The 57671-nt window shown below is 61.8% G+C and carries 47 protein-coding genes and 2 pseudogenes (1 of these 49 running past the window's edge); 17 read left to right on the top strand and 32 right to left on the bottom strand.

The genetic code is table 11. The annotated features are described in order from the left end of the window. The 15 genes and pseudogenes from KL786_RS03080 to tssA form a co-directional block, all read right to left on the bottom strand. Positions 1 to 145: pseudogene (locus KL786_RS03080) on the bottom strand (RHS repeat-associated core domain-containing protein); its annotated part reaches 1316 nt to the left of the window's first position; the annotation flags it as partial. A gap of 127 nt (positions 146 to 272) precedes the next feature. After that, positions 273 to 1283 (bottom strand): hypothetical protein, encoded by a 1011-nt coding sequence (locus KL786_RS03075; protein WP_215516697.1) that lies wholly within the window; start codon positions 1281 to 1283, stop codon positions 273 to 275. Between the two features lie 6 nt (positions 1284 to 1289). After that, a complete protein-coding gene (locus KL786_RS03070) occupies positions 1290 to 5687 on the bottom strand; it encodes an RHS repeat-associated core domain-containing protein (RefSeq protein ID WP_215516696.1) in 4398 nt (1465 codons plus the stop codon). Between the two features lie 12 nt (positions 5688 to 5699). After that, complete coding sequence (locus tag KL786_RS03065; protein ID WP_215516695.1) at positions 5700 to 6134, bottom strand: DcrB-related protein; 435 nt, start codon at positions 6132 to 6134, stop codon at positions 5700 to 5702. A 15-nt stretch (positions 6135 to 6149) separates the two neighbouring features. Continuing rightward, positions 6150 to 8090 (bottom strand): type VI secretion system Vgr family protein, encoded by a 1941-nt coding sequence (locus KL786_RS03060; protein ID WP_215516694.1) that lies wholly within the window; start codon positions 8088 to 8090, stop codon positions 6150 to 6152. Between the two features lie 170 nt (positions 8091 to 8260). After that, positions 8261 to 10924 (bottom strand): type VI secretion system ATPase TssH, encoded by a 2664-nt coding sequence (gene tssH / locus KL786_RS03055; protein WP_215516693.1) that lies wholly within the window; start codon positions 10922 to 10924, stop codon positions 8261 to 8263. Continuing rightward, the gene (tssG, locus tag KL786_RS03050) at positions 10917 to 11960 is read right to left on the bottom strand and encodes a type VI secretion system baseplate subunit TssG (RefSeq protein WP_215516692.1); all 1044 of its coding nucleotides are present in this window, start codon (positions 11958 to 11960) and stop codon (positions 10917 to 10919) included. Before tssG ends, tssH begins: the two co-directional genes overlap by 8 nt. Beyond that, positions 11924 to 13780, bottom strand: a complete 1857-nt coding sequence (gene tssF, locus KL786_RS03045; protein WP_215516691.1) for a type VI secretion system baseplate subunit TssF — start codon at positions 13778 to 13780, stop codon at positions 11924 to 11926. The genes tssG and tssF overlap by 37 nt, the downstream gene beginning before the upstream one ends. Beyond that, a complete protein-coding gene (gene tssE, locus KL786_RS03040) occupies positions 13777 to 14292 on the bottom strand; it encodes a type VI secretion system baseplate subunit TssE (RefSeq protein WP_032856764.1) in 516 nt (171 codons plus the stop codon). The genes tssF and tssE overlap by 4 nt, the downstream gene beginning before the upstream one ends. Then, the gene (locus KL786_RS03035; protein WP_215516690.1) at positions 14286 to 14720 is read right to left on the bottom strand and encodes a hypothetical protein; all 435 of its coding nucleotides are present in this window, start codon (positions 14718 to 14720) and stop codon (positions 14286 to 14288) included. Before KL786_RS03035 ends, tssE begins: the two co-directional genes overlap by 7 nt. After that, positions 14720 to 15169, bottom strand: coding sequence for a type VI secretion system amidase effector protein Tae4 (locus tag KL786_RS03030; protein WP_215516689.1), 450 nt, complete (start codon positions 15167 to 15169; stop codon positions 14720 to 14722). The genes KL786_RS03035 and KL786_RS03030 overlap by 1 nt, the downstream gene beginning before the upstream one ends. Before the next feature lie 81 nt (positions 15170 to 15250). Continuing rightward, the gene (locus tag KL786_RS03025; RefSeq protein WP_029289879.1) at positions 15251 to 15739 is read right to left on the bottom strand and encodes an Hcp family type VI secretion system effector; all 489 of its coding nucleotides are present in this window, start codon (positions 15737 to 15739) and stop codon (positions 15251 to 15253) included. Positions 15740 to 15891: 152 nt separating this feature from the next. Beyond that, positions 15892 to 17388 (bottom strand): type VI secretion system contractile sheath large subunit, encoded by a 1497-nt coding sequence (gene tssC / locus KL786_RS03020; RefSeq protein ID WP_032856774.1) that lies wholly within the window; start codon positions 17386 to 17388, stop codon positions 15892 to 15894. Between the two features lie 2 nt (positions 17389 to 17390). Further along, positions 17391 to 17897 carry a type VI secretion system contractile sheath small subunit gene (gene tssB, locus KL786_RS03015; RefSeq protein WP_010207547.1) on the bottom strand — a complete coding sequence of 169 codons (507 nt, stop codon included), beginning with the start codon at positions 17895 to 17897 and terminating at the stop codon, positions 17391 to 17393. Positions 17898 to 17951: 54 nt separating this feature from the next. Continuing rightward, a complete protein-coding gene (tssA, locus tag KL786_RS03010) occupies positions 17952 to 18971 on the bottom strand; it encodes a type VI secretion system protein TssA (protein WP_215516688.1) in 1020 nt (339 codons plus the stop codon). 401 nt (positions 18972 to 19372) lie between these two features. On the opposite strand from tssA, the gene tagH reads away from it, so the two are divergent. From tagH to KL786_RS02945, 13 genes are all read left to right on the top strand, one after another. Continuing rightward, the gene (gene tagH / locus KL786_RS03005) at positions 19373 to 20704 is read left to right on the top strand and encodes a type VI secretion system-associated FHA domain protein TagH (RefSeq protein ID WP_215516687.1); all 1332 of its coding nucleotides are present in this window, start codon (positions 19373 to 19375) and stop codon (positions 20702 to 20704) included. Between the two features lie 43 nt (positions 20705 to 20747). Continuing rightward, positions 20748 to 21254, top strand: coding sequence for a type VI secretion system lipoprotein TssJ (gene tssJ, locus KL786_RS03000; protein WP_215516686.1), 507 nt, complete (start codon positions 20748 to 20750; stop codon positions 21252 to 21254). A gap of 18 nt (positions 21255 to 21272) precedes the next feature. Then, on the top strand, positions 21273 to 22607 hold the full coding sequence (tssK, locus tag KL786_RS02995; protein ID WP_215516685.1) for a type VI secretion system baseplate subunit TssK: 1335 nt from the start codon (positions 21273 to 21275) through the stop codon (positions 22605 to 22607). 6 nt (positions 22608 to 22613) lie between these two features. After that, positions 22614 to 23903 carry a DotU family type VI secretion system protein gene (locus tag KL786_RS02990; RefSeq protein WP_154841294.1) on the top strand — a complete coding sequence of 430 codons (1290 nt, stop codon included), beginning with the start codon at positions 22614 to 22616 and terminating at the stop codon, positions 23901 to 23903. Further along, complete coding sequence (gene tssM / locus KL786_RS02985) at positions 23900 to 27400, top strand: type VI secretion system membrane subunit TssM (protein ID WP_215516684.1); 3501 nt, start codon at positions 23900 to 23902, stop codon at positions 27398 to 27400. Before KL786_RS02990 ends, tssM begins: the two co-directional genes overlap by 4 nt. Then, positions 27397 to 28050, top strand: a complete 654-nt coding sequence (gene tagF / locus KL786_RS02980) for a type VI secretion system-associated protein TagF (protein ID WP_215516683.1) — start codon at positions 27397 to 27399, stop codon at positions 28048 to 28050. The genes tssM and tagF overlap by 4 nt, the downstream gene beginning before the upstream one ends. Further along, the gene (locus KL786_RS02975) at positions 28051 to 28770 is read left to right on the top strand and encodes a PP2C family protein-serine/threonine phosphatase (RefSeq protein WP_215516682.1); all 720 of its coding nucleotides are present in this window, start codon (positions 28051 to 28053) and stop codon (positions 28768 to 28770) included. Beyond that, positions 28767 to 31742 carry a serine/threonine-protein kinase gene (locus KL786_RS02970; protein ID WP_215516681.1) on the top strand — a complete coding sequence of 992 codons (2976 nt, stop codon included), beginning with the start codon at positions 28767 to 28769 and terminating at the stop codon, positions 31740 to 31742. Before KL786_RS02975 ends, KL786_RS02970 begins: the two co-directional genes overlap by 4 nt. Further along, positions 31742 to 32446, top strand: a complete 705-nt coding sequence (locus KL786_RS02965) for an ABC transporter ATP-binding protein (RefSeq protein ID WP_215516771.1) — start codon at positions 31742 to 31744, stop codon at positions 32444 to 32446. Before KL786_RS02970 ends, KL786_RS02965 begins: the two co-directional genes overlap by 1 nt. Further along, positions 32446 to 33630, top strand: a complete 1185-nt coding sequence (locus KL786_RS02960) for an ABC transporter permease family protein (RefSeq protein WP_215516680.1) — start codon at positions 32446 to 32448, stop codon at positions 33628 to 33630. Before KL786_RS02965 ends, KL786_RS02960 begins: the two co-directional genes overlap by 1 nt. Beyond that, entirely contained in the window at positions 33623 to 35335 is a 1713-nt protein-coding gene (locus KL786_RS02955) for a formylglycine-generating enzyme family protein (protein ID WP_215516679.1), read from the top strand. Before KL786_RS02960 ends, KL786_RS02955 begins: the two co-directional genes overlap by 8 nt. 83 nt (positions 35336 to 35418) lie before the next feature. Then, the gene (tagQ, locus tag KL786_RS02950) at positions 35419 to 36348 is read left to right on the top strand and encodes a type VI secretion system-associated lipoprotein TagQ (protein WP_215516678.1); all 930 of its coding nucleotides are present in this window, start codon (positions 35419 to 35421) and stop codon (positions 36346 to 36348) included. A 124-nt stretch (positions 36349 to 36472) separates the two neighbouring features. Next, positions 36473 to 36850, top strand: a complete 378-nt coding sequence (locus KL786_RS02945; protein ID WP_215516677.1) for an SCP2 sterol-binding domain-containing protein — start codon at positions 36473 to 36475, stop codon at positions 36848 to 36850. Between the two features lie 122 nt (positions 36851 to 36972). Here KL786_RS02945 and KL786_RS02940 read toward each other — a convergent pair whose 3' ends face one another. The 6 genes from KL786_RS02940 to exbB all read right to left on the bottom strand — a co-directional run bounded on the left by KL786_RS02940 (position 36973) and on the right by exbB (position 43941). Beyond that, entirely contained in the window at positions 36973 to 38373 is a 1401-nt protein-coding gene (locus KL786_RS02940) for an aminoacyl-tRNA deacylase and HDOD domain-containing protein (protein ID WP_215516676.1), read from the bottom strand. A gap of 212 nt (positions 38374 to 38585) precedes the next feature. Continuing rightward, positions 38586 to 40661: an ATP-dependent DNA helicase RecG gene (gene recG, locus KL786_RS02935; protein WP_215516675.1), complete on the bottom strand. Its 2076-nt coding sequence runs from the start codon at positions 40659 to 40661 to the stop codon at positions 38586 to 38588. A gap of 8 nt (positions 40662 to 40669) precedes the next feature. Beyond that, positions 40670 to 41590 (bottom strand): hydrogen peroxide-inducible genes activator, encoded by a 921-nt coding sequence (locus KL786_RS02930; RefSeq protein WP_032856799.1) that lies wholly within the window; start codon positions 41588 to 41590, stop codon positions 40670 to 40672. Between the two features lie 159 nt (positions 41591 to 41749). Then, positions 41750 to 42496: a TonB family protein gene (locus KL786_RS02925; protein ID WP_215516674.1), complete on the bottom strand. Its 747-nt coding sequence runs from the start codon at positions 42494 to 42496 to the stop codon at positions 41750 to 41752. Further along, complete coding sequence (gene exbD, locus KL786_RS02920) at positions 42493 to 42918, bottom strand: TonB system transport protein ExbD (RefSeq protein ID WP_029289838.1); 426 nt, start codon at positions 42916 to 42918, stop codon at positions 42493 to 42495. The genes KL786_RS02925 and exbD overlap by 4 nt, the downstream gene beginning before the upstream one ends. Positions 42919 to 42924: 6 nt before the next feature. Then, the gene (exbB, locus tag KL786_RS02915) at positions 42925 to 43941 is read right to left on the bottom strand and encodes a tonB-system energizer ExbB (protein ID WP_215516673.1); all 1017 of its coding nucleotides are present in this window, start codon (positions 43939 to 43941) and stop codon (positions 42925 to 42927) included. Between the two features lie 190 nt (positions 43942 to 44131). On the opposite strand from exbB, the gene KL786_RS02910 reads away from it, so the two are divergent. Then, complete coding sequence (locus tag KL786_RS02910; protein WP_215516672.1) at positions 44132 to 44983, top strand: SDR family oxidoreductase; 852 nt, start codon at positions 44132 to 44134, stop codon at positions 44981 to 44983. Between the two features lie 44 nt (positions 44984 to 45027). Here KL786_RS02910 and KL786_RS02905 read toward each other — a convergent pair whose 3' ends face one another. The 6 genes from KL786_RS02905 to KL786_RS02880 all read right to left on the bottom strand — a co-directional run bounded on the left by KL786_RS02905 (position 45028) and on the right by KL786_RS02880 (position 50337). Continuing rightward, positions 45028 to 45771 carry a hypothetical protein gene (locus KL786_RS02905; RefSeq protein WP_032856809.1) on the bottom strand — a complete coding sequence of 248 codons (744 nt, stop codon included), beginning with the start codon at positions 45769 to 45771 and terminating at the stop codon, positions 45028 to 45030. 55 nt (positions 45772 to 45826) lie between these two features. Beyond that, complete coding sequence (ridA, locus tag KL786_RS02900; protein WP_025130815.1) at positions 45827 to 46207, bottom strand: deaminase RidA; 381 nt, start codon at positions 46205 to 46207, stop codon at positions 45827 to 45829. Positions 46208 to 46245: 38 nt separating this feature from the next. Then, positions 46246 to 48351 (bottom strand): bifunctional GTP diphosphokinase/guanosine-3',5'-bis pyrophosphate 3'-pyrophosphohydrolase, encoded by a 2106-nt coding sequence (spoT, locus tag KL786_RS02895; protein WP_215516671.1) that lies wholly within the window; start codon positions 48349 to 48351, stop codon positions 46246 to 46248. Between the two features lie 60 nt (positions 48352 to 48411). Then, the gene (rpoZ, locus tag KL786_RS02890) at positions 48412 to 48675 is read right to left on the bottom strand and encodes a DNA-directed RNA polymerase subunit omega (RefSeq protein ID WP_032856811.1); all 264 of its coding nucleotides are present in this window, start codon (positions 48673 to 48675) and stop codon (positions 48412 to 48414) included. A 167-nt stretch (positions 48676 to 48842) separates the two neighbouring features. After that, a complete protein-coding gene (gene gmk / locus KL786_RS02885) occupies positions 48843 to 49463 on the bottom strand; it encodes a guanylate kinase (RefSeq protein WP_169991068.1) in 621 nt (206 codons plus the stop codon). A gap of 10 nt (positions 49464 to 49473) precedes the next feature. Then, positions 49474 to 50337: a YicC/YloC family endoribonuclease gene (locus KL786_RS02880; RefSeq protein WP_215516670.1), complete on the bottom strand. Its 864-nt coding sequence runs from the start codon at positions 50335 to 50337 to the stop codon at positions 49474 to 49476. Between the two features lie 232 nt (positions 50338 to 50569). Between KL786_RS02880 and rph the strand changes: the two genes are divergently transcribed. After that, positions 50570 to 51292: a ribonuclease PH gene (gene rph / locus KL786_RS02875; protein ID WP_029289820.1), complete on the top strand. Its 723-nt coding sequence runs from the start codon at positions 50570 to 50572 to the stop codon at positions 51290 to 51292. A gap of 23 nt (positions 51293 to 51315) precedes the next feature. Then, a complete protein-coding gene (locus KL786_RS02870; protein WP_215516669.1) occupies positions 51316 to 51684 on the top strand; it encodes a DUF4870 domain-containing protein in 369 nt (122 codons plus the stop codon). A 58-nt stretch (positions 51685 to 51742) separates the two neighbouring features. On the opposite strand, the gene crc is transcribed toward KL786_RS02870, so the two are convergent. Continuing rightward, a complete protein-coding gene (crc, locus tag KL786_RS02865; protein WP_029289816.1) occupies positions 51743 to 52522 on the bottom strand; it encodes a catabolite repression control protein Crc in 780 nt (259 codons plus the stop codon). 82 nt (positions 52523 to 52604) lie between these two features. Between crc and pyrE the strand changes: the two genes are divergently transcribed. Continuing rightward, entirely contained in the window at positions 52605 to 53249 is a 645-nt protein-coding gene (pyrE, locus tag KL786_RS02860) for an orotate phosphoribosyltransferase (protein WP_070994053.1), read from the top strand. A 166-nt stretch (positions 53250 to 53415) separates the two neighbouring features. Here pyrE and argB read toward each other — a convergent pair whose 3' ends face one another. The 4 genes and pseudogenes from argB to coaBC form a co-directional block, all read right to left on the bottom strand. Continuing rightward, positions 53416 to 54321, bottom strand: coding sequence for an acetylglutamate kinase (gene argB, locus KL786_RS02855; RefSeq protein ID WP_029289812.1), 906 nt, complete (start codon positions 54319 to 54321; stop codon positions 53416 to 53418). A gap of 21 nt (positions 54322 to 54342) precedes the next feature. Beyond that, positions 54343 to 55749 (bottom strand): annotated as a pseudogene (locus KL786_RS02850) (phosphomannomutase/phosphoglucomutase); the annotation flags it as partial. A 148-nt stretch (positions 55750 to 55897) separates the two neighbouring features. Then, a complete protein-coding gene (gene dut / locus KL786_RS02845) occupies positions 55898 to 56353 on the bottom strand; it encodes a dUTP diphosphatase (RefSeq protein WP_029289808.1) in 456 nt (151 codons plus the stop codon). 5 nt (positions 56354 to 56358) lie between these two features. Then, positions 56359 to 57567, bottom strand: a complete 1209-nt coding sequence (gene coaBC, locus KL786_RS02840; RefSeq protein WP_029289805.1) for a bifunctional phosphopantothenoylcysteine decarboxylase/phosphopantothenate--cysteine ligase CoaBC — start codon at positions 57565 to 57567, stop codon at positions 56359 to 56361. Positions 57568 to 57671 lie beyond the last annotated feature (104 nt).

Below are 57671 nucleotides of genomic sequence, written 5' to 3'. Positions count from 1 at the left end.
CGTAGTGGTGCTGCAACTCGCCGGTCGGACTGCGCTCGGCGAGCAATTGGCCAACCGCGTCATAGGCAAAGCTCAAGGCTTGGGCATTGCCCAGCAGGTCGGTGAAGGACACGTCCGTAAGCTGGTCCAATGGATCGCTTCCATAGTCGCCGGGTCCTTGGTAGTCATCTTCGTATAGGCTGACCGAGTTTTGCCAACTCTGTCGCTGTTGGGAGTTTTTTGAGTATTGTGGAGTAGCTTTAAATTGGTTATTCCAAATGACGGCATCGCGACTACAGTGAATATAAGATGTTGTAGAAGCCGGTTGGGCCGTCCTTTATCAAGGAAAGATCTTGATCTGTCAGGATGTTACTGAAAAATTCTTTGTTGACTGCCATTCGGCGAGAGATGATTGCTTGCAATAACTTTTTGAACACCTCTCTATCAGCGGTATGCTTTTTGAGCTTTAAAATTTCGCGAGGATTATTTTTAATGATATAAAAGGCGTAGTTCATCAATATGATGTTGGAAACAAATAAATTGTGTGTTGATTGAAGTGGGTTGACTGTATCGACGATAGCATCAAATAACGGCTGCCTATGGTGAGCGTAAGCATGCAGGAACACATCAGGATACATGAACTTGCTGTGGCAATCATTAATGTGAAAACGGTAATTCGTGCCGTCAGGTTTTGTTAGTAGTGTGACGACGCTTTTTTGATAATCTTTTAAGACACTGAAGAGTGTATTTTCTTTCCGGTCATCGGCCTTGATTGCCTGATAAGTAAGGTCAATAAGGTCTAAGAAATTCATCTGTCCAAAAGCGTCTGTACTCATTATCAGCTGATTGTTTTTAATGCTGAAGCGTTGATAAGTTTCGTTATCAATGCTGAGCTCGAAAAGCAGAAATTTGAGTATGTCGTTTCTGTGCTGTGCATTCGCATCGATATGATTATTTTTTAAAGTGATCAATTGAATCAGATAGAAAAATATAAAGTAATCTTTGTTAGTTCGTTGGCGATTGTCGATTTCAAATAGATAACCGAAGCGTGACAGTACTAACAGGAGTGCATAACAGTCCGGTTCTGTGAAACCGAGTTTCGACATGGCCTTTTCGAAGGCGCTGGCGGAAAACAGGTCATGCCAGCGGCTCACATAGAGCGTAGCCCCACTGCGCTTTCTGGCGGCGACAGAGAGCAGAGAAGGTTCGTCTTCTCGGTAAAAAACAGTACCGAACTCTGTCGGACATGGCCGGATGTTCAGGAAGTTTTCAAGCTTGTATGAAAGGAGATTGAACAGGTCCATTTTCCGCTATCCGCATGTCTTCCACTTTCCGTTCGGGCCTTTTTTCTCGACTCGAAAGGACGTAATGGTTTTATTGAATTTGTCGAGCATCCGGTTCCCGATACCTTTTGCCTTAGGTTCATTCGTTTTTGACAGCACGCCATCTTTCAGCCCTGTCTCTTTATAGTCAACGTGAGAAATATCCTTATGCTCGTTGAGCATGCTAACCCCTTCATTGTTGACTGTGGCCACTACCCGATACTGTTCCTTTCCAGGGTTGAAGCCGGGGTTGCTGTCATGATTGACCCAGACGGCTTTCTCACCCCTGATATTCGGAACCAGGCCTCCTTTGCCGCCGTTGGCAGCCTTAGAGGCGACCGTTTCGCCTTTGCCCATGTAACGAATGATTTCGTCCTCTTTCAGCCCCAGCGGATCGATCCAGGTGAATGGATTCGGTGCGTAGCGGTAAAGATTGAGGCTTCCCGTCAGTCCCAATGGGTCGGGGCTGGTGAAGCGTCCTATGTCTGGGTCATAGAAACGAAACGTGTTGTAGTGCAAGCCTGTTTCCCGGTCCAGGTACTGCCCCTGGAAACGCAGGTTCTGTTCCTCAATAAAGTAGGGCTCGCGAGTCTCATCGATTGTGTTACCCCATACTTGAAATTCTGCATGCCATAGCGGGTGACCGTCACTTTCCGTCAAGGCGTGGGGCAGCCCATTGGGATCATTATGGTAGTAACGAATTCGTTGAGTTTCACCAATACCATCGACCCTGGCCAGGGGCTCATGACCATTATTGAGGTAGAGATACAGGCTGGTCTGACTATTTTTATGCTCTTTCAATAATTGCAGGCCGTCCCAGTCGAAGCGGGTGTGGCCTATGAGCTGCCCTTTGTCGTCATGTTCGGTTTTCTCAATCCGTCGTCCCAGCGGGTCATAGCGCATTCTGACTACGCTTTCTCCCTCCGCCTTTTGCGTTCGGACTTCGATCAGGCGGTGATCAGTGTCATAGCTAAAATACTGCAAACCATGTCGTCTGCTGGATTTTTCAATCACTCTCCCGAACCCGTCGTAGCAGTACCGCTTATCCTGATAAGTCATCAGTTGGTTATGCGCTACCTGCCCTGTAGAACCGGATGAGCTGTCGAGAAGATTGGCTGCGGCATCGAAGCAAAATGATTCGTTCTGACCTTGGCGGCCTCCCTGGGTTGCACGGATCCGTCCTGTCATATCGTAGTGCAGCAGTTGGCGTTGTTGTCCTTGTGGGTTCCGTTCGAGACGTCCCACAAGATGGTCGCTGGGATCGAACTCAAAATGTATTTGTTCAGGCGTTGGCATCAAGGTCGGTAGGCTGGCATGCCGATGTTGGCGAGTGCGTAAGCGGCCGCTGCGGTCATATTCGCTTCGCGTACTGATGTGGCCTTGTGTCCGGATGACCTCTCGATACAGGCGATCATGCTCGAAGTCGCTTATTACATGGCCGTCGAGATTTATCTGATGTAAATGGCCACTGCCATAGTGCAAGCGGTTAATCCGGCGGCCATCAGGCAATTCCGTCTGGATCAGATTGCCGAGCTCATCATAGTGATGTCTCAGGTTCCCGGCGGCGCTCTTTTCTTCGGTGAGATAGCCTCGAGTGTCATAAGCGAAGCCCAATCGCTGTTGGTTGCCGTCGTTATCGATAGCTATAGCTTCGATTAATTGGTTCAACGGGCTGTAGCGGAAGCAGGACTGTCCATCTGGTGTGATTCGGGTTGTCAGTCGTCCTATCGCATCCCGTTGCAGATGCTGGACAATAGTTTTTTCAGTGGCCTGCTGACCACTTTGCATCGCCGCGATGGTCTCGACTCGGTTTACGTTATCGAGGGTATCGTACGTATAACGTTTCGCACTGCCATCAAGGTTGCTCTGTTCCGTCAACCGATCCCCATCATCCCAGGCAAACCGATAACGTTCCCCGTTCTCGTTGACCAGCGCGTGCAGCCGACCAAAGCTGTCATAGCCGAACTGCACCTGCCGACCATGGGCATCGGTGCGCTGACGGACCTGGCCGCGACGGTTGTGTTGATAGCACGTGGTGTGGCCGGCCGGATCGGTGTAAGCCGTCAGTTGGCCGCTGATATCACGCTGGTACTGCTCGCTACGTCCGTCGGGTAATTGGCTGCTGAGCAAGCGACCCAGGGCGTCATAGTGGAACTGGGTCCGTTCGCCGAGGGCGTCGGTGATGACCTGCAAAAAACCCTGCTCGTTATAGCTGAACCGCGTCGGGTAACCCGAGCAATCGATGTGTTCGACCAGTTGCCCGAACGGGTTCCAGCGCAGTTTTTTGCTTTTGCCCGTGGCATCGATGATCTCCACGACCTGGCCGTGGGCGTCATAGCGATAGCGGGTGACGTGGCCCAGCGGGTCGATGGCGACGGTGCAGTTGCCGCGTTGATCATAGCGGTAGCGCCAACTGTTGCCGGCGGCGTCGGTTTGCACCAACGGCAGGGCCCAGTGCTCCAGCCATAACGTCGAGTCGCTGCGCCCCAGGGGGTCGGTTTCGCCGATGAGGTTGCCGGCCTCGTCGTAGCTGTATTCATATCGGCCACCCTGTGGGTCGGTGGCGTTGAGCAATTGGCGCTCGTCGTTCCATTCGAACAGCCAGGTCTGGCCGAGGTTGTCGCTGTAGTGAGTGATCTGGTGCTGGCTGTTCCAGTGGCGGATGCTGACACGCTGCAAGCTGTCGGTAATACGTGTGGTGCCGGCCGGCAGGTCATAGTCGAACTGGTAAGCGTCGCCTTCGTTGGTCCAATGCTTGATCACGCGCCATTCCAGGCCATCAATCAAGGCCCATTCATAGAAACAGTGCAAGCCGCTGGGCAACTGGTGTTCCACCATGCGTTGCCCGCTGTCGTAGGCAAAGCGCCGCTGCACCTGGCCGCTGGCATCGCGCACCTCGGCCAGGCTGCCGATGGCGTCGTAAGCGTAGCTTGCGAGCACTTCACGGTATTGATCGGGGTACACGCGCTCGATGCAGGTCACATGGTGTGAATCGCGGATCAGTTCGATCTGCACCAGATCAAACGTGTCGCGCAGCCGCACCAGGCGTCCTGCGTCGTCATAATCAAGGTAGATGCGGTTGTTGTTGCGATCACCCAGTTGGCTCAAGCGCAGCAACGATGGGGTTGCGGGGGTGGGTTCAAACAAGCGGTACGTGCCGTTGTCGCTTTCGATCAACAACTGGCCGTTGCGGTTGCGCCGCACCGCGAGCCCCTCACCTGCACTGAATACTGCGCCGCCCAAGGGGATGGTGCCCATATCGATGGGGCGGCCCTGTTCGTCGGTGTAGACCAGGGTGTCGCCGCCTTCGGGATGGGGTTGGATTTCGACGCAGACCTCATACGGCACACTCCAGCCAGCGCCGAACAGACTGCCACGGCGTTCGTCGCGACTGTTGTAGAAGCGCTGCCAATCGATCGGAAACAGGCCGGGCAGGACGAAATCCAGTTCCTGGTCATCACCCAGTACCTTGGCGCCGGTAGCTGCATGCACCGGGTTCGAGGAACCCATGGCCGCGTTGGCCGCTGCGCCCATGGCGCTGCTGACGGCCATCGACGCGGCGCCGCCCGCCAGCATGCAGGGCAGTTTGCTGAAAAACTTGCCCTTGCCACCTTTGAGCATCAACAACGCTGTGACAGCCAACCCGACGCCGGGAGTCTTGCCGCTACGAATCTCGCGCACCACCACCGAGCCGCCGCCAATGGTGACATTGGAGGAGATCAGCCCGGAGGACACCACCTTCGCATCGCAGGTGCTGCGGTCACCGCTGCGTACGGCAGGCTGGCCGTTGATGGTTACCTTGTCCGAGCCTTCGGCCATGAATTGCGGTGGCATCGGAGGGTGCTTCATGCAAAGCACCAGGTCTTCCGGCTTGGTCTCCGTGCCTGGCGCAGGCGAAGCCACGGTGGGGCGCCACATCTGTGAGAAGAACTCGCCGGCCATGTCCAGGTAGCTGGCTTCTTCTTCCGGCGCCGGCATTTCCAACTCGGTGCCGGCCGGTGCGACATGCGAAACAACCGCCCCGGCCGCGCGGGCGGCGGGGATGTTATTGGTGAGCGTGTCGAGGGAGCCGGTGAGGATGTTGGCCTGCACCGTCGGCGGGAACAGCGCGTTGCCGATGCCCTCGCATAAATTGCTCAGGCCCTTGTCGGCCCCGCTCTTGCTCATCGCAAGGCCCACGACCACACCGACGACCGCACCCAGTAGAAAGCACCCCAACCCGCCCGTGACCACGGTAATCCCGGTGGCGGCAACGACCGCCGCCGTGGCCAGCGCGGTAATCGCGATGTTAGCCGCCACCTCCAGCACCCCGCCGAGGATGTCGGCCATCATCGAGGTGTGTTCCATCGCATCGCCCAGGCGGGCGGCCCATAACGCATCAGACATGCAAGTCGCTCATCAGGAAACAGCGTCAAACGACAACGAGTTTTTAATCGTCGCCCAGTGCGCCGCTTCGGCGTCGCCGAGCTTGTCGGCCTTCACATAACTCAACGCGAGCATCTTGCGTGTGCCCGGCAACACCAGGGCGAGTTGATACTGAAACACCTTGTCGTTGCCCTTGCTGAACTGGCTGCGCAGCTCGATCCCTTCGATCTCCTGGGCGGCCCCCAGGCGCACCGGCACGCTGGGTAGGCAGCGCAGGTCCTGTACTTGTTTTTCCAGGCGCTTGAGTTGGTCGTCGAAGTTGCTGTGTAAGGTTTCGCCTTCAGCCAGCAAGCTGCGGCTGACGATCAGTGACGTCCCCAGCGCCGGGAACTTGAGGATATTGATGGTCGCGTCCTGCAACTCACTGGCGGGCAGTTGAAACTGGAATTCGTTGATGCGGTACGTCATAGCAGGCAGGTCTCGTCAGGAGCTTTTGGGCGCGGGGAACGCGGCTTTGATATTGGCGTCGATGCTGGCTTTTATGCCCTGGCCATCCGGTGTGGCGCCAGGCCCGCCGCCATTGTTGAGGTGCAGCACGCCGCCAGTGTTGAGCTCGGCATCGCCACTGGCGTAGAAGCTGATCTGCACGCCGGTAAGGTTGATTTGCCCGCTGGCGTTGAGCTCCAGGATGCTTTCACCGCAGACCAGGCGCAGGTTTTCGCCGACCTCGATGACATAGCTCTGGCTGATGCTGTCGGTCTTCTTCTGGCCAACGGAAAGGATGTCTTCCTGTTTGACGATGCGCAGGCGGTTGTTGCCAATGGTCACCGTCTCGTCATGCCCAATGCTCTTGTTGCGGTCATGCCCCACCGAGTGGCTTTCATCCACTTCCACCACAATGTCCTGATTGCGCTCGGCATGGATGTACAACTGCTCCAGGCCCTTCTTGTCCTCCATGCGGATTTCATTGAAGTTCGCCGGGCTGCCGCCCTTGCTGGAACGGCTTTTCATGCCGCTCTGGGTGGCGTTTTCCGGCAGGTCGTAGGGCACCGTCTGTTCGGCGTTGTACACCCGGCCGGTAATGATCGGGCGGTCCGGGTCGCCTTCGAGGAAGCTGACAATCACTTCCTGGCCGATGCGCGGGATCTGCATCGAACCCCAGTTTTTCCCGGCCCAGGATTGCGACACGCGAATCCAGCAGGAGCTGTTTTCGTTGGATTGGTCGTGGCGGTCCCAATAGAAATGCACTTTCACCCGGCCATACTGGTCGGTCCAGATTTCCTCGCCCTTGGGCCCGACCACCAGCGCGGTCTGTGGGCCTTTGACGATAGGGCGATGGGTGTTGGCCAGCGGGCGGAAGCTCTGTTGCGCGTCGATGCAGGTCAGGCTGCTGTCGAACTGCGCCGACGCGCCGCCGCCGCCGGACTCCAGGCGTTCCTGAGTGATGTGGTAATGCGCAATGAGGATCAGGTATTCGCGGTTCTGGTCGCGCCGACTGAAGCCGGTAAGGCTGAACAGATGGCCGGCACCCAGGCCGCGTGCATTGCCGCTGAACTCAACTTGTTCGTGCAGGGTTTGCAGGGCTTCGATGCGGGTGCGTGCGTAGTGTTCGCCGTCTTCGCTTTTGACGTAGGTGCCGGGGTAATCGTACAGCGGGTAGTCGCCGGCAGTGTGCGGGCGTGGCATGGCCGAGCGTACGTCGATGCTCGCGCTGGGGCGCTGGAAATCGTAGTCGTTGAGCTCAAGGGAGCCGGATTGAACTTGCTGCGCCAAGTGCCAGTTGTGCATATGGTCGCGCTCGCGCTGCTGTTCGTCCTTGGGGTAGTAAGGCACTGAGGTGTAGCCGGGCACCGTGGAGTGAGCGCCATAGGCATCGGCCAGCACCAGCACATGGCGGTCCTGTTCGTGGCGGAAGAAGTAGTAGATGCCTTCCTGTTCCATCAGGCGGCTGACGAAATCGAAGCTGGTCTCGCGGTATTGCACGCAGTATTCCCACTCGCGATACGGCCGGCTCAGGGCGTCTTCGAAGTCGGAAAACCCCAGGTCGCGGAACACCTGCTTGATGATCTGCGGGATGCTCAGGTTCTGGAAAATCCGGCAGTCGGAGGTGCGGCTCAACAGCCACAGCCACGGGCGCAGCGTCACCTGGTAGCTGGCGAATTGGCCCTGGTCGATGTTCTGGCTGCAGCGCGCGACAATGCCATGGAAATGCCGCTCGCCGCCGTCCGCCAGTTGCAGGCCGACGCTCATCGGCTTGCCAAGCAACTGGTTGAGGTCGATGTTGGCGTCCAGCGAGTTCAGTTGCAGGTCGTAGTAGAACAGCCGCCCCAGCTCTTCGCCGCCGCCCATTTCATTGAGCAGCAGCACATCCGGCCCCAGGGGACTGGTGATCTTGGCCAGGCGTGAGGCTTGGTTGAATAGCATTGGTGATCCCGTAAATGTCGTCTTTACTGACGAAACCGAATCAACGGTGGGAGCTGCTCTATGTGGGAGCCGGGCTTGCCCGCGATGCAGGCACCTCGGTATGTCTGTCATACCGAGGTGATGCTATCGCAGGCAAGCCAGCTCCCACACTGAGCGCATTCCAGCAGTCGTTATTCGGCGTCGCTGAAGTCGTAGTGCAATTCGTTGTCCCGGCTGCTGATCCGCACCCCCGCCAGCGCCTTGCCTTCAAGCATGCGCGTGAGGAACTCGCGGCTCATGTCCGGCAGCAGGCTGTTGGTGAGGATGGTGTCGATCATCCGCCCGCCGCTTTCGGTTTCGGTGCAGCGTGAGACGATCAGGTCGATCACCGCGTCGTCGTAGTCGAACGTGACTTTGTGGGTGTTTTCCACGCGCTTCTTGATGCGGTCCAGTTGCAGGCGGGTGATCGCCTTGAGCATCACGTCGCTGAGCGGGTAATACGGAATCGTCACCAGGCGCCCGAGCAGGGCCGGCGGGAAAATCTCCAGCAGCGGCTGGCGCAGGGCCTTGGCGATTTCCTCTGGGTCGGGCACGTTTGCCGGGTTTTTGCAGACGTGGGAAATCAACTCGGTGCCGGCGTTGGTGGTCAGCAGGATCAAGGTGTTCTTGAAGTCGATCACCCGGCCTTCGCCATCCTCCATCACGCCCTTGTCGAAGACCTGGAAGAAGATCTCATGCACGTCCGGGTGGGCTTTCTCCACCTCGTCCAGCAGCACCACGCTGTAGGGTTTGCGCCGCACGGCTTCGGTCAGCACGCCGCCTTCGCCATAGCCGATATAGCCCGGTGGCGCGCCCTTGAGCGTCGACACGGTATGGGCTTCCTGGAACTCACTCATGTTGATGGTGATCACGTTCTGCTCGCCGCCGTACATGGCTTCGGCCAGGGCCAGGGCGGTTTCGGTCTTGCCCACGCCCGAGGTGCCGGCCAGCATGAAGACACCAATCGGCTTGCTCGGGTTGTCGAGGCCGGCGCGGGAGGTCTGGATGCGCTTGGCGATCATCTGCAAGGCGTGGTCCTGGCCGATGATGCGTTTTTTCAGGTGCTGGTCGAGGTTGAGCACCGTCTCCAGTTCATTGCGCGCCATGCGGCCCACCGGGATGCCGGTCCAGTCGGCGACCACCGAGGCTACGGCCTGGTAATCCACGGTCGGCAGGATCAGCGGGGTTTCACCTTGCAGGGCGCTGAGGCGCTGTTGCAGGTCCACCAGTTGTGCGCGCAATTGGTCGTTGCCGCTGTCGGCTACGCCGGCTTTCTCGCGCAGGGTCGCGCGGGCGGCGAGCAGTTCGTCGACCAGGGCTTTCTCTTCGGCCCAGCGGCTTTCCAGGGTTGCCAGGCGCTCGCGCTCGGCAGTCAGCAAGGCTTCGCTGTTGCTCTGGCGTGTGCCAATGGCGATGCCGATGGCATGCTCGCGGGCGATGATTTGCAGTTCGGTTTCCAGCGCTTCGATGCGGCGACGGCTGTCGTCCACCTCGGCTGGCACCGCGTGCAGGCTGATGGCGACGCGGGCGCAAGCGGTGTCCAGCAGGCTTACGGATTTATCCGGCAACTGGCGTGCCGGAATATAGCGGTGGGACAGCTTCACCGAGGCTTCCAGGGCTTCATCGAGGATCTGCACCTGGTGGTGCTTTTCCATGGTCGAGGCCACGCCGCGCATCATCAGCAGCGCCTTGTCTTCCGACGGCTCGGCTACTTGCACCACCTGGAAGCGCCGGGTCAGCGCCGGGTCTTTCTCGATGTGTTTCTTGTACTCGGCCCAGGTCGTGGCAGCCACGGTGCGCAAGGTGCCACGGGCCAGGGCCGGCTTGAGCAGGTTGGCCGCATCACCGGTGCCGGCGGCGCCACCGGCACCGACCAGGGTGTGGGCTTCGTCGATAAACAAGATGATTGGTTTTGGCGAGGCCTGGACGTCTTCGATGACCTGGCGCAGGCGCTGTTCGAATTCGCCTTTCATGCTGGCGCCGGCTTGCAGCAGGCCCACATCGAGGCTGCGCAACTCCACGTCCTTCAACGCAGGCGGCACGTCGCCGGCGACGATACGCAGGGCAAAACCTTCGACCACGGCGGTCTTGCCCACCCCGGCTTCACCGGTGAGGATCGGGTTGTTCTGGCGCCGACGCATCAGGATGTCCACCAGTTGGCGGATCTCTTCGTCACGCCCCACGATCGGGTCGAGCTTGCCGCTGCGCGCCTGTTCGGTCAGGTCCACGGTAAAACGCTTGAGGGCTTCCTGTTTGCCCATGGCACTCGGCGCCATGGCACCGCTGGCCTCGCCCGGCACACTGCCGGCGTTGAAACCATCACTGGCACTCAGGGCGTTTTCCGGTGAGTCGCCGACGTATTCATCAAAACGCTCGCTCAGGGCCTCGGCCTTGATCTTGTCGAATTCCGCTGACAAGCCCAGCAGCGCATGACGCAGGCTTGGCGTCTTCAGGATTCCCAGCACCAGGTAGCCGGTGCGCACCTGGCTTTCGCCAAACATCAAGCTGCCGTACACCCAGCCGCGCTCCACGGCTTCTTCCACATGGGATGACAGGTCGGTGATCGACGTCGAGCCACGGGGCAGGCGGTCGAGGGCTTCGGTAAGGTCACGGGCCAGGCGCGCCGGCTCGACGTTGAACTGGCGGATGATGCGATGCAGGTCCGAATCCTGCAGTTGCAGCAACTGGTGGAACCAGTGGGCCAGCTCCACATAGGGGTTACCGCGCAATTTGCAGAACACCGTGGCGGCTTCGATGGCTTTGTAGGCCACGCTGTTGAGTTTGCCGAACAGCGCGGCGCGACTGATTTCAACCATGCTCTGGATTCCTTGAGGTGGTGGCCTGATCGGCGTAATGCCGGGCCAGGATTAGGTCGTTGGCGTCCTGCCCGGGTTGGCCGAGCCAGGTGTTGAAACCCAACCGGAACTGCCCGTTGAGCTGCAACGGTGGCACTTGCGGTTGTTGGAGAATCAGGTTCAGGTCCCAGTCCAGTTCATGGCCCAGGTATTCGGCGACCCAGGCCACCAGCTCATTGAACGGCTGGCTGCCGGGCAGCATGCCCATGTAGTCGTCGAGCTTCAGCGGCCCCAGGCGGATGCGGAATTTGTGCTGGCGATCCCACACATGGCTGCCCAGGCAGAAGTCCACACCCAGTTGATTGGCACTGACGCTGACCCGGCTGCGCTCGGGCAGCTCCAGCCATTGGCCGACGTACTCTTCAATCTCCACCGGCAGGCCGAAATACTCGCCGAGAATCGCCTTCAAGCCGTCCGGGTAGCGGGTTTGCGCCGAGAGGTGGCCGCTGTAGTGCAGTTTTGCCGTGTCGGGGATCAGGCCCTGGTCGAGCAGGCTGGGCATGCCGCGACCACTGAGCGCCGCGAGGCGGGCGGACCAGTAATCATCGTCGGGCCGATCATGGCTGACGGTCGGCCGCGCCTCGGCCCAGGCCCGGTAGAACAGAGTCAGCAGGCGATGGTGGAACACATCCAGGAAGCGCTTGCTGGTGCTGTCGGCGTTGTTGCGCTGGCGTTCGCGCACGTACTCGGTGATGTGCAGCGGCAGCGGGCCGTTGGGGCCGCCGAGGCCGAAAAAGAACTGCTCCAGGCGCGCAGGCGTGCCGTCGCTGCCGGGATCCACCGACGCCAGGGTGGCCGGCGCGAAGGTGCAGTCAGCCCGCTGCCCGAGGCGCAGCGGATCATCGGCCAGGCGCAGGGAATGCCCCAGGCGCGGCAGTTGGGGCGATTCGCACTCGATACGGCGCAGGGCCTGGAAGAAGTCATATTCCCAGGGCTCCTGATGCATCGCATCCAGGGTACTCACAGGGTCGGACGCCGTCCGGGCTTGGCTTTCCATCGCATGATCTCGCCGCGTTCGGTGGTACGAATCACCGTCTCGGTAAAACTGTTGATCGACACGTAACGCGCCAGGAAGCGTTCCAGCACTGCGCCGAGCAGGAACACGCCGGTGCCGCGGAACGCGTTTTCATCAAATTCCAGGGTGATTTCCAGGCCCCGGCCAAACACGATCGGACCGGGCATCGGCAGGCGCCGGGTCACCGCTTTGCTGCTGACCTCGCGCAGGCCTTCGATCTGCAATTGCAGGGCGGCGTCGTTGCTGTCGCCATACAGGCGCAGCAGCTCACGCAACGCGGCGGCGCCCTGGCCCTCGCTCAGGGACAGGTAGTTGAGCGACAACTGGCTGATCAGGCGCCAGGCCTTGGCATCGTGGGCGTGGCTGGCGCGCGGCCGGCTGGGACCGGCCACGCAGCGCACCGCCATTACCGGGGCACTATCGGCCAGGGTGAAGTCGGTCTTGCCGTTGCCCACGCTCATGAACAACGGCAGGTCGCGGTTGGTGCACAGCGCGGTCACGCCCAATTGACGCAGGTCGTGGCGGTAGGGCGCCTGCTGGCTGTCTACCAGGCTGACAAAGGTCTCGCTGCCCACGTAAGTGGAGCGCGGACCATTGCGCCGCTGGTCGCTGGACAGCACTCGCGGCTCGCGGCGCACGCTGTAGTAAGTCTGGTCGCGGCCGTAGCGCGACGGATCACGCACGGCGTAGAACGGCAAAAAGGGTTGCTCCGGCCCGGTGCCGTGGCCGGTGATGGCGCTCAGGGAGTGAATCTCAAAATCCATGGGCCGGGTGCGGTCGGCAATCACATGGTGTTCGTTGACCCGTTCGGACAAGTGAATGCGGTCCACCCGCTTGGGGAACAGGTTGATCGCCGGGGTGCAGAAGGGCACGAACTGCGCGGCGCCAACACTGCCTTCCAGGCTCGGATCGTGGCGGTCGAACAGCACGATCAGCTCCAGCTCCTGGCCATCGCAGCGTTGTACGGCGCGGCTCAGCTCGGTGAACTCGACGAACAGGTAGCGATGGGGCAGGGCGAAGTATTCCTGCAGCAAGCGGTAACCCTGGAAGGCTCGCGGTACCACCGGCATCGCCGCATCGGCGTCGTCGAACCCGCGCGAGCGCAGCGCGTCCTGCGGTAGGCGTTCCACCCAGTCACTGCCGGGCTGGCGCGCAAACACCGCGCAGACATTGCCCAACAATTGCTCATAGAGGCGGAACGGCTGCTCATCGGCGCCGCTCAGGTACAGCGGCAGATTGTCCAGGGCCAGGCTGTTGAAGGGCAGCTCGGCGCCGGTGCGCAGGGTCAGGCGCAGCCCGGCCTTGGCCTTGGGCTCACTGGCGGCCAGGCGCCCGAGCACGGCGGACGGGTTGCCGAAGTAATCGGCCTGGCTGACCTGTAACGGCCACAGCATCACCGGGTGGGCGGTGCGGTACTCGCAGCAGGTCTGGGTTTCGCGGCCAAGGGCTGCGCGCAGCACGGTGTCGCGGGGCAGTGGAAAGCCGCTGGCCAGCGAGCCTTCATCAGGATCGGCCTGCAACTGCACCACGGTCATCGACGGGGTCGGCGCCAGGTAGTGCGGGTAGGCGATTTCCAGCAGGTTATGGGTGAAGGTCGGGTACTCGGCATCGAGCTTGAGTTGCACCCGGGCGGTGAGATAAGCAAAGCCTTCGAGCAGGCGCTCGACGTACGGGTCGGCGCAGTCCATGCCGGACAGGGTCAGCCGACTGGCGATCTTCGGGTATTCCTTGGCGAACTCCGCGGCGCTCTCGCGCACGTGGTGCAGTTCCTGGTTGTACAGCTCCAGCAGGCGCGGGTTCATGGGCGCCTCCGCTGGTCGGCGTTGACCACGCGCACATGGCCAGACTCCAGGTCCAGGTCGGTCTGCAGCAGCAGGCGCAAGGGCACGGGCTGCGCCCATAGGTCGCCTTCGATCTCGAAACTCAAGGCATTGTGGTTCATCTCGCCATGGGCCACACGCGCCTTGACCCGCAGGGTGTGGCGCAGGATGCGCGGCTCAAAGGTGGCGATCGCCTGGTAGATCAAGGCCTCCAGGGCATTGATATCGACGCTCGAGGCACTGTTGCCCGCCAGCGCCGGCAGGCCGTAATTGACTACCGACGTCCCGGCCGGGGTGTGCAGCGTGGCATCGGCATTGAGCAGCGACGTGGTATTGAGCAGCCACGCCAGGTCCCGCAGCACCGAGGCTTTGAGCTGGGTCAGGGACAGCACGCGCTTGTCCGCGCTTTCCTTGGGATTGCTCGGCTCATCGTCGGTCAACCGGTCCAAAAGGGACGGTTGCAGACGGTCGCGGGTGGCGATTTCGGTTACCACGTAAAGGGCGCTACATACATTTTTTGGTCGCCACCCGAGCCGCAGGCCGCAAAGGTGCTAACTGCCCCCGCCTCAAAAATCCCTTGATACTGGCGAACAGCTTGCATCTTGCTGAGGCAGTCATGGCTGGGCGCGGGCATATGCTCGCTACGCCAGACTGCAAAAATCGGGGTGTTGTTGAACGTCTCTACGCGTAGCTTCTGCTGTGCATCCAGGCTGAAGCTGCAAGGCCACTCCATGTCTAACTGCATGCGAGTCTGGTCGGGCTTGACCAGCGTGCAGCGACCTCGATCATCTACCAGGCTCAGGGGCTGGTCGACAAACATCGCTTGTGTGGCAGCGGTTGGTGTTGGTACGTCTTCCGCCGCGCACGCACTCAGGCTTACAAGGCTCGCGGCCAGGGCCGCAAAAACAAAAGGCCTACGCATTACAAAAGCTCCCAGAACCAGATTTCCTTGGCACTTGAGGACAGGTCACCGCTCTTGGTCAGGCCACGGTTCCACAGGTCGATATGGTCGCCAGTGGGCTGGCCAGCCCGATCAGTATTGGTCTGGTAGCAGTCCTTGAAGAAAATGATGCCGGTCTTGCCCCGCAATATGGCGCGGTCGGCCACGCTAGTGGTATAGGTCTTTGGTGGGCTGAGCTGGCGTTTTTTCGACAGCCAGTGCGCCAGCGATTCAGCGCCTCGGGCGTGTCCATGCGCACAGAGTGGGCCGAGGTTATAGGTCGACGAGTTGACCGGTAGCGTGCGTTCGCCGCACAGCGCGATGCTCACGCGAATGGCGCACTGGTTTGCCCAGCCATCGTTGCACGCGGGGTCGGAATAGGTGTAGCGCGGATAGCTGTTCCACAAATTAATAAACGAAGGTTTGGCCATGACTCAGATACCGAAAAGAGGAAGGTCGAAATTCGAGCAAGCACCAAAAACCCCCGGCGCGCTGCGCCAGGGGTCTTCGTATCAACGCTTGGTGTTGGAACGGATATTCCAGCCGAACTTGATCGGGCCGCCGTCCTTGGTGCCGTCGGCTTTCTGCGGCTGGTAGTCGACCATCACCTGGGCAAAGTTCAGGGTGACGTTTTCGGTCAGGCGATCATCGCTGCCCGAGCCGCCGGTGCTCAGGGACGTGATCAGCACTTCTTCAAGGTTGATGATCATGTACTCGACCTGGCTCTCGCCGCCGGCCTTGCGCACGGTCAGCTTGACCTTGTCGATGTGCTTGCCGCTGGCGCAATGCATCATCAGGTTGGGCGAAGCCTTGTCGACGTACTTGGTCAGCGACAGGTCCTGGATGTTCACCTTGCCCGCGCCGCCGCCGCTGCCAACGTGCATGTTGCCGGACTGGGCCATGCCCCAGCTCCAGTTCAGCACGTCGATTTCGTCCTTGTGGGCCTTGTCCATGGACTCGCCCTTGATGTCGCCGATCTTGATGAAAATATCAACAGCCATGTTTTCTCCCTGTGTGGCTCGGGCCACTCGATTTGGTTTTTGTGGGAGCGGGCTTGCTCGCGAATGCGGTGGGTCAGGCAATTCATATGCTGACTGATACACCGCATTCGCGAGCAAGCCCGCTCCCACATTGGAGCGAGGTCAACCGTTAGTTAGGCGCTTTTTGCCGAAGGCAGTTTCGATACCAGGCGCAGCGACACAGTCAGCCCTTCGAGCTGGTAGTGCGGACGCAGGTAGAACTTGGAGTTGTAGTACCCCGGGTTGCCTTCGACGTCTTCCACGATCACCTCGGCGGCAGCCAATGGGTGCTGGGCCTTGGTGGTTTCGGTGGAGTGCGCAGGATCCCCGTCGACGTAGTTGAGGATCCAGTCCTGCAACCAGCGCTGCATCTCGTCCTTCTCTTTGAAGGAACCGATCTTGTCGCGCACGATGCACTTCAAGTAGTGGGCGAAACGGCAGGTGGCGAACAGGTACGGCAGGCGCGCGGCCAGGTTGGCGTTGGCGGTGGCGTCCGGGTCGTCGTATTCGGCCGGTTTCTGCAACGACTGGGCGCCGATGAACGCGGCGAAGTCGGTGTTTTTCTTGTGCAGCAGCGGCATGAAACCGTTCTTCGCCAGCTCCGCTTCACGGCGGTCGCTGATGGCGATTTCGGTCGGGCACTTCATGTCCACGCCACCGTCATCGGTCGGGAACGTATGGGCTGGCAGGTTTTCCACCTCGCCGCCGGACTCCACGCCACGAATGCGCGAGCACCAGCCGAAGTGTTTGAACGAACGGTTGATGTTCACCGCCATCGCGTACGCGGCGTTGGCCCAGGTGTACTTGGAGCTGTCGGCGCCGTCGGTGTTTTCTTCGAAGGCGAAGGCTTCCACCGGGTCGGTCTTGGCGCCATACGGCAGGCGCGCCAGGAAACGCGGCATGGTCAGGCCGATGTAGCGCGAGTCTTCTGACTCACGCAGCGAACGCCAGCCGGCGTATTCCGGGGTGGTGAAGATCTTGGTCAGGTCGCGCGGGTTCGACAGTTCCTGCCATGAGCCCATGCCCATCACGGTCGGTGAAGCGGCGGCAATGAATGGTGAGTGCATGGCGGCGCAGACTTTCGACAGCTCGCCCAGCAGCTCCACATCCGGAGGCGACTGGTCGAAGTAGTAATCGCCCACCAGGCAACCGTAAGGTTCGCCGCCGAACTGGCCGTACTCTTCCTCGTACATCTTCTTGAAGATCGGGCTTTGGTCCCACGCGGTGCCCTTGAATTTTTTCAAGGTCTTGTGCAGGTCATTTTTCGAGATATTGAGCACGCGAATCTTCAGCTGCTCATCGCTCTCGGTGTTGTTGACCAGGTAGTGCAGGCCGCGCCAGGCGCTTTCCAGCTGCTGGAAATCCGGATGGTGGATGACCTGGTTGACCTGGGCGGTGAGCTTGGCGTCGATGGCGGCGATGATCGATTCGATCGACTTGATCGCGTCGTTGGACACCAGGTCCGTCTGCGCCAGGGCCTGCTCGGCCAGGGTTCGCACGGCGGTCTCGACGGCTTCGCGAGCACGCTCGGTCTTGGGCTTGAATTCTTGCAGCAGCAGGTTTGCAAACTCGCTGGCTTCTTGGGTGGCACCCAGGTTCTGAGCGCCTTCGCGGGCGGTATTGTCGGTCATGATTACTGGTCCCCAGCAGGTTTCGGCGCGCTCGCAAGGGCCTGCAGCAATGCCGGGTCCTTGATTGCCTTCATGATGATTTCTTCAGCGCCGGTCTTGCCGTCCATGTAGGTCAGCAGGTTCGCCAGCTGGGTGCGGGCTTCGAGCAACTGGTTCAGCGAGTCGACCTTGCGCGCCACGGCCGCCGGGCTGAAGTCGTCCATGCTTTCGAAGGTGATATCCAGGCTCAGGTTGCCTTCGCCTGTCAGCTCGTTGGGTACGTGGAAGGCCACGCGCGGCTGCATGGCCTTGAGGCGCGAGTCGAAGTTGTCGACGTCCACTTCAAGGAACTTGCGATCAGCCACCGGCGCCAGAGGCTCGGCAGGCTTGCCGGCGAGGTCGGCCATCACACCCATCACGAAGGGCAACTGGACCTTTTTCTCGGCGCCGTAAAGCTCGACGTCGTACTCGATCTGCACCCGAGGCGCGCGGTTGCGCGCGATGAATTTCTGAGAACTTTGCTTCGCCACGTTGCTGCTCCTGGTCGCTTGAGCGACGGTGTTGTTACTGCAAAGCCTGGCGACTTACTCGCCGTCCGGGCCGCGCAGGTTTTCAAATTGGGACATGCCGTCGGGAATCAGATTGCGCACGATGGCTGCAAAATCGGCGTGCACCAGGTTTTTTGCCCGGCTCAACAGCACCGGCAGCGGGCTCGAAGGCTCGTGCCGGGTGTAGTACGCAAGGATTCGGTCGAGGTCGCGCAGCACTTCTTCGCGGCTGGCGATCTCGCCCGTGTTACGGGGTACGGCAGGGGCGCCAGCGTGTTCGACCGAGGCGTGGCTGTCGTCACTGACAACCTCGGGTTCACGGCTGTCGCCGCTCTGCGCAGCGAACTGGCTGAAAATCTGCAGGGCCTGCTTGAGCGGATGCTTCAGCGCGCCGAGGTCCACGCCCTGGGCGGAACCGACTTGCTCGCTGACGTATTGTTCAATGGTTTCACAGGCCGCACGGGCCTCGACGAGGGCGGCGTGGGTGGCTTGCAGCTGTTCTGGATCGCTGTCGAGGAAGGCTGCGGCCAGTTGTTCAGTACCGAGATTTTCCCCGGGAAAGCTTTGCAGGCCGCTGGCATTCAGGGCGCCACGCAGGCTCACGGGGCCGAAGGCGCGCGAGCGTGCGAGGACGCTTTCGCGCAGCAGGCGGATGTTCGTGTCGCAGGTCAATCCGGTGAGGGCGTTGATGCGTACGGTGGGGTCGTTGTCATCATCGGCATCCAGGCGCGGATGCAGGTTGGCCCAGTATTGCTGGAGCAGTTCGCTGATCAGGGTCAGGGCACTGGCCAGCCCAGCAACGCCTTGCAGGGCGAGGGAACTTTGCAGCAGGAAATGGCTGATGCGCAGGTCTTTGCTGCGTTGCAGCAGGTCCAGGCTTTGTTGCTGGATACTGCGCCACTCGGGTGGTTCGGCGGGCAAAATAGCGTCGCCCATGCTGCGCTCGGGTTGACCCTGGGCAGCACGTTCCAAGTGCAGGAAATCCGCGTCATATTCCAAGTCTTCGCCACACGGCGAAGTCGCAGAAACAGCGGTGAGCAGCAACGGCACATCCACTAAATTCGATCTCCATATCGGCCCTTTAGTCTCGGGCAGCTCATGCGTTAGTTGCGCAGCTAGTTGCGCTTTTTATCGGCATGTTTTCTTGTTTCAGTCGCGCATTGATTTCAATGTGCCACTACTTATCTTCAAGAAGTTGTGCATTTTTGGTGTAGTAGTTAGGCGTTGTCAAGGTAAGCTATTCGTTCTGTGTGACAGATGTGCGGTGTTTAACAACCTGTGCGACCCATGAGTCAAAGTCGGCACCGTCTGAGGATTATTGTCACATTGTCCGGTTAAAATCAGCGAACATGCTGGTAAAAGCAGGCTTATAAGGTTGTTTAAAGGATTTGCCGAGAAGCACTTGGGAAGGATTTTCCCTTGGGTCGGTCGCGCACGAGGTTCAGCAAGGAGGCAAGATGTCGCTGTGTTTGACTATCACTAGTTATCACAAGATCACCCCAGGTCAATGTCCGGAAAAGTCCATGGATAATGGAGTGATGGCAATTGGCCGCTCTAACGAAAATGACTGGATCTTGCCTGATCCAGAGCGTTTGGTCTCCGCGCAACATTGCGTCATTCAATACAAGGATGGCCGTTACTATCTAACCGATAACAGCACTAATGGTGTGGAATTGGTTAACGCTGGTATTCGCCTGCGCCGGGGAAACAGTGAGCCACTACAGGATGGCGAGTTGATCCGTATTGGTGATTACGAGATCCAGGCCCGTATCGACTCCGGCGTGAAAGTCACAGACAGCTCACCGTTTGCCGGCGGGGACTCCAACAGTTTCGAAGCCCTGATGGGGCGCCAGGGCGCCGTCGTGAATGCGCCACTGCCCACTCCGGTAATCGCGCCACAGTTCCAGGGCGCGTCGGCGATGGACACCCTGCCGGACCTGTTCGATTTTCTCACCCCAACCGCTGTTCCACCGCCGACCCAGCCCGATCATGTGCCGGCCGAGCAGCACGACTTTCGCCCGCCGACACCCGTGGCCGAGCCGCCCGCACCGGTGATGTCAGGCTCGGTGATTCCAGAAGACTGGGACCTGCTTGGTGAAGCACCGGCGCCGGTGATCAGCCCGCCGACGCCTGTTGTCGTGCCTGAGCCACCCAGTGCACTGCCTGTGGTTGAGCCGCCGCTCGCCGTGGCAGATGCCGCCCAACCCGATTTGCTGCAAGCCTTCCTGCGCGGTGCCGGCCTGGATCAACTGCGCCTGGACAAGGCCCAGGCCGAGGTGCAGATGGAAAGCATCGGCCGCAGCTACCGGCTGATGGTTGAAGGCTTGATCGACGTATTGCGTGCACGCAGCAGCCTCAAGGGCGAGTTCCGCATGCAGCAGACGACGATCCAGCCGGTGGAAAACAATCCGTTGAAATTCGCCCCCAATGCCGACGAAGCGTTACTGCTGCTGCTTCGCCACGGCAACCAGGCGTTTATGGCGCCGGACCTGGCTGTGCGCGACAGTTTCGACGACCTGCGTGCTCACCAACTGGCGGTGATGGCCGGCGTCGAGGCGGCTATCAAACACCTGCTGGCGCGTTTTGAACCGGCGCAGTTGGAAGAACGCATGGGCAAGCCCGGCGGGTTGTCGAGCCTGTTCAACGGTTCGCGCCAGGCCCAGTACTGGCAACAGTTCACTGAGCTCTACAACAGCATTTCCCGCGAGGCCCAGGAGGATTTCCAGGACCTGTTCGGCCGTGAGTTCAGCCGGGCCTATGAAGCACACAGCGCACGACAGCGGCGCTGAAACTGGAACAACGGACAGCCACATACGTCATTGAGGACGCAGGATGATTTCCAGGTTTTTACTCGCTACCGCCAGCCTGTTGCTGCTGACGGCTTGTGCCAAGGATGCCGCGCCACCCCAGGCGCCAGAGACACCCATCGACGCTACCCGCGTCGAGTTGCACTTCCATGCCATCAGCGGCCTCAACCCTGGCACCACGGGCCAGCCAGCACCGGTGCGGGTGCGGATTTTCGAGCTGAAAAACGCCGCGACCTTCAGCCGTGCCGATTACTTCGCCCTGGCGGATCGCGCCCAGCCGACCCTCGGCCTGGACCTGCTGGACCAGGATGAAGTGGTGATCCAGCCCGGCCAGCAAGTGAGCATCCAGCGCGATCTCGACCCGGCCACCCGGCAGATCGGCCTGCTGGTGGGCTATCGCGAATTGGACCGCGCGCAATGGCGCACGGTCCTCAGCGTGCCGCCACGCCAGGTCAGCGAATACCAGATCAGCCTTGATGTGCGCGCCGTACGTGCGCACCTCAGTGTTACCCCATCCAGCCCTGCCCAATAAGAAGCAATCGGAGCCCCCATGTCCTGGAACAATCGCGTGGTCTGGTCGGAAGGCATGTTCATCGGAACGCAGCACTTCCAGCAGCATGACCGTTACCTGGAAAACCTGATCGATGCCCGCAGTCGCCCGCTGTCGGCCGGCGCCTGGGGGTTTTCCGAGTTGCTGATCGACCAGGGCCTGCTGGCCCAGGGCAAGCTGGCCATTGTCTCGGCGCGGGGCCTGTTGCCCGATGGCACGCCGTTCAACATTCCCCAGGACGACCTGGCGCCAAGCCCGCTGAATATCGATGACAACCTGCGTGATGGCCTGGTTTACCTGGCCTTGCCCCTCAAGCGCGCCGGTGCCCGCGACACCGTAGACGAAGGCGAGGCCCTGGGTGCCGCGCGTTACCTGAGCCAGGTGCGTGAGGTGCGCGATGACAACGCACCTTTCGAAAACCGCGCCCCGGTGGCCGTTGGCTCGCGCGCCTTGCGCTTGCTGACCGCCGCCGATGGCATCAGTGACTACGCCGCCATCGGCCTGGTCCGCATCAAGGAAAAACGCGCCGACCGCGCCCTGGTGTTGGATGACAGTTACATCCCGCCGGTACTGGACGTGGCGGCGAGCAAGCCGCTGACGGCGTTTCGCAGCGAATTGCTGGGCCTGTTGCACCAGCGCGGCGAAGCCCTGGCCGGACGCGTGGTGGCTTCGGGTGCCGGTGGTGCTTCGGAGATTGCCGACTTCATGCTGCTGCAACTGGTCAACCGCGCCCAGCCGCTGATCCAGCACCTGAGCCAGTTGAGCCCGCTGCACCCGGAGCGTTTCTTCAGTGAACTGGTAAGCCTGGCCGGCGAGTTCTCGACGTTCTCCACCTCAGGGCGGCGCCCTGAGGAATACCCGCGCTATCAGCATGACGACCTGGCGCTGAGCTTCACCCCGGTGATGCAGGCCTTGCGCGAAGCGCTGTCGATGTTGATCGACAGCAAGGCCACGCCGATCCCGATTGTCGAGAAAGCCTACGGCGTGCACGTGGCGATGCTGGCGGATAAAACCCTGATCGACAGCGCCAGCTTCATCCTTGTGGTACGTGCCGATGTGCCGGGCGAAACCCTGCGCGCGCGCTTCGGCCAGCAGAGCAAGGTTGGTTCGGTGGAACACATCCGTGACCTGGTCAACCTGCAACTGCCAGGCATCGGCCTGCTACCGCTGCCGGTGGCGCCACGGCAGATCCCGTACCACGCAGGCTCCACCTACTACGAACTGGATCGCGGCAGCGAGCACTGGCAGCAACTGATCCACTCCGGCGGTTTTGCCTTCCACATCGCCGGGCAATTCCCGGGCTTGAACCTGGCCTTCTGGGCGATCCGAGGATAATCCGCGATGCATCCCAATGATGACGACCGCACCCAGTTCATGCCGCGCCCGGGTGGCCGTGCGCCGGAGCCTGCGCGTGCAGAGCCGGGGCCTCTGTCGATGCCGGCGGCGCCGATCCTCACCGGCAAGAGCCAGGGCCTCAACCCTCTGGAAAGTGCCGCCGGCCCACTGCTGGCGCTGCTGACACGCCTGCGCAACACCATCGCCCATCCCGCACCGTCGAGCCTGCGCGCGCAATTGCTGGCCTACCTGCGCCAGTTCGAAGAGCGCGCCGAGGCGGCCGGAGTAGCCCGCAACGAGGTGCTGCTGGCCCGTTACGCGCTGTGTACCGCCCTTGATGAAGCGGTGCTGAGCACGCCTTGGGGCAGTGCCAGTGACTGGGGCAAGCAGAGCCTGTTGATCACCGTGCACAACGAAGCCTGGGGCGGCGAAAAGGTCTTCCAGCTGTTGGATCACTGCCTGCAAAGCCCGCGCGAGCGCCTGTATCTGCTGGAGCTGTTGTACTTGTGCATGTGCCTGGGTTTCGAGGGTCGCTACCGTGTGATGAACGACGGTCGCAGCCAGTTGGAAGCATTGCGCGAACGCACGGCGGCGGCGATTCGCAGTGCCCGTGGCGAGCATGAGCGCGAGTTGTCGCCCCATTGGCGCGGCGTGACCGTGGCCCGTGATCGCCTGGCGCAATTCATGCCGCCGTGGATTGCAGTCGCCATCGGCCTGGCGTTGTTGCTGGCCCTGTTGTTTGGCTTGCGCCTGAAGCTGGCGTCGGATGCCGAGCCGGTGTTCAAGAACATCCATGCCCTGGGGGAAATCCCGGTGCAGGCCATCGACCGTCCGGTGGCGCAGCCAAAGATCATCGAACGCCCGCGCCTGGCCGGCTTTCTGGTCGAAGACATCAAGGCGGGCCGGGTGGCGGTGGAAGATGCCGTCGACCGTTCCGTGGTGACGATCCGTGGCGATGAGCTGTTCGCCTCGGCCAGCTCCAGCATTGTCGATGACTACCAACCGTTGATGCTGCGCATCGCCGACGCCATCCGCAAGGTCAAGGGCCAGGTGCGGGTGACCGGGCACAGCGATAACCGCCCGATTGCCACCCTGCGTTTCCCGTCCAACTGGGCCTTGTCCGAAGCACGGGCCAAGTCGGTGCTGGAGATCCTCGCGGCCAAGACCGGCCAGGGAGAGCGCTTCAGCGCCGAAGGTCGCAGCGACACCGAACCGGTGGCGACCAACGCCACAGCCGAAGGCCGTGCCCGCAATCGCCGGGTTGAAATCACCGTATTGGCGGAGGGCGTCGAGTGAAGGCGTTTTTCAGTTTTATGATTCGCTGGGTGATCCCCGTACTAGGCCTGATTGCCCTGGGCCTGATCATCTGGTTTGTCGGGCCGTTGCTCGACGTGCTGGTGCCTGAAGGCCGACGCTGGGCGTTGATCATCCTGGTATTCGCGGTATGGATCGCCTACCGCGTGTTTCGCATCATCCAGGCCCGCCGCCAGGCCGCCGAAGTGATGCGCAGCCTGGCCGCCGAAACCCCGGCCGATCCCAATAGCGTCGCCACCGCTGAAGAACTCGCGACCCTGCGCCAGCGCATGGACGAAGCCCTGGCGCTGCTGAAAAAGGCCAAGCTGGGCGGCGACGAGCGGCGCAATCTCTATGAGCTGCCGTGGTACGTGATCATCGGCCCACCGGGCTCAGGCAAGACCACGGCGCTGGTCAATTCCGGGCTGCATTTCCCACTGGCCGCCCAGTTGGGCGCCGGCGCGGTGCGTGGCGTAGGCGGTACGCGCAATTGCGATTGGTGGTTCACCGATCAAGCCGTGCTGCTGGACACGGCAGGCCGCTACACCACCCAGGACAGCAACTCGACAGTGGATAAAGCCGCCTGGCTGGGCTTTCTCGACCTGCTGAAAAAGCAGCGCGCACGTCGCCCGATTGACGGCGCCTTTATCGCCATCAGCCTTTCGGACCTGCTGCTGGGCAGCGACGCCGAGCGCGCCGCCCATGCTGCGGCGATCCGCCTGCGGATCCAGGAGCTGTACACCCAACTGGGCGTGCGCTTCCCGATCTATCTGATGCTGACCAAGCTCGACCTGGTGCCGGGCTTCATGGAGTTTTTCGACAACCTGAGCAAGGAAGACCGCGCCCAGGTGTGGGGCATGACCTTTGCCCTGGACGACGGCAAGCACGGCGACAGCCCGTTGGCCTATTTGCAAAGCGAATTCGCCGGCCTGGAGCAGCGCCTCAATGAGCGCTTGGTGGAGCGCCTGCAACAGGAGCGCGACCCGGCGCGGCGTGACCTGATCTACGGTTTCCCGCAGCAGTTCGGTGCGTTGAAGGACTGCCTGCAAAGTTTCCTTGAGGGTGTGTTCAAACCCAATGCCTTTGAAGAGCGGGTACTGCTGCGCGGGGTGTATTTCACCAGTGGCACCCAGGAAGGCAGCCCGATCGACCGACTGATCGGCGCCATGGCCCAGAGCATGAACCTGGACCGCCAGCACCTGGCGCGCCAGAGCGGCACCGGGCGCAGTTACTTCATCGAAAAACTGTTCAGCGCCGTGGCCTTTGCCGAGCGCGGACTGGTTGGGGTCAACCCGAAGGTCGAACGCCGCCGCAAATGGCTGGCCCGTGGCGTCCTGGCCGCAACCGTGGCGGTGGTGCTGGTGGTCAGTACGCTGTGGTGGGTGAGTTATCGCGCCAACCAGGCGTATATCGCCCAGGTCGACCAGAAAGTCGCGCCGTTGGGCCAGGCCGTGCAAACCCTGAGCCCGGCGCAGCGCGAGGTGCTGGCCGTGCTGCCGCTGCTCAATGCGGTGAAGAACCTGGCGGGCGATTCGCCAAGCTGGTCCGAGGGCCTGGGCCTGTATCAGGGCGACATGCTCGAAGCCGAATCTGCCAGTGTTTACCGCAAGCTGCTGATCGCGGTGTTTGCGCCGCGCCTGGTCACGCGTATCGAAGAGCAACTGCACGGCGGTGGCAATTCCGACTTCCTCTATGAAGGCTTGAAGGCCTACCTGATGCTGGCTGACAGCGAGCATTACGACCCGGACTTCATCAAGGCCTGGATCGCCCTGGACTGGGACCGCAACCTGCCGCGCGACCTGCCCGCCGACCAGCGCCAGGCGCTGACCGGGCACTTGCAGGCGCTGTTCGACCGCCATCCACCGAATGCGCGCCTCGACCCACGGCTGATCGATGACTTGCGTCGGCAGCTGCAACAACTGCCGGTGGCCCAGCGCGTGTACGACCGGGTCAAGCGCCAGAAGCTGCCTGAAGGCGTGACGGATTTTCGCATCAACGAAGCGGCTGGCCGCGATGCCGCGCTGGTATTCAGCCGTAAAAGTGGCAAGCCGCTGGGTGAGCCGTTGAGTGGACTGTTTACCGCCAAGGGCTATCGCCAGGGCTTTTTGCTGACCAGCCTGAACCAGGCCGGCACCCTGGCTGAAGAGCAGTGGGTATTGGGTCATGCACCCGCAGATCAACAGAATGTCGCCAGCCTTGCCGCTGATGTACGGCGCCTGTATTTCCAGGATTATCAGCGCCAGTGGGACGCCTTGCTGGCCGATATCGACTTTGTGCCCATCACCAGCGTGGCCCAGGCGGCCGACGTGTTGCGAGTGATCTCCGGCCCGAGCTCGCCGCTGAAGAAGCTGCTGGTGGCGGTGGCCAGGGAAACCGACCTGCAGGCTGAAGAGCGTCAACTGGCTGCCAAGGGCGTGCCGGTGGAGGGGGGTGTCGACAAACTCAAGGAGCGTCTCGGCAGCCTGCTCGGCGAGGCCCAACCAACGGCCAGCGCGCCGGCCCTGACGGAAGACCCGGTGACCGCGCACTTTGCCGAACTCAACAGCATCGTGGCCAAGAACGAAGGCGAGCCGGCCGCCATCGACGGCCTGCTGGCGGACATGAATGCGCTGTATGTGCAGGTCAGCGCCATGGTCGGTGCCAGTGGCGATGCCTTGCTCGGCGAAGCCAAGAACCAGGCCGCTGCCGCCGCCACGCGGGTCAGCCTGAATGCCGAACGCCAGCCGCCGCTGGTACAGGGCATGGTCAAGTCGGTGGTCAACTCCACCACCAACAGCATGATGGGCGGGGTGCGCAATCAACTGAACGCGGCCTGGGTCAGCGAAGTGGTCAATGTCTATCGCCAGTCCCTGGCCGGGCGTTACCCGATGTCGCCTGGCAGTGCCCGCGATGCCACCCTGGACGACTTCGGCCAGTTCTTCGGGGTGGGAGGGGTGATGGACAACTACTTCCGCAAATACCTGCAACCTTATGTCGACACCTCGGCGCAAACCTGGCGCTGGCAGCCAGGGGCGGCGCAGAAGCTTGGGATCGCGCCGGGCGTGCTGCAAACCTTCCAGCGTGCGGCGACCATTCGCGATGCGTTTTTCCGCACTGGCGGCACCCAGCCCATCGTGCGCTTCGAACTCAAGCCGGTGGCGATGGACGCGACCATCACCCAGTTCCTGCTCGACCTCGACGGCCAGCAACTGAGCTACGACCACGGCCCGAGCCGGGCGGTGGCGATGCAGTGGCCGAATCCCGGCAGCAGTGGCGGGGTGCGGATCTCGATCATGCCGCCAGCCGCCAGCGGACGTTCGGGCGTGACCCTGGATGGCCCGTGGGCGTGGTTTCGCCTGCTGGAGCAATCGGACCTGTCTGCCGGCAATTCGCCGGATCGCTTCAACCTGCGCCTGCGGGTCGATGGCGCAAGCATCGCCTATGAGTTGCGTGCCAACAGCGCCTTCAACCCGTTCAAGAGCCGCGTGCTGAGCGGGTTCAGCCTGCCGGAGCGGTTATGACCACGTTGGGGTTCTACGGCAAGTTGGCCAGCCGCGGGGACTTTGTCAGCCGCGCCTTGCCCCAGAGTTTTATCGGCCCCTGGGACAGTTGGCTGGCCGCCGGTTTGCTCGCCAGTCAACACAGCCTGGGCGGCGACTGGCTCAACGTGTACCTGGTCAGCCCGCTGTGGCGATTTGTGCTGGCGCCGGGGGTGTGTGGGCCGGATGCGGCGGCGGGTGTGGTGATGCCCAGCATTGATCGGGTTGGCCGGTACTTCCCGCTGGCGGTGGTGACGTTGTTGGATCACGACACCAATCCGGCGTCCCTGGTGGGTGGCCCGGACACCTGGTTTGAGCAGGCCGAGGAGTTGTTGCTGCACACCTTGGATGCTGGCGCCACGTTCGAAGGGTTCAACGATGGCCTTGACCGCCTGGGTTTGCCGCTGAGTGAGCCGCGTGCGCTGGACAGTCGCTTCGCCGGTCTGCAACGGGTGGCCGCCACCGTACCCCATGGCCGCATGGCCGCTCTTGCCGAACAGGCCTGCGAAGGCGCGAGCCTCTGGTGGGGCCGTGGCTCGCAACGTATTTCCCCTGGTTTGCTGCGGTGCCAGGGCTTGCCGGCTGCCGGTGATTTTGCGCAATTTCTGCTCGGACAAGAAGGTGTGATGTAGATGGGGTCGACGTACAAATCCGCGAGCAAAAGCCATGTGGGCATGGTGCGCCAGGTCAATGAAGACGCGTGCCTGGACCTGCCGGAAAACCGCCTGTGGGTGGTGGCCGATGGCATGGGCGGGCATGCGGCGGGCGACTATGTCAGCAGCTTGATTGTCGACAGCCTGCGCAGCCTTCCCGTGGGGCGGTCCCTGGACGAATACACGGCCGCACTGCGCACCGAGCTGACCCGGGTCAACGCGGCCGTACGTGAAGAAACCGCCAACCGTGGCGTGACCATGATGGGCAGCACCGTGGTGGTGCTGGCTGCGCGCGGCCTGCGCGGCGTGTGCCTGTGGGCCGGTGACAGCCGCTTGTATCGCCTGCGCGATGGCGAGTTGGAACGCATCTCCCGCGACCACAGCTACGTGCAGGATTTGCAGGACAGCGGCCTGCTCAGTGAGGCCGATGCGCGGGTGCATCCACGGGCCAATATCGTGACCCGCGCCATTGGCGTGGAGGCGCAATTGGAGCTGTCGGTGGTCGACCTGTTGATCGCCCCTGGTGACAGTTACCTGCTGTGCAGCGATGGCCTGAACAAGACCGTCGAAGACCACGAGATCCGCGAAGTACTGAGCCATGCCGAGCCTGACGAAATTGTCCGCAGCCTGGTGCACCTGGGGCTTAACCGCGGTGCGCCCGACAACATCACCACCCTCGTCGTGAAGGTGTCGCCATGACCCTGATTATCCCCGGTTACGACATCGACGGCGAAATCGGTGAAGGCGCCATGGCCAGCGTCTACCTGGCCACCCAGCGCTCCCTGGAGCGCAAGGTGGCGTTGAAGGTCATGGCCGCTGCGCTGGCCGCCGACCCGAGCTTCTGTGAACGTTTCCTGCGTGAGGGCAAGACCCTGGCGCGGCTGTCGCACCCGCACACGGTGACCATCCATGACATCGGCAATGTTGGCGAACTGTATTACATGGCCATGGAATACCTGCCCAACGGCACGCTCAAGGAGCGCATCGCCGCCGGCCTGACGCCGGAGCAGGGGCTGGTGTATATCCGCCAGATCGCCTCGGCGCTGGGTTACGCCCATGCCCAGGGCCTGGTGCACCGCGACGTCAAGCCGGCGAACATCCTGTTTCGCGCCGATGGCACGGCGGTGCTGTCGGATTTTGGGATTGCCAAGTCCCTGGATGACCGGACCCAGTTCACCCAGGCCGGGTTTGCCGTAGGTACACCCAGTTACATGAGCCCGGAACAGGCGCGGGGCCAGGAAATCGATGGTCGCGCCGATCTCTACGCCCTGGGTGTGGTGCTCTATGAAATCCTTGTCGGCAAGCTGCCTTACAACGGCACCGATGCGCTCTCCACGGCCCTGGCGCACCTGACCGAGCCCTTGCCGGAATTGCCGCTGCACCATGGCCGTTATCAACAGGTGCTGAAAAAGCTCCTGGCCAAAGATCCGGCAGAGCGCTACCCCGATGCGACGGCGTTGTTGCTGGCGCTGGATCAACTGCCAGCAGAAGCACCCCAAGAAGTGCTGGAGGCAACGCTGATTCGACCGGTCAGCCGCGATCTGGCCGGCATGACTCCAGTCTCCATCGACATTCCCAGCGACCCGCCGCAGCCGCAAGTGCTACGCCAGCCAGTGGTGACGCCCACCCAGCATCGCGCCGTTGCCGAACAACGGCGTGGCCCGGTCCTGGCATTGGCTGGCCTGGCGGTGGCTGTTGCGCTGGCCATGGGTGGCGCCAGTTACTGGTGGTTGAGTGCCGACGCACCGGCATCGCCACCTGCTGCGCCAGTGCCCGCTACGCCTGCAGCCGTCACACCGTTGGCCGCCGATATCGACGGCGGCCAACGCCCTTTGCTGATGGCTGGCAAGAAAACCCTGTTCCAACGGGTCCTGAGCAAGCCCGGCGCCAAGCTCTCCAGCGAGGCGGGCGGCGCACCGGGCAAGACCTTGCCGGCGTTTTCCGTGCTTTACGTGTACCAGCGCAAAGACATCGATGCCAGCCCGTGGCTGCGTGTTGGCACCGCCACCGACGGGCGCAGCGACGGCTGGTTGCCGGCCGCGCAAGTCAGCGACTGGAAGCAGAGCCTGGTACTCAAGTTCACCGAGCGTTCGGGGCGTGCGCCGGTGATGTTCCTGCGCCAGGCTGGCGAGGTAGAAAAACTCCTGGCGGATCCCGCTTCGGCAAAAAAACTGCTGCTCAAGGCGCAGAAAAACCCCGAGGACAATCAGCAGGTCCTGGCCCTGGAGCCTGCCGCCAGCGCCGTGCCGCAGAACCAGTTCTACCTGTTGCCGATCTTCGATGCCAAAGAGAGCTTCGACGAGAATGGCCAGCCGGTGCAGTTGCTCAATGTGGCGTCCATCGATCCCGGTAGTGCCGCCGCCAAACCGGCCACCCCGGTGCTCAGTGCGAATGCCGATGCCTTCCGCACCGCCGTGGTGCTGGTGGTGGACACCACCGTGTCGATGCAGCCCTATATCGACCAAGTGCGCGACGTGGTCCACGAGTTGCAGACGCGCATTGCCGAGCGTGGCGAGTTGGACAGCGTCAGCTTTGGCATGGTTGGCTTTCGCAGCAGCGTGAAGAAAACCCCGGGCCTGGAATATGTGGCCAAGACCCTGATCACCCTCGATCAGGGACGCGACCCCCAGCGTTTTCTCGACATGGCGCGGCAGGTCAAGGCCTCGACCGTTTCCAGCCACTCCTTCAACGAAGACGCGTTCGCCGGAGTGATGCAGGCGGTCGAAGGCATGGACTGGTCGGGCTACGGCGGGCGCCTGATCCTGCTGGTGACTGATGCCGGCGCCTTGCGCAAGAACGACCCGTTCGCCGCGACCCAGATGAACGAAGCCGAAGTGCGCCAGGCTGCGCTGGGCAAGCAGATCAAGATCTATGCCCTGCACCTGCGCACCGATGCCGGCAAGAAAACCCATGGCGGCGCCGAATCCCAGTACCGCACCCTGACCGCCGACGCCAACCCGCGGATCGGTGATCTGTACACAGCCGTGCCGGGCGGCGATGTGCGCAAGCTGGGCGAGCGTGTCGATGAGATCGGTACGGTATTCGCCAATCTGGTGCATCAAGTGCGCAGCAACACCCCGCAGCCGGTACCGTTGCTCAGCAGTGCGCCGAGCCTGGCGGACAAATCCGCCGCCGTCGGCTATGCCATGCACATGGATTTTCTCGGCCACAAAGGCGCCAGCCAGGCGCCGCAACTGGTCAGTGCCTGGACCGCCGACCGTGACCTGACCAACCCCGCACTGCCGGCGTTCCAGGTCTGTGTGATGCTCACCAAATTGCAGCTCAACGACTTGCAGCAGTCGCTCAAATTGATCGTCGATGCGGCCCGCAAGACCCAGACCTCACCCAAGGATTTCTTCCAGGAAATCGCCAGTGCCTCGGCCTACATGAGCCGCGACCCGCAGGCTTTGCGCAAGGGCGGCAACCTCGCCGCCGGCGGCATCCTCGGCGAATACCTGGAAGGCCTGCCGTACCGCAGCAAGTCCTTGAACATGACCCAGGACCTGTGGCTGTCGTTGAGCGTGGCCGAACAGGAAGACTTTATCGACGAGCTGGATTCGAAAATCCGCCTCTTTGAGACCTTCCATAACGATGTGGCCAACTGGGTCCGTTTCGGTGATGCCGAACCGGGCGATGCGTTGTACCGCGTGCCATTGTCGACGCTGCCGTGATGCTGAACCTGAGCGCGGTGCACAAGAGCCGGGGCGTCGGTAACCAGCGCTATAGCCTGGTGATTCCAGCGTTGCACCTGTGTGCCGGGGAGCAATTGGCGATTGTCGGGCCGAGCGGCTGCGGCAAAAGCACCTTGCTGGATCTGCTGGCATTGGTATTGGCACCGGATCAGGTGGGCCGGTTTGAATTCAACCAACTGGATATTGGTGGTTTATGGCGCGCCAATCAGCAATCCATGTTGGCCGGGTTACGCAGCCGGCACCTCGGTTATGTGTTGCAGACCGGCGGCCTGCTGGGCTTTCTCGATGTGCGCGGCAATATTGCCCTGTCCCGGCAACTGTTGGGGCTCAAGGACGATGGCAGCGTGGCGCGCCTGGCGGCGCAGTTGCAAATCAGTGACCAGTTGGCCAAGAAACCCGCTGCGTTATCGGTGGGCCAACGCCAACGCGTCAGTTGCGCCCGTGCCTTGGCCCATGCCCCGCAATTGGTGCTGGCGGATGAGCCGACCGCGTCCCTTGACCCGCTTAACGCCGAGCGTGTCATGCAGGCGCTGCTGGCCCAGGCCCGCGAGCACCGCGCCGCCTGCGTGATCGCCACCCATGACGAGCCCCTGGCCCGCGCCAGCGGCTTGCAGGTGCGGCGCATCAGTTGCCAGCGCGACACTGATGGTGGCGTCACCGCGACTCTCGGGGAGGCGTGCTGATGCGTATCCCTCTGGTGGCCTCCCTTGCTTGGCAGGATTACCGCAACGATGGGTGGCTGTCGGCCTGTTCGGTGCTGGCGCTGGTGGCAGTGATCGCGCCGTTGCTGGTGTTGTTCGGCCTCAAATTCGGGCTAGTCAGCAGCCTGACCGAGCGCCTGGAGAATGACCCGGCGACCCGGGAAGTCATCCCGTTGGGCGGTGGTCGATTCAGCCGCAGCTTTGTCGAGCAGCTTGGCCTACGCCGCGATGTAGCGTTCGCCATCCCGCGCACGCGGCAGATCGCAGCCACGGCGCAGGTGGGGGCGTTGACCCTGGAAATGCTGCCAACCGCGCCAGGTGATCCGTTGCTGGGCGGTCTGCCCATACCGGTGGGCCTGGACCAGATCGTGCTGAGCCACACCGCCGCCGAGAAGCTGGCGGCGCGGCCGGGGGATTGGTTGCAAAGCCAATTTGCGCGGCAAGTGGCCGGGCGCGTCGAGGCCCAGCACACGCGGCTGCAGGTGCTGGCGGTGCTGCCCCTGGAGGCGTTCGCACGGGACGGATTATTTGCCGGGTTGCGCCTGCTGGAAGCGGCGGAAGATTACCGCGATGGCCGGGCTGTACCGGCGCTGGGTTGGGACGGTGACGCGGTAGGAGTGAGCGAGCAGCGGGTGTATCCGGCGTTTCGTTTGTATGCGCGCAGCCTCACCGATGTAGAGCCGCTGCGGGTGTATTTCGCCGCGCAGGACCTGTTGGTCTCGACCCAGGCGCTGAACATCGCCCAGGTGCAGTCGTTGAGCCGCAACTTGTCGATTGTGTTTTGGATCATCGCCGGGCTGGCCTTGGCGGGTGCGTTTGCGGCGATCTTCGCCGGGGCGTTGGCCGCCGTGGCGCGCAAGCGTCGGGAATTGTCGGTGTTGCGCCTGCTGGGGTTTTCCACCGGCGCGCTGTTGCTGTTTGTGGTGATGCAGGCGCTCTACAGCGCGGGTTTTGCCGCCGTGCTCAGTGCCGGCCTGTATGGCCTGGCTGAGGCGGGCTTGAATCAATTATTCGTGCAGGTGCCGGGCGAATACGCCAGCCACCTGCTGGCGCAGCATTACCTGCTGGCCCTGCTCGCGGTGCTCGGCGTCAGCGCCGTGGCGGCTGCGTGTGGGGGGTGGCGTGTGGTGCGTATCCAGGCTTCTGAGGGCATCCGAGATGTATAAGTTATTGGCCGCCGCCGTGGCGCTGAGCCTGGCCTCTGTGGCCTGGGCCGATGAGGCAAGCGATAAGCTGGACAACCCCAAGCCGTTGGCCGATGACGTCAGCCTGCCGTTGCCGTGCGAGGGCAATATGGTGTTCCGCTACGCCTATGTCCTGGCCCAGGGCACCCTGGACGACCGTGAGGTCAGCCTCGGCTACCCGTTCAGCGAAGGTGAGGCGGGCTACAAGCAGTCGTTTATCTCCGGCTATCGCCGAGACTTTATCAACGGTCAATTCACCCTCAAGGATTTGCCCAAGGGGTGGAACAAGGTCATCGCGCCGCTGATGCCCAAGACCGACGCCAAGACCCCGCTCAAGCCGATGCTCTACTTTATCGGCAAGTACGAAGTCACCGCGCGCCAGTACGCCCAGGTCATGTCCCAGGCCCAGTCGCTGGCCAGCGGCGAGCCGGCCCCGGCGTGCGAGGTGCCTGAAGGCATGGCCGGGCGCTTGCCCAAGGTCAAGCTGTCGCGCTTTGAAGCCGAGCGCTTCTCGGCGGTGTACAGCGCCTGGTTGATGAAACACCACCGCGACTTGCTGCCGGTCAGTGGTCGTGGTTCTTCGGCAGAGGAGGGCGGCCTGGGCTTTGTGCGGCTACCGACTGAAGTGGAGTGGGAATTCGCCGCGCGCGGCGGCCAGGCGGTGAGCCGCCAGGACCTCGAAGGCCGGTTGTTCCCCCGACGCATCGAGGGCAGCGACAGCGACGGCCCGCTGGCCGATTGGGCGGTGTTCAACCAGGTCGCCGGCGGCACTGGCCAGGCGGCACGACTGATGCCCATCGGCACCAAGTTGCCCAACCCCATCGGCATGTTCGACGTGATCGGCAACGCCGCCGAGATGGTCCAGGAATCGTTCCAACTGGTGCACGCCGGCCGCCGCCAGGGCACCTATGGCGGCTTTATCGTCAAGGGCGGCAACTACCTGGAGGGCGAGGGCACGCTGTTCAGCGGCATGCGCCGCGAATACCCGTTGTTCGGCGCCGATGGCACTGAGCAAAGCAACGAGACCACCGGTTTTCGCGTGGCGATTGGTGCGCTGTCGGCACCACGTTCACGCTACAACGAACTGTTCGCCCAGTGGCAGAAAGAGGGCCGGTTGGCCGCGCTGACCGATGCCATCGATGACGCCCAGGACCCGACCAAGCGCCTGGACAGCATCATCGCCGCCAGCGTCGACCCACGGTTGCAGGCCGAGTTGGGGCTGGTCAACGAAGAGCTCAAGCGCAACGTGTCGCTGATTGCCCAACAGCGCGAGGAGGCGGCCGGCAACCTGATCCAGTCTGCTGCCCTGGTGGCCGAGACCATCAATAACTACAACATCCGCCTGATCAATCTGCAGAAGAGTCGCCAGCAGTCCCTGGACGCCAAGGACGAGGCCAGCGCGCAGCTGTTCGCCACGGCGATCGCCAATGGCCGCAGCGCGCTGGACGGCGCGGTGGCGATCTATATCGACAACCTGGCCACCGGCACGCGCTACACCGATGCGGTGATCCAGGCGCAGTTTCAACGGATCCAGCAAGAATTGGAGCGCAAGCCGGTACTGGGCAAGAGCCTGGTGACGCGCGCGACGTTATTCGTTCGCCATGTCGGCAACTATCGCAAGCAACAGCGAGCCGACCCGGCAACGATTTTGAAGCAATTGCTCGCAGCGAGCGGTCAGCGGTCTTGACCGTTGGTTGTATGGCGAGCCTGGAAGGGACTCAGGCGGCATGGGCCGTGCTGGGCAAGTCAAACTTAAAAGAGAACACACCTATGCTTTTTTCCCGTAAGGCGGTTTCCAAGCGTCACTTGCTGCTGATCGCGGCTGGCTTCAGCACTGTGCTGACAGGTTGCGCCACGTCGCCGGCCTCCAAGGTCGCGTCGAGCACCAAGGTCGAGTACTACCCTAGTTGCTACGAGCCGGTGCAGCACCTGCGTGCCACCGATTCGGACATGACCAAGTCGGTTGTCACGGGTGCTGCCCTTGGCGCCGCTGGTGGTGCGCTGCTGGGGGCCCTGACCGGCGACTCCGACAAGCGTGGCCGCAACGCGGCCATTGGCGCTGCGGGCGGTGCCCTGGCGGGCGGCGCAGCGGGTTACTACACCGAGCGTCAGAAGCAGATCAGCGACGACAACCAGCGCATCGCGTCCTACGCCACTGACTTCAACAAAAGCGCCTCCGATATCGACCGCAGCACCGCGTACGCCAAGGCGTCCCAGCAGTGCTACCAGAGCGCGTTCACTAAGCTTGTGGCTGACCGCAAGGCCAAGACCGTCAACGACACCGAAGGCCGTAAGCGCCTGGCGGAAATCGTCGCTGGCCTCAAGGAGTCCAACGACTTGGTCGTCGCGGTCAACGGCAAGGCCAGCGAAGACCTGAACAACTACACCCAGGCCTACGAGAAAGACCTGCAACAGGTGGGCGTGCAGCGCAATGACGTGGTGACCGTGGCCACGGCAGAGACCACCCCGGCGGTAGTGCCGGCGAAGAAAGGCAAAACGACCGCAAAAGTCGTGACCAAGCGTCCGCCACTGCCCAAGGTGCCGACAGAAGCGGTGACCACCGAGAAAACCATCCAGACCGTCAAGGTCAAGCAGGCCGAGAGCAAGCAAGTGGCCAGCGCCGGTAAAGCGCAGATCGAAGGCACCTGCCGCGATCCAAACCTGGCTGACTGGGCACCGGTACCTTGCCCTAATGTCTGAGTAACATGTTGCTATAAGCGTTAAACGCCAGCCGATCTTCTGCCAATGCGCAAGATCGGTGGCGTTCTGTTTGCAAATCGTTAAACTGCCGTGGCCACTTAATAATTACACCGAGGCCGTGTGCATGAAATTTCGTCTTCTCCTGTGGGTGCTGGGCCTGATGATGGGCAAAGCCAGCCGCAACAACCCCGCGTTCCAACAGCAGTTGGGTGACAAGGACCTGGCGTTCCAGCTGCAGACCCTCGACGGCAAGGTTGCCCGTCACTTCATCGTCAAAGACCAGCGCATCACCAGCCGCTCGGGTGTCCACCCGGAGCCTGCGTTTGCGATTGCCTTCAAAGACGCCGCCTACGGCTTCGCCACGATGCAGGCGAAGAACAAGCAACTGGCATTCATGACAGGGATTCAGGACAAGTCGATCCAGATCAAGGGCAACCCGGCGCTGGTGATGTGGTTCCAGGGGTTGACCAAGTACTTGAAGCCGAAGAAAAAGAAGGCCTGAGAGACCGAGTTGGATTCATCGCAGGCAAGCCAGCTCCCACATTTTGATCGCATTCCAACGTTGGAACTCGGTCAACGGTGGGAGCTGGCTTGCCTGCGATAGCGGTTTGACAGACGCCCGCTTCACCCCTGGCTGAACTGCGACGCCAACTCCCGCAGCAACACCTCGGCATCCAGCACCTTGCTCACCACATCCTCAGCTTTGCTGCGGTCCAGGCCCAGGCGCTCCAGCAGCTCGTCCGGGATCTCGGCCTCAGGCCCGGAGCCGATGCCGCGCCCGCGCAACAGGCGCACGGCCAGGCACACCAGGTTCGGGTATTCGGCGTATTGGCCGTCGTAGGTCGGGTCATGCTGGAAGCGCAGGGCAGTGGACAGCTCTTGCGGCATGTCCCAGTAACGCATCAACCAGGCCCCGATCTGCTCGCGGCTGATCCCCAGCAAGTGTTGCTCGATATAGCTGTGGCACAGGTGCGGGTTGACCTCCAGGTGCCGGCAGATCAGCGAGAAGTGCGGCGGGAAGACGTGGGCCAGCAACAGATAGCCAAAGTTGTGCAGCAGGCCCGCCAAGTAGGTCAGGCCGGCTTCCGGGCGCTGGGCGCGCGGCATGGCACGGGTCAGGCCTTCGATTACCGCCGCGGTGTAGATCGACTGGTGCCAGTAGGGCGTAGCCTGTTGCGGATGGTCTTTGGGCAGGCTCAAGGTCTTGCCTAGCGCAAGGCCGAGGGCCAGGTTGATCACCAGGTCGAAGCCCAGCACGCGCACAATGGCGTCCTCTACCGAGCGGATCTTGCCCGGCGAGGCGTAGTACGGCGATGCCGCCCAGCTCACTACTTGCGCGGCCAGGGCCGGGTCGGTTTCGACCACGCCGGTGATGTCGTCGATGGTCGCGTTGGGATCGACCCGCAGCTTGATGATCTTCTGCGCGGTATCGGCCAGTGGCGGGATCTCGATGGTAGCTTCCAGGCGTTGCTGGATGCGGCGGGCGGTAAACGCCTGCATTGCCTGGGTGATCTCGTCACGATCGTCGGCAGGACGGTCGAAGTTGGGCCGGATGCTGCTCAGGGGCTCGCCGAAGTTGGCGGCACTGGCCTTGCTCAGCATGCGCTTGAAGTCATCGCTGGCGATTTCCAGCAGCACCGTGGCTTCGCCCGAATGCACCAGCAGGGTTGGCTCGCGCAGCAGACTTTCTTCGTACAGGCACGGTGAACTGGTCAGCGGTGGCAGGCCAGGCAACAGGCTCAGGCTGTGTTTGCCGAGCATGCGCTCCAGGCGTTCCGGCGAGACAGCGGTCAGGTTGCGGCCGGTCAGTTCGGTGAGGCGGTTGAGGTCTAGCAACTGGCTCTGGGGGAACAGCACCATGAGGGCGCCCACGGCGTCATCGAGCAGTACCGCTTGAACCTTTCGGGCCGGATTCAGCCCTGGGTGTTCGGTGACTTGCGTGTAGCTGATGGCGAGTTTTGCGAGCAGGTCCCGAATGACCGAGGGTGCGGTCGGCGGGGCTGTGGCGTGGGCAACTTCTGACATGGCCGGATCCAATCTCCTACATTTGCTTGGAGTATAACCAGCTTGGTCCGGCGCAGTGGTGTCTAACTGTGGTTTGTGATGGTGTTGGCGCTCCCCATTACTGTAGGAGCGAGCTTGCTCGCGAAGAACCTTAACGATAACGCGGGGCACCGGCATATACGTGGCGCCTGTGAGTTCTTCGCGAGCAAGCTCGCTCCTACAGGGGCGCTGGGTCAGACCTGGCCGTATTGCTGGCCATGACGCAGCCAGCGATCGAGCAACGGGCTGACGTGGTGCGGCCAGCGTTCCAGCAGGGCCTGGGCGGCGTCGCGCACAGCGGGCAGCAGGTCGGCGTCGCGCATCAGGTCGGCCACTTTGAATTGCAGCAACCCGGTCTGGCGGGTGCCAAGCATCTCGCCGGGGCCGCGCAGTTCCAGATCCTTTTCGGCAATCACGAAGCCATCGTTGGTTTCGCGCATGATCCCCAGTCGCTGGCGGCCAATCTGCGACAGCGGTGGATGGTAGAGCAGCACGCAGTGGCTGGCGGCACTGCCCCGGCCGACACGGCCGCGCAGTTGGTGCAGTTGCGCCAGGCCCAGGCGTTCGGGGTTTTCAATGATCATCAGGCTGGCGTTGGGTACATCCACGCCGACTTCAATCACGGTGGTGGCCACCAGCAGTTGCAGGTTGCCGGCCTTGAACTCGGCCATCACCGCGGCTTTTTCCGCAGGCTTCATGCGCCCGTGGATCAATCCGACCTTGAGCTCGCCCAAGGCGCTGGTGAGGTCTTCATAGGTGGTTTCGGCCGCCTGGCAGGTCAGCTCTTCCGACTCTTCGATCAGCGTACACACCCAATAGGCCTGGCGCCCTTCGGCGCAGGCCCCGCGTACCCGTTCGATCACTTCGACCCGACGGGTGTCGGTGACCAGCACGGTGTTGACCGGGGTGCGGCCGGGCGGCAGTTCATCGAGAATCGAGGTGTCGAGATCGGCGTAGGCACTCATGGCCAAGGTGCGTGGGATCGGGGTGGCGGTCATGATCAACTGGTGCGGATTCATCCGTCCGCCCACGCCTTTTTCGCGCAGGGCCAGGCGTTGCTGCACACCGAAACGGTGCTGTTCGTCGATGATCACCAGGGCCAGGTTCTTGAATTTCACTTCGTCCTGGAACAGCGCGTGAGTGCCCACCACCATCGGTGCGCCGGCGGCGATCTGTTCGAGGGCGGCCGTGCGGTTCTTGCCCTTGAGCTTGCCCGCTAGCCACGCCACTTCCAGGCCCAGGGGTTCGAGCCAGCGCTTGAAGGTGATGAAGTGCTGTTCGGCAAGGATCTCGGTCGGCGCCATCAGGGCCACTTGATAACCGGCCTCCAGGGCCTGCAGCGCAGCCAGGGCGGCGACCACGGTCTTGCCGGCACCGACGTCGCCCTGGATCAGGCGCAACATGGGTTCTTTCTGGCTCAGGTCGTAGGCGATTTCATTGCCTACGCGCTGTTGTGCACCGGTCGGCGCAAAGCCCAGGTTGGCCAGGTATTGCGCGGGCAGGCGCGTGGCCTTGGGCATCGCCGGCGCGCGCAGGGAACGCATGCTTTCGCGCAGGCGTTGCTGGGACAGTTGGTGGGTCAGCAGTTCTTCGAAGGCCAGGCGATGTTGGGCCCAGTGATGACCGAGGGCCAGCTCATCGACATCGGCATCGGCCGGTGGATGGTGCAGGTAGCGGATCGCGTCATCCAGGGGCGCCAATTGGTAGTCCCGGGCCAGCTCCTGCGGTAGCCAGTCGGGCAGGCTTTGCGGGCCGAGCAGGGCCAGGGTCTGCATGCATAATTGGCGCAGGCGCTGTTGCGTCAGGCCTTCGGTGAGCGGGTAGATCGGGGTGAGGGTGGTGTCTACGGGTGGTGGCTCGTCGCCGGTGATGGCACGATATTCCGGGTGATAGATTTCCAGGCCCGAGGCCCCCGGCCGGGCTTCACCGTAGCAACGCACGCGGGTGCCACGCTTGAGGCCTTCCTTTTGTGCGTTGCTGAAATGGTAGAAGCGCAGGCTCAGGCCACCGGTACCGTCCTGCAGGCGCACCACCAGGCTGCGGCGCTTGCCCATCACCACATCGGCACCGCTGACGGTGCCTTCGACCACGGCATCCTGCCCGGGGCGCAGATGGCCGATGGGCACCACACGGGTGCGGTCCTGGTAACGCAGGGGCAGGTGAAACAGCACGTCCTGGAGGTTTTCCAGGCCAACCTTGGCCAGTTTCTCGGCCATGGCTTCACCGACACCCTTGAGTGCCGTCACCGACACCTGCGACAGTTCAGTCATACAAGTGCTTAGCTCGCAGCAGGCGGCTTGGCCACCGAGCACAGGCGGATCGAGTCGGCGAGGATATCAATCGCTTTGGGGCGCGGGAAACTGGCACGCCACGCAATCGCCACGGTACGGAATGGCACGGGCGGGGTGAGCGGACGCACTTCAATCACGCCGGCAGCGTAGTGATGGCTGTCCACGGCCGACAGCGGCAGGATCGAGATGCCCAGGCCGGACGCTACCATGTGGCGAATGGTCTCCAGGGAGCTGGACTCCACGGTGGTGTGTTTGGCGCCGTCGTTGCCCTTGCTCAGGGTTGGGCAGGCCTCCAGCACCTGGTCACGGAAGCAGTGGCCTTCGCCAAGCAGCAGCAGGCTCTTGTCGTTGAGCAGGCTGGCGTCGATCGTGTCTTTCTGGGTCCATGGATGGGACGCAGGCATCAGCACAGAGAACGGCTCGTCGTAGAGCGGTAGCGTCAGCACGTCGGCTTCGTTGAATGGTAGGGCGATGATGATCGCGTCCAACTCACCGTTGCGCAGCTTGTCGCGCAACACGTGGGTGAAGTTTTCTTCGATATACAGCGGCATCTGCGGCGCGACGCGGTGCAGTTGCGGGATCAGGTGCGGGAACAGGTACGGGCCGACGGTGTAGATCGCGCCGACTTTCAGCGGGGCGGTCAGTTGGTTCTTGCCGGCCTGGGCCAGCTCACGAATGCTCTGGGCCTGCTCCAGCACCTTCTGGGCCTGGGCAACAATGCCTTCGCCTACCGGGGTGAGGCGCACGGCGCTTTTGCTGCGCTCGAAAATCAGCACACCGAGTTCGTCTTCAAGCTTCTTCACACCCACCGACAGCGTCGGCTGGCTGACATGGCAACGTTCTGCGGCATGGCCGAAGTGTTGCTCTTGGGCGAGGGTCACGATGTAGCGTAATTCTGTAAGAGTCATAGCGGGCGTCCATGAGGTTGCGGGCCAAGCATACCGGCTGCAATCGATAGGCGCACGTTATCAGAACTGGAGTGGGGATTGAGCGGTTTGTGCGGGGGATTTTGCTGAAGCCTGGGACTGTCTGTATGAGCAGGCAAGCCTGCTCATACAGACAGGGGATCAGCGGCGACGTTTCTCGATGTTGTAGACAAACGGCGCAACGATTTCGATGCTGCCGTTTTTCAACATATCGGCCGGTGGCTTGGGCAGCGGCTGGGCACGACGGATCATCTCCAGGGTAGCGCGGTCCAGGTCGGCGTTGCCGGAGCGGCCCACCAGTTCATAGGACAGCACCTTGCCTTCGGCATCCACCACGAACCGCAAGCGGTTCAAGCCTTCCTTGCCACGGGCCTGGGCGCCTGGCGGGTACTTCTTGTATTTCGCCAAGTGACCGAGCAGCGTACTTTCCCACGTCGCCTTGGCCGCGACCTGCGCCGGAGAAGGGCCGGGTTGCGGCTGCGCCGACTTTTCCGAAGGCGCATTATTCGCCGGGCTTTCGCTTGGCGGATCCTCGGAAGGTTTCTCCTTGGGCGGCTCGACCTTTTTCTCCGGCTTGGGCGGCTGTGGCTTGGGCTTTGGCTTGACCGGCTTGGGCACGGAAATGGTGGGTTTCGGTGCCTCGGCCAGTTTCGGCAATGGCAACTCTTCCACCGGTGCCGGCGGTTGCGGTGGCGTCACCACCTTCGGCGGAGCCGGAGGGGGTGGCGCCGGCATCGGCGCCAGGTCGATGACCATGGCCGCCGGTGGCAACTGCACCATGTGTGGCGCCGACCACTGGAGCGCGAGGATGATCGCGACGGCGTGGACGCCCAGCACGACGGCGAGGCTGGTGCCATAACGCGTCAGTTTGTGGCGCGTCGTGATCATTTCTTGGCTGCCGTCTCAAGTCCGACCAGACCGACCTTGAGGTAGCCGGCCGCCCGCAGGGCATCCATCACGCTCATCAGGTCGCCGTAGTCCACGCCTTTGTCGGCCTGGAAGAAGATCGTCGTGTCCTTCTTGCCCTGGGTCCGGGCGTCGAGCACCGCACCGAGGGTTTCGGATTTGACTTCTTCTTCGCCCAGGAACAGGCGTTGGTCAGCCTTGACGCTGAGGAACACCGGTTTCTCCGGTCGCGGCGCGGGTTTCGCGCTGGAGGCGGGGAGGTCGACCTTGATGTCCACCGTAGCCAGGGGTGCTGCGACCATGAAGATGATCAGCAGCACCAGCATCACGTCGATAAACGGCGTGACGTTGATTTCGTGGTTCTCGACGAGCTCGTCGTCACCTTGATTCAAATGCAGGCCCATGGCCGATTACCCCACTTTCACCATGTGCGGTTGCGAGCTGCGCTCGGTAGGCAGGTGATCGAGGTCACGGCTGACCAGCAACAGAACTTCTGCCGAAGCATCCGACACCTGGGCCTTGTAGCCGGCGATCGAACGGGCGAACACGTTGTAGATCACCACCGCTGGAATCGCGGCGACCAGGCCCAGGGCAGTTGCCAGCAGGGCTTCGGCAATCCCGGGAGCGACGACGGCGAGGTTGGTGGTCTGGGTCTTGGCGATGCCGATGAAGCTGTTCATGATGCCCCACACGGTACCGAACAGGCCGACAAACGGTGCGGTGGAACCGATGGTTGCCAGCACGCCGGTGCCATTGCTCATGTTGCGACCGCAGGCCGCTACCAGGCGCTCAAGGCGGAAACTCACACGCTCCTTGATGCCTTCCTTCTCACGGGTGTTGGCCGACAGGCGCATTTCTTCCAGGGCGTCGTGCACCAGCAGGTGCGCGAGGGTGCCCTTGATGGCCGCGCTTTCGCTGGCTTCCTTGAGGGTGGTGGCTTTTTTCAGGTTGGCGATTTCGGTGCGCAGGCGACGTTTGGCGCCCAGCAGCTCGAAGCCCTTGGCGATCCAGATGGTCCAGGTGATGATCGAGGCAATGGCCAGGCCGATCATCACGATCTTCACGATGATGTCAGCGTTTTGGTACATGCCCCAAGGCGACAGGTCGTGGGCCATGCCCAGGGTGTTGTCTTCTTCCAGGACAAGACCGGTTTCATCTGTGGGGGCTACGCCTTCGGCAGCGGCCGGGTCGGTGGCGGCAGGTGCGGCAGCCGGGGCGCCGGGTACTGCGGCATTTTGCTCAGGTGCGGGTGCTGCGGCGGCCGGGGCCGGCGCAGTAGCGGCCGGCGGGGTAGCCGGGGCCGTGACATCGGCGAAAGCGGCGGTCGGTGCCAGCAAGGCGCTGAACAGCACCGCAGCAATCGCGCGCCAGGCGCGGGACGGGCTGTGAGGCTTGGTTGGCGAAGCGGGGAGGTTATTGCGTGTCATGCTGGCCGGACCTGAGAGTTGAAAATAAGTAATTGTCCTGCCAGGCCGGAGGGCGGCCGAGGACAAACGGGCGGTTATTATTGCAAGTAATTCTTGTTAACAGAAGTAATACAGTAACTTTATTTGTGCTTTTTCTGGCCGCTGGTCACCTGCGAGGGCTAATCTAGACCTTTGAGAACGGAGTTCTGTGATGTCTGCGCCTTCTGTGGTGATTGCCGGTTGTGGTGATGTAGGGAGCCGGCTGGCAAGTCAATTGCTGGCCGCGGGATGGGAGGTGCATGGCCTGCGACGCAATGTCTCGCGCCTGCCGGAAGGGGTGATTGGCATTGCCGGTGACCTGTTCAATAAAGAGTGTCCCGACACGTGGCCGATCGGCGGCGTGGATTACCTGGTGTACTGCGCCGCTGCAACCGATCACGACGAGGCGGGCTACCGCAAGGCTTATGTCCAGGGCTTGCAGCATGTGCTGGAGTGGCTGGGCGACTATGGCCAGGAGCCCAAGCATCTTGTTTTCGTCTCCAGCAGCAGTGTCTACGGCCAGCAGGATGGCGAGTGGGTCGATGAGAGCTCGGCCACCCAGGCTGTCGGCTATTCCGGGCAGGTGATGCTGGAGGCCGAGCAAGTGGCATTCAACAGCGGTATCCCGGCCACGACGCTGCGCCTGACTGGCATTTACGGTCCGGGTCGTGAGTGGCTGTTGAGCCAGGTGCGTCAAGGCTATCGCGTGGCGATCGAGCCACCTTTGTATGGCAACCGCATACATGTCGATGATGCAGCCGGGTTGCTCGCCTTTCTGCTGCAACATGTAGAGCAGGGCGGTTCGCTGGACAAGGTTTATATCGGTGTCGACGATGCGCCTGCGCCGCTGTCTGAAGTCGTGGGCTGGCTGCGTGAGTATCTTGGGGTCACCGAGTGGGCCGAAGACGCCAGCGTGCGGCGCGCGGGCAGCAAGCAGTGCAGCAATGCGCGGGCCAAGGCGTTGGGCTGGACGCCAACGTATCCAAGCTACCGCGAAGGCTATGCGGCCATCCTCAAAGGCTGAAGCGCGGTTGAAAATGTGGGAGCGGGCTTGCTCCCACATTTAGGTTACTGTTTTTCCAGCAACCACTGACGCGGCCCAGGGGTGAACGACGGCACCTCGTCGGCCTGGGACGTATTGATCGCCTGGAAAATCTCCAGTTGCTTGTCATTGCGGCTGAAGATCCACGGGTTGCCCTGGCCGCCTTGTTGCAACCAGATGCTGTCGTAGCCACCGCTCATGGACGCGCAATCGCCTGCCAGGCACAGCGAATACTGGTCAGCGCCCGGCAGGCCGGTCACTTGGCCGTTGGCTTGGAACTGCACGGTCGCGCCGCTGCCGCTGCCGCTGGTGATTTTCCAGCTACCGCCCATATAAGCCGAGTACAGCGCGCGCTCGAAGTTGGCACCCAGGGGTGCGCCTTCGGGGGCGGGGTCCTTGGGGCGATCAAAGAGCTGTTCGGGCTCGTTGTCGTTGGCCACTTGCAGCAACTGCTTGCCGTCACGCTTGAGTTCGGTGGTGGAGCTGCCGTAGAAGTCGACGTTCCAGGTGCCTGACTTTTCACCTTCCAGCTTGCCTTCAGGCCGTTCGAAGCCATTGAAGTAGCGCGCCTGGTAGGCCCGGGTGTTGACCTCCCATTCGAGGTTCGGGCCATAGGCTTGCAGGGCTTCACGCAAAGGGCCGCCCTTGGACGCCGCATCGATGGCGACCTGGTTGATCCAGGTACCGCTCACATCCCGGTCGGCTGGATTGCTGGCGCAGCCGCCAAGGAGCAGGGCGAGCAGCGTGGAGGCAACGAGCGCTTTGCGCATGACGAAATCCTTTTAAAACGAAGTCGGCGCAACCTATTGGGTTGCGCCGCATGTATTACTCGATGACCAGAATCGCGTCCATCTCAACCTGCGAACCCTTGGGCAGGGCGGCAACGCCAATGGCGGCGCGGGCTGGGTAGGGTTGTTCGAAGTACTTGCCCATGATCTCGTTGACCTTGGCGAAGTGGCTCAGGTCGGTGAGGAAGATGTTGAGCTTGACGATGTCCTTGAACGAACCGCCCGCTGCTTCGGCTACCGACTTGAGGTTTTCGAAGACTTGTACGGTCTGGGCTTCGAAGCCTTCAACCAGCTCCATGGTTTTTGGGTCCAGTGGGATCTGGCCGGACATGTAGACGGTGTTGCCCGCCTTGATCGCCTGGGAATAAGTACCGATGGCGGCAGGTGCCTTGTCGCTGGTGATAACAGTCTTGGTCATGAATGACTCCTTGTAATGTCCGGGTTATAGGGGAGGCGTTATGCGCGCATGCGAGTGATGCGGATAACCCCGGTCAGGGCACGCAGTTTCTTGATCACGCGGGCCAGGTGTACACGGTCGTGCACGCTGACCACCAGTTGGACCACGCTGATGCGACCATCGCGTTCGTCCATGCTGATTTTTTCGATATTGCCATCGGCCGCGTTGACGCTGCTGGCCAGCAAGGCGATCAGCCCGCGCTGGTGCTCCAGCTCGACCCGCAGCTCGACGTTGAATTCGCCGGTGACATCTTTGGCCCATGACAGCTGGATGCATTTTTCCGGGTTGTGGCGGATTTCACTGATATTGCGGCAGTTGTCCAGGTGCACCACCATGCCTTTGCCGGCGGACAGGTGCCCGACAATCGGGTCGCCCGGGATCGGTGTGCAGCACTTGGCGTAGCTGAGGACCAGACCCTCGGTGCCGCGAATGGCCAGTGGGCCTTCGGGGCTCGGCAGTTGCTCGCCTTCGCCCAGCAGGCGGCGGGCGACGACGTAGGCCATGCGGTTGCCCAGGCCGATGTCTTCGAGCAAGTCCTCAATGGTTTCCTGGCGGTACTCGTGGAGGATCGCCAGCACGCGCTCGGCGGGGATCTTCTCCAGGGAACTGTCGAAACCGTTGAGTACCTTGTTCAGCAGGCGTTCGCCCAGGCTGATGGACTCGGAGCGGCGTTGCAGCTTCAGCGCGTGGCGAATATGGGTACGTGCCTTGCCGGTGACCACGAAGTTGAGCCACGCCGGATTCGGCCGGGCCCCTGGCGCGCTGACGATCTCCACGGTGGAGCCGCTTTGCAGCGGTTCCGACAGCGGGGCCAGGCGACGATTGATCCGACAGGCGATGCAGCTGTTGCCGACGTCGGTGTGGACCGCGTAGGCAAAGTCGACCGCCGTGGAGCCTTTGGGCAGCTCCATGATCCGGCCTTTGGGCGTGAACACGTAGACCTCGTCCGGGAACAGGTCAATCTTCACGCTTTCGATGAATTCCAGGGAGTTGCCAGCACGTTGCTGCATTTCCAGCACGCCCTTGACCCACTGGCGGGCGCGGGCATGGGTGCCTTTTGGCTGCTCGTCGCCACTGGATTTGTACAGCCAATGGGCGGCGATACCGTTGTTGGCCATTTCTTCCATTTCCCGGGTGCGGATCTGGATCTCGATCGGCACCCCATGCATACCGAACAGCGTGGTATGCAGCGACTGGTAGCCGTTGGCCTTGGGAATGGCGATGTAGTCCTTGAAACGCCCCGGCAGGGGTTTGTACAAATTATGTACAGCGCCCAGCACGCGGTAACAGGTATCGACCTTGTCGACGATGATCCGGAACGCATACACGTCCATGATCTCGTTGAAGGCTCGGCGCTTGCCGCGCATCTTCTTGTAGATGCCGTAGATATGCTTCTGCCGCCCGCTGACCTCGCCTTCAATCTCGTCGATTGCCAGGCAATGGCTCAGGGACTCTTCGATCTTGTTGACGATTTCCTTGCGATTGCCCCGGGCGCGCTTGACCGCCTGGTAAATGCGCGCCGAGCGCATCGGGTGCATCGCCTTGAAGCCAAGGTCTTCGAATTCGATACGAATGGCATGCATGCCCAGCCGGTTGGCGATGGGCGCGTAGATTTCCAGGGTTTCCTTGGCGATGCGCCGGCGCTTTTCACCGGACAGCACTTCCAGCGTGCGCATGTTGTGCAGCCGGTCGGCCAGCTTGACCAGGATCACCCGGATATCCCGGGCCATGGCCATGGCCATCTTCTGGAAGTTTTCCGCCTGGGCCTCGGCCTTGGTCTCGAAGTTCATCTGGGTCAGCTTGCTGACCCCGTCGACCAGGTCGGCCACGGTTTCGCCAAATTGCGCACTGAGCGCTTCCTTGGCAATGCCGGTGTCTTCGATCACGTCATGCAGCATCGCGGCCATCAGGCTTTGATGGTCCATGTGCATGTCGGCAAGAATATTGGCCACCGCAAGAGGATGGGTGACGTACGCCTCGCCGCTGCGGCGGCGTTGGCCGTCGTGGGCTTGTTCGGCGTAGAAATACGCTCGGCGGACCAGGTTGACCTGGTCGGTACCGAGGTAGGTCGATAAGCGATCGGCGAGGGCGTCTATGCTCGGCAAAGTATTAACTCCTGCCGTAGGCTGTGACCCCGCGCCGTGCTACGTCGACCAGGCATAGGCTTAGACGGCCTCGTTGGACTCGTCCTCGAACGCTGCAAACAGCGGTTCGTCTTCAACGATTTCAGCGCTGGCGATGTAGTCATAGCTCATCACGCCGGCAGCGATTTCGCGCAGGGCCATCACGGTAGGCTTGTCATTTTCCCAATTGAGCAACGGCTCTTTGCCGCCAGTGGCCAATTGACGGGCACGCTTGGTAGAGAGCATGACCAGCTCAAAGCGGTTATCCACGTGTTCTAGGCAGTCTTCAACGGTTACGCGGGCCATGGTATTCCTCGGAGCGAATGCAAGATGCGCGCTGCCCGGTTGGGCGAGCGGACTCAACAGTTTAAAAAATCACCAGCGTTTAGGGAAGCGCTGATTTTGCGCAGGCCCCGGCAAACACGCTACAAGTGCCAATGTAAGGCCCTTGCAGCGGTTTTGGGAAGAGCCATTCAACCGAGCAGTTCGGCCAACAATTTGCCAAAACGCTGTTGTTGACGTTTTTGCTGGAGCTGATTGGCGCGGAAAATTGCCTTCAGGTCGTCCAGGGCGTGGGCAAAATCGTCGTTGATGATCAGGTAGTCGTAGTCGACATAGTGGCTCATTTCGCTGACCGCTTCGCGCATGCGCCCGTCGATGATCTCGTCGCTGTCCTGGCCGCGATTGGTCAGGCGCTGGTGCAAGGCCTCCAGGGACGGCGGCAAAATGAAGATCGAGCGCGCCTTGGGCATCAATTGGCGCACCTGTTCGGCGCCCTGCCAGTCGATTTCCAGGATCAGGTCGTGGCCTTCGTCCAGGGTCTGCTGCAAATGGCTCTGGGACGTGCCATAGAGATTGCCGAACACTTCGGCACGCTCCAGGAAGTCGCCATGTTCGATCATCTTCACGAACTCGCTGCGCTCGACGAAGTGATAGTTCACGCCGTTCACCTCACCGGGGCGCATGGCGCGGGTGGTGTGGGAGACCGATACGCGGATCTCCGGGTTGGTGTCAGTCAGGGCCTTGACCAAGCTGCTTTTGCCCGCGCCCGAGGGGGCGGAAATGATGTACAGGGTGCCGGTGCTGTGGGTCATGGGAGTTGCCTTACTCAATATTCTGTACTTGTTCGCGCATTTGCTCGATCAACACTTTGAGGTTGACCGCAGCCTGGGTGCTGCGCGGGTCGAAGGCTTTGGAGCCCAGTGTATTGGCTTCGCGGTTGAGTTCCTGCATCAGGAAGTCCAGGCGCCGACCAGCGGCACCAGCCGACTTGAGTACGCGACGCACCTCCAGGATGTGGGTGCTCAGGCGGTCGAGTTCTTCGGCGACGTCGCTTTTTTGCGCGAGCAGGACCATTTCCTGTTCCAGGCGTACCGGGTCGAGGTCGGCCTTCATGTCGGTGAAGCGGTCGAGCACCTTCTGGCGCTGGGTGGCCAGCATTTGCGGCACCAGTTCACGTAGGGTCACGACGTCTTCTTCGATGGCCGTCAGGCGCTCGCTGATCAGGCGGGCCAGTTCGGCGCCTTCGCGCTCGCGGCCGGCCTTGAGCTCCTTGAGGCCCTGGTTGAACAGGGTCAGGGCTTCGGCGTTCAGTGCCTGCGGGTCAGTGGCGTCAGCCACCAGTACGCCGGGCCAGGCCAGGACTTCCAGGGGGTTCAGTGCCGCCGGCTGCTTGATCAGGCTGGCAATGGTTTCGGCGGCGGCGACCAACTGTGCAGCGCGCTCGCGGTCAACCTGCAGTGGCTTGCCGGTGGTTTCTTCGGTAAAGCGCAGGGTGCATTCCAGCTTGCCGCGCGAGATGCCGGCGCGCAGGGCTTCGCGCACTGCGCCTTCAAGGTCGCGAAAGGCCTCGGGCAGGCGCAGGTGCGGCTCCAGGTAGCGGCTGTTGACCGAGCGCAATTCCCAGCTCAGGGTGCCCTGGACGCCGGCTTTTTCGACGCGGGCGAAGGCGGTCATGCTATGCACCATGGAGGTACCTCGCGATACAGTCCCGCAAACGGGCGGGCTGATAGGTAGATTGAAGCCAAGTGGCTGCGAAGGCGCAGGATTGTAGCGCAACGGGGCGAGCGCCCCCAAATGCTGGCTGTGACAAAGGGTGCCAGGGGTGTCTATTCGTAACCGGATTTATTAGCAGTGCCGAGAAGTGGCCTGCGGCTCTATAATGCTCGGCAGTTTTTCGTCCTCAGTACAGGTATCCCCTATGAAACGTCCAAGTGGTCGCGCTGCCGATCAGCTCCGCTCGATCCGCATCACCCGCAACTACACCAAACACGCCGAGGGATCTGTACTGGTCGAGTTTGGCGATACCAAGGTCATCTGCACCGTCAGCGTTGAAAATGGCGTGCCACGTTTCCTCAAGGGCCAGGGCCAGGGTTGGTTGACCGCCGAATACGGCATGTTGCCGCGCGCCACCGGCGAGCGTAACCAGCGTGAAGCCAGCCGTGGCAAGCAGGGCGGCCGCACCCTGGAAATCCAGCGCCTGATCGGCCGCTCCCTGCGCGCTGCGCTGGACATGTCTAAACTGGGCGATGTGACCCTGTACGTCGATTGCGACGTGATCCAGGCCGACGGCGGCACTCGCACTGCATCCATTACTGGCGCCATGGTGGCCCTGGTCGACGCGTTGAAAGTGATCAAGAAGCGCGGCGGCCTGAAAGGCGGCGACCCGCTCAAGCAGATGATTGCCGCTGTTTCGGTGGGCATGTACCAAGGCGAGCCGGTGCTGGACCTGGACTACCTGGAAGACTCGGCGGCCGAGACCGACCTGAACGTGGTCATGACCAGCACCGGTGGTTTCATCGAAGTGCAGGGCACCGCCGAAGGCGCGCCGTTCCAGCCGGCAGACCTGAACGCCATGCTGGCCCTGGCCCAGAAAGGCATGAGCGAAATCTTCGAACTGCAGACCGCCGCACTGGCTGACTGAGACCAGCCTCAAGGAGCAACGCCATGAGTGACAACCAGCTTCCCGTGTCAGCCCAGAACAAGGAAGTGCGCCAGTGGGCCATGCTCTGTCACTTCGCGGCGTTCCTCGGCCTGGTGTTTCCGTTTGGCAGCGTGCTGGGGCCGTTGATCCTGTGGCAGGTGAAAAAGGACATGGACCCGTTGATCGATGATCAGGGCAAGGAAGCGCTGAACTTCCAGCTGACCGTGGCCATTGCCTGGCTGGTCTGCTTTGTCCTGGGTTTTGTGATCATTGGTTTCCTGATGATGGCGGTGCTGGTGATTGCCGCTCTGGTGCTGACCATCATTGGGGGCATCAAGGCCAATAAAGGCATTGCCTACCGCTACCCGTGCACATGGCGATTGATCAAATAATGATCGCCCACAAAAAAACCGACAGCGATGTCGGTTTTTTTGTACTTGGATATTGATCTCAGATGGTCAAGGTCCAGTCGTAATCCACGATCAACGGCGCATGTTGCGAGAAGCGCGGTTGACGCGGCAGGCGTGCGCTGCGGACAAACCGGCGCAGGCCGGGGGTCAGCAGTTGGTAGTCAAAACGCCAGCCCAGATTGAGCATCTCGGCCTGTTCGTTGTCTGGCCACCAGCTGTACTGGTCACCTTCGCGGCTGACTTCACGCAGGGCATCTACATAACCCATGTTGCCGACAATCTCGTCCATCCAGGCCCGTTCCGGCGCCAGGAAACCCGGGGATTGCTGGCTGTCGCGCCAGTTCTTGATATCCAGCTTCTGTTGCGCCACATACAACGAGCCACAATAAATGTACTCGCGGCGTTTGCGTCGCTGTTTATCCAGATAACGGGCGAAATCGTCCATTAGCTTGAACTTCTGGTTCAAGTCTTCATCGCCGTTCATCCCCGAAGGGAGCAGCAAGGTAGCAATACTGACTTTGTCGAAATCGGCTTGCAGGTAGCGCCCGTAGCGATCGGCTGTCTCGAAGCCGAGGCCGCTGATGACCGCCTTGGGTTGCAACCGTGAGTACAGAGCCACGCCACCTTGGGCAGGGACTTCGGCATCACAGGCATAAAGGAAGTAGCCATCCAGTTGGAAGGCTGGGTCGTCCAGTTCAAAGGCGGAGGCGCGGGTGTCCTGCAGGCAGATGACGTCGGCATTCTGGGCTTGCAGCCAACTGAGCAAACCACGCTCGACTGCAGCCTGAATACCATTAACGTTCACACTGATGATCCGCATAAATGGCCCCAAAAATCGCGTGCGTGTATGATACACGCCGTCTACCTATTTAGCTAAATCCGTGGTATCTGAGGCTTTTTTCATGCAGGCGTATCAACGCGATTTCATTCGTTTTGCCATCGATCGCGGGGTTTTGCGCTTCGGTGAGTTCACCCTCAAGTCCGGGCGCACCAGCCCATACTTCTTTAATGCCGGCCTGTTCAACTCGGGTTCTGCCCTGGCGCAACTGGGGCGTTTCTACGCGGCCGCCATCGTTGAAAGCGGCATTTCCTTCGACGTGCTGTTTGGCCCGGCCTACAAAGGCATTCCGTTGGCTGCTGCGACCGCGGTGGCCCTGGCTGAACATCACGACCGGGATCTGCCATGGTGCTTCAACCGCAAGGAAGCCAAGGCCCATGGCGAAGGCGGTAGCCTGGTCGGCGCACCGTTGACCGGTGACGTGCTGATCATCGACGACGTGATCACCGCCGGCACCGCGATCCGCGAAGTGATGCAGATCATTGCGTCCCAGGATGGCGCCAAGGCCGCTGGCGTATTGATCGCGCTGAACCGTCAGGAGCGTGGCAACGGTGAGTTGTCGGCGATCCAGGAAGTGGAGCGTGACTTCGCAATCCCGGTGGTGAGCATCGTGTCGCTGAACCAGGTGTTGCAGTTCCTCGAAGACGACCCACAGCTCAAGCAGCACCTGCCGGCTGTTCGTGCATACCGCGAGCAGTTTGGCGTCTGACACCGAACCCTGTGGGAGCGGGCTTGCTCGCGAATACGGTAGGTCAGAAACATATTCAGTGACTGACACTCCGCTTTCGCGAGCAAGCCCGCTCCCACATTTGGATCGCGTGCAAACAAAAGGCCCCGCTCAATTTGATTGAGCGGGGCCTTTTGTTTTCTGGTGCTTAGGGGCGCTTGCGATTGCTGATCAGCGTGCCCATGCCGGTATCGGTGAAGATCTCCAGCAACACTGCGTTCGGCACCCGGCCATCGATGATCAACGAGCTGCCAACCCCACCTTGCACCGCCTCCAGTGCGCAGCGGATCTTCGGCAGCATGCCGCCGTAGATGGTGCCGTCGGCGATCAAATCGTCGACCTGCTGGGTGGTCAGGCCGGTCAGGACCTTGCCTTCCTTGTCCATCAGGCCGGCGATGTTGGTCAGCAACATCAGCTTCTCGGCCTTCAGGGCCTCGGCAACTTTGCCGGCGACCAGGTCGGCGTTGATGTTGTAGGACTCACCGTTGGCACCCACGCCGATCGGCGCAATCACCGGAATGAAGTCGCCCTTGACCAGCAGGTTGAGCAAGTCGGTGTTGATGCCGATCACTTCGCCTACCTGGCCGATGTCGATGATTTCCGGCTGGGTCATCTCCGGGGTCTTGCGGGTCACGGTAAGTTTCTTCGCGCGGATCAGCTCGGCGTCCTTGCCGGTCAGGCCGATAGCGCTGCCGCCGTGGCGGTTGATCAGGTTGACGATGTCTTTGTTCACCTGGCCGCCGAGGACCATCTCCACCACGTCCATGGTCTGCGCATCGGTGACGCGCATGCCGTCGATGAAATGACTCTCGATGGACAAGCGCTTGAGCAGGTCACCGATCTGCGGCCCGCCGCCGTGCACCACCACCGGGTTGATCCCGACGGCTTTCATCAACACGATGTCGCGGGCAAAGCCGGTTTTCAGCTCGTCGCTTTCCATGGCATTGCCGCCGTACTTGATCACCAGCGTCTTGCCGACGTAGCGTCGAATGTAAGGCAGCGCTTCGGAAAGGACCTTGGCGGTGTTGGCGGCGGCTTCGCGTTCGAGGGTCATTCAGGGCTCCGGGGCAAATAATCAGAACGGTAGTTGGAGATCAGGGGCAACACGTTTCAACTGGGCGTGGAACACGTCCTTGATGCGCTGCAACTCGGCCTCGGTATCCGCCTCGAAACGCAGGACCAGCACCGGCGTGGTGTTGGACGCGCGAACCAGGCCCCAGCCTTCGGCATAATCGACTCGCACACCATCAATGGAGGTCAGGTTGGCGCCTTCACCCCATTGCGCATCGTGCAGTGCGTCAATGATGCTGAATTTGCTCTCTTCGGTCACATGGATATTGATTTCCGGCGTGGAAATATCGTTCGGGAAGGTCTCGAACAGCTCTTCGGCGCTGGATTTTTCCTTGCTGAGGATCTCCAGCAGGCGCGCGGCACTGTAGATGCCGTCATCAAAACCGAACCAGCGCTCCTTGAAGAACACGTGGCCGCTCATTTCGCCGGCCAGCAGGGCGCCGGTTTCCTTCATTTTCTTTTTGATCAACGAATGACCGGTCTTCCACATCAGCGGACGGCCACCGTATTCCTTGATCAGCGGTGTCAGGCGACGGGTGCACTTCACGTCGAAAATGATCTCGGCGCCTGGGTTGCGCGCCACCACGTCGCGGGCGAACAGCATCAGCAGGCGGTCGGGGAACACGATGCTGCCGGTGTTGGTCACCACGCCCACGCGGTCGCCGTCGCCATCGAAGGCCAGGCCGAGATCGGCGCCCACTTCTTCGACCTTGGCGATCAGGTCCACCAGGTTTTCAGGTTTGCCCGGGTCCGGGTGATGGTTGGGGAAGTGGCCGTCGACGTCGCAGAACAGCGGGATCACTTCGCAGTTCAGGGCTTCGAGCAATTGCGGAGCGATCACGCCGGCTGCGCCGTTGCCGCAGTCCACCACGACCTTCAGGCGACGCTCAAGCTTGACGTCACGGGTGATTTCATCCGAATAGCGCTGGAGGATATCGACCTGGGTGATGCTGCCTTTACCGCTGGTCAGGTCGTTGGTTTTCAGGCGCGTGTGCAGGGCCTGGATCTGTTCGTTGGCCAGGGTGTCGCCGGCGATCACGATCTTGAAGCCGTTGTAGTCCGACGGGTTGTGGCTGCCGGTGAGCATGACGCCCGACTTGCCGGCCAGCACGTTGGCGGCGTAGTACAGCGCCGGGGTCGGCACCAGGCCGACGTCGCTGACATGGCAGCCGCTGTCGGCCAGGCCCTGGATCAGGCGCTCCACCAGCTCGGGGCCGGACAGGCGGCCATCACGGCCTACCGAGACGTTGGGCTCGCCCTGGGCCAGGCTCTGGGAGCCGATGGCGCGGCCGATCCAGTAGGCGGTTTCGGCGGTCAGGGTTTTCGGCACGACGCCACGGATGTCGTAGGCGCGGAAAATGCTGTCGGGAAACGTCGGTGCGACTGGGGCTGCGTTGCTCATCACTGGGGAAACTCCATCGATACGGTGCGGACAGGCCTGAATGTGGCGACCGGCAGGCTCAAACTGAAGGGTAAGACGGTGTTTTTGCCCTAGAGTTCGTGGTGCGAAAATGCCATCGGGGCATGTCGGACGCAGAGTCCGGCATGCCTGAGCGTAGTCAGTGGCTGCCGGAATGCCCGAAACCGCCCGCGCCACGCTGGGTTTCGTCGAACTCGGTCACCAGCTCGAAATGCGCTTGCACCACCGGCACCAGGACCAGTTGAGCGATGCGCTCGCCGACGGCGATGTTGAAGGCGGTCTGGCCACGGTTCCAGCACGAGACCATCAATTCGCCCTGGTAGTCGGAGTCGATCAGGCCCACGAGGTTGCCCAGCACGATCCCGTGTTTGTGACCCAGGCCGGAGCGCGGCAGGATCAGCGCTGCCAGGCCGGGATCGCCGACGTAGATCGACAGGCCGGTGGGGATCAACAGGGTCTGGCCCGGCTCAAGGACGGTGTCTTGCTTGAGCATGGCGCGCAGGTCCAGGCCGGCGGAGCCCGGCGTGGCGTAGGCCGGCAGTGGAAATTCGCTGCCGATGCGGGGGTCGAGGATCTTGGCTTGCAAAGCGTGCATGGAAATTAAACCTGGTTCAGCCGTTGGGCGATAAAAGAGATCAGTTGGCGGGCAATCTTGCCCTTGCTGGTCTGGGCGAAAAGGGTGGCGTGCAGCTCGCGGTCAATCACGCTGCAGGCGTTTTCCTCGCTGTTGAAGCCGATGCTCGGGTTAGCGACATCATTGGCAACGATCAGGTCGAGGTTTTTGTCTTTGAGTTTGCGTGCGGCGTAGTCCAGCAGGTTTTCGGTCTCGGCGGCGAAACCGACGCTGAACGGACGATCCGCGCGGGTGGCGATGGTGGCCAAAATGTCCGGGTTGCGCACCATTTGCAGGAGCAGGCCGTCGCCGCTTGTAGGGTCTTTCTTGAGTTTTTGCGGCGCAACCACTTCCGGGCGGTAGTCTGCGACCGCTGCCGAAGCGATAAACACATCGCAGGGAATCGCTGCCTCACAGGCCGCAAGCATGTCGCGGGCGCTGACTACGTCGATGCGGGTGACTCGGTCTGGGGTCGGCAGATGCACTGGGCCTGTGATCAGGGTCACGCGCGCGCCTGCCTCAACCGCCGCTTCAGCCAGGGCAAAGCCCATTTTCCCTGAGCTATGGTTGGTGATGTAGCGCACCGGGTCGATGTTTTCCTGGGTCGGGCCGGCGGTAATCAGCACGTGCTTGCCGGTCAGGGCCAGGTGCTGGAAGCACTCGGCGGCGCACAGCGCCAGGTCGGTGGCTTCGAGCATGCGGCCCAGGCCGACGTCGCCACAGGCCTGGCTGCCGGAGGCCGGGCCGAAGACCTTGAGGCCACGGCTTTGCAGCAGTTGGGTGTTGGCCTGGGTCGCCGGGTCGCGCCACATGGCCTGGTTCATCGCCGGAGCGATGGCGACGGTGGCGTCGGTGGCCAGTACCAGTGTGGTCAGCAGGTCGTCGGCAATGCCTTGGGCGAGGCGGGCGATCAGGTCGGCAGTGGCGGGTGCGATCAGTACCAGGTCGGCCCATTTGGCCAGCTCGATATGGCCCATGGCAGCTTCGGCGGCCGGGTCCAGCAAATCCAGGTGAACCGGGTGGCCGGACAGGGCCTGCATGGTCAGCGGGGTGATGAACTCACTGCCGCCACGGGTCATGACCACGCGCACTTCGGCGCCTTGGTCCAGGAGCCTGCGAACCAACTCTGCGCTCTTGTAGGCGGCAATGCCGCCGCCGACGCCGAGAACGATGCGTTTCCGATACAGACGCTGCATTGGTTTGCCTTTCCAGTTCAGTGATGGCGTTGCGATCCCCCCTCCCCAGGTGAAATCGCGCGCAAAAAAGAGCGGCTAAGATAACACAGCGCCCGCCATGCAAC

It is taken from the genome of Pseudomonas sp. TAE6080 (genome assembly GCF_018732265.1).
GTDB classification, from domain to species: Bacteria; Pseudomonadota; Gammaproteobacteria; order Pseudomonadales; family Pseudomonadaceae; genus Aquipseudomonas; species Aquipseudomonas brenneri.
Note: the sequence above shows the minus strand (reverse complement) of the source record. Positions and strands in the feature narration are given on the sequence as shown.

Bases quoted from the DNA above. Each gene is read 5' to 3' on its own strand.
- KL786_RS03070 (WP_215516696.1), bottom strand. From the start codon at position 5,687: ATGTCTGATGCGTTATGGGCCGCCCGCCTGGGCGATGCGATGGAACAC.
- tagQ (WP_215516678.1), top strand. From the start codon at position 35,419: ATGCTTTTTTCCCGTAAGGCGGTTTCCAAGCGTCACTTGCTGCTGATC.
- KL786_RS02955 (WP_215516679.1), top strand. From the start codon at position 33,623: ATGTATAAGTTATTGGCCGCCGCCGTGGCGCTGAGCCTGGCCTCTGTG.
- KL786_RS02870 (WP_215516669.1), top strand. From the start codon at position 51,316: ATGAGTGACAACCAGCTTCCCGTGTCAGCCCAGAACAAGGAAGTGCGC.
- KL786_RS02930 (WP_032856799.1), bottom strand. From the start codon at position 41,590: ATGACTCTTACAGAATTACGCTACATCGTGACCCTCGCCCAAGAGCAA.
- tagH (WP_215516687.1), top strand. From the start codon at position 19,373: ATGTCGCTGTGTTTGACTATCACTAGTTATCACAAGATCACCCCAGGT.
- gmk (WP_169991068.1), bottom strand. From the start codon at position 49,463: ATGACCCACAGCACCGGCACCCTGTACATCATTTCCGCCCCCTCGGGC.
- KL786_RS02925 (WP_215516674.1), bottom strand. From the start codon at position 42,496: ATGATCACGACGCGCCACAAACTGACGCGTTATGGCACCAGCCTCGCC.
- tssK (WP_215516685.1), top strand. From the start codon at position 21,273: ATGTCCTGGAACAATCGCGTGGTCTGGTCGGAAGGCATGTTCATCGGA.
- KL786_RS02905 (WP_032856809.1), bottom strand. From the start codon at position 45,771: ATGCGCAAAGCGCTCGTTGCCTCCACGCTGCTCGCCCTGCTCCTTGGC.
- tssJ (WP_215516686.1), top strand. From the start codon at position 20,748: ATGATTTCCAGGTTTTTACTCGCTACCGCCAGCCTGTTGCTGCTGACG.
- pyrE (WP_070994053.1), top strand. From the start codon at position 52,605: ATGCAGGCGTATCAACGCGATTTCATTCGTTTTGCCATCGATCGCGGG.
- KL786_RS03065 (WP_215516695.1), bottom strand. From the start codon at position 6,134: ATGACGTACCGCATCAACGAATTCCAGTTTCAACTGCCCGCCAGTGAG.
- tssF (WP_215516691.1), bottom strand. From the start codon at position 13,780: ATGAACCCGCGCCTGCTGGAGCTGTACAACCAGGAACTGCACCACGTG.
- KL786_RS02965 (WP_215516771.1), top strand. From the start codon at position 31,742: ATGCTGAACCTGAGCGCGGTGCACAAGAGCCGGGGCGTCGGTAACCAG.
- KL786_RS02940 (WP_215516676.1), bottom strand. From the start codon at position 38,373: ATGTCAGAAGTTGCCCACGCCACAGCCCCGCCGACCGCACCCTCGGTC.
- coaBC (WP_029289805.1), bottom strand. From the start codon at position 57,567: ATGCAGCGTCTGTATCGGAAACGCATCGTTCTCGGCGTCGGCGGCGGC.
- KL786_RS02945 (WP_215516677.1), top strand. From the start codon at position 36,473: ATGAAATTTCGTCTTCTCCTGTGGGTGCTGGGCCTGATGATGGGCAAA.
- tssH (WP_215516693.1), bottom strand. From the start codon at position 10,924: ATGGTTGAAATCAGTCGCGCCGCGCTGTTCGGCAAACTCAACAGCGTG.
- argB (WP_029289812.1), bottom strand. From the start codon at position 54,321: ATGACCCTCGAACGCGAAGCCGCCGCCAACACCGCCAAGGTCCTTTCC.
- dut (WP_029289808.1), bottom strand. From the start codon at position 56,353: ATGCACGCTTTGCAAGCCAAGATCCTCGACCCCCGCATCGGCAGCGAA.
- KL786_RS02880 (WP_215516670.1), bottom strand. From the start codon at position 50,337: ATGGTGCATAGCATGACCGCCTTCGCCCGCGTCGAAAAAGCCGGCGTC.
- rpoZ (WP_032856811.1), bottom strand. From the start codon at position 48,675: ATGGCCCGCGTAACCGTTGAAGACTGCCTAGAACACGTGGATAACCGC.
- KL786_RS03035 (WP_215516690.1), bottom strand. From the start codon at position 14,720: ATGCGTAGGCCTTTTGTTTTTGCGGCCCTGGCCGCGAGCCTTGTAAGC.
- KL786_RS02990 (WP_154841294.1), top strand. From the start codon at position 22,614: ATGCATCCCAATGATGACGACCGCACCCAGTTCATGCCGCGCCCGGGT.
- KL786_RS02975 (WP_215516682.1), top strand. From the start codon at position 28,051: ATGGGGTCGACGTACAAATCCGCGAGCAAAAGCCATGTGGGCATGGTG.
- KL786_RS03025 (WP_029289879.1), bottom strand. From the start codon at position 15,739: ATGGCTGTTGATATTTTCATCAAGATCGGCGACATCAAGGGCGAGTCC.
- recG (WP_215516675.1), bottom strand. From the start codon at position 40,661: ATGACTGAACTGTCGCAGGTGTCGGTGACGGCACTCAAGGGTGTCGGT.
- exbD (WP_029289838.1), bottom strand. From the start codon at position 42,918: ATGGGCCTGCATTTGAATCAAGGTGACGACGAGCTCGTCGAGAACCAC.
- tagF (WP_215516683.1), top strand. From the start codon at position 27,397: ATGACCACGTTGGGGTTCTACGGCAAGTTGGCCAGCCGCGGGGACTTT.
- rph (WP_029289820.1), top strand. From the start codon at position 50,570: ATGAAACGTCCAAGTGGTCGCGCTGCCGATCAGCTCCGCTCGATCCGC.
- tssG (WP_215516692.1), bottom strand. From the start codon at position 11,960: ATGGAAAGCCAAGCCCGGACGGCGTCCGACCCTGTGAGTACCCTGGAT.
- KL786_RS02970 (WP_215516681.1), top strand. From the start codon at position 28,767: ATGACCCTGATTATCCCCGGTTACGACATCGACGGCGAAATCGGTGAA.
- KL786_RS03075 (WP_215516697.1), bottom strand. From the start codon at position 1,283: ATGGACCTGTTCAATCTCCTTTCATACAAGCTTGAAAACTTCCTGAAC.
- KL786_RS02960 (WP_215516680.1), top strand. From the start codon at position 32,446: ATGCGTATCCCTCTGGTGGCCTCCCTTGCTTGGCAGGATTACCGCAAC.
- ridA (WP_025130815.1), bottom strand. From the start codon at position 46,207: ATGACCAAGACTGTTATCACCAGCGACAAGGCACCTGCCGCCATCGGT.
- KL786_RS03030 (WP_215516689.1), bottom strand. From the start codon at position 15,169: ATGGCCAAACCTTCGTTTATTAATTTGTGGAACAGCTATCCGCGCTAC.
- KL786_RS03060 (WP_215516694.1), bottom strand. From the start codon at position 8,090: ATGCTATTCAACCAAGCCTCACGCCTGGCCAAGATCACCAGTCCCCTG.
- crc (WP_029289816.1), bottom strand. From the start codon at position 52,522: ATGCGGATCATCAGTGTGAACGTTAATGGTATTCAGGCTGCAGTCGAG.
- KL786_RS02910 (WP_215516672.1), top strand. From the start codon at position 44,132: ATGTCTGCGCCTTCTGTGGTGATTGCCGGTTGTGGTGATGTAGGGAGC.
- tssC (WP_032856774.1), bottom strand. From the start codon at position 17,388: ATGACCGACAATACCGCCCGCGAAGGCGCTCAGAACCTGGGTGCCACC.
- exbB (WP_215516673.1), bottom strand. From the start codon at position 43,941: ATGACACGCAATAACCTCCCCGCTTCGCCAACCAAGCCTCACAGCCCG.